Origin of the sequence: Ochrobactrum soli (assembly GCF_003664555.1) — a bacterium.
Taxonomy (GTDB): Bacteria; Pseudomonadota; Alphaproteobacteria; order Rhizobiales; family Rhizobiaceae; genus Brucella; species Brucella teleogrylli.
The window spans coordinates 1-54517 of the sequence record NZ_RCHH01000022.1 but is presented as its reverse complement, the minus strand read 5'-3'; the positions used below and the strand labels follow the sequence as shown (position 1 = coordinate 54517).

Genomic DNA, 54517 nt, shown 5'->3' with positions numbered 1-54517 from the left:
AAAAGCACTTGGCGATATCATCAGTCTCTTCTCCATCAATGAATGCCAGAACTTCTTTAAGGCTGCTGGGTATGAGGCCGAATAAATGCGACACGCTTTAGGCAGCTCATTCCGGTTAAAGTGTTACGGCGCTTTTCTGAATTTGCATTGGTTAAGTCGGATTAACAGAAGGTTGTTTTGCTTCGAAGAAACGTTTGAAACCCAAAAACGGCTTTCCATCAGATGCCACGACAACAAGGCCGGAACGACCGATAGCGCGATTCCTACAACGATAAAGGCAGTCGCGGAGATTGTTTCCAGTTCAGCCGGCACAGGCTGGCGCTCGATTTGCCTTACATGATCAGTTTTAGCGGTCCTCAAACGCGTGTATGGCAACCGTTATATCGGCACTAAGCAGATATCAATTCTAACTGAAAGCCGGTTTTCACGCACGTTGTCACCCTGGCTCGGATCCGCACACTGTTTCAACCTCTTTTCCAACGGTTTTGGCTTCGTTTTTTCTCAGTGCAGCGAAGATAGTGAAGATCGTACATGAGATTGCCGCAACTCCGGGAAGACCGTGCGGAGAAAACTCCATAGCTAAACCGCCAATCAAGGGACCTACAAGAGCGCCGAGACCCCAAGCTATAGACAACAAAGCGTAAACACTGACCAGCTCTCCGCCTCTAAAGCGATCTCCGAGGATCGCAATCATTGTCGTATAAATCCCAACGAATGCGCCACCCCAGGCAAATAGCAGCGGATAAGCGAGCCAGTCATGAGAAAGCGCAAACGGCCAGACAAGCGCCCCTACCGCCGACATTGCACCGAGAACGACAATAAGGAGTTGGCGTTTAACCCTGTCGCCGATCCAGCCAATGGGGAGCTGTAGCGTAATTGAACCCAGGAGCAGGATCGTGAGTAATAGTGTCGCCGATTGCTCTGGCCATCCTAACTGAATTGCATAGAGAGGGAGCAAGGTCAAACCTGCGGCTTCAAGAGCCGCGTTCAGAGCGGCAGCGGCGATTGCCAATGGAACAACTTTCAGAAAGGCAAATAGACTCGTTTTATTTTCCTCCGCCGACTGTACTTCTGCTGGCCGGCCGCTCTGCAGAACGAGAAAGCCAAAGAATGCAAGTGCGGCCCCAATGACGAACGCAAGCGATTGCTCACGCCCCACAAGCGTCAGGATAGCAGGCCCCAATGCTGTGCCGGCCGACAGGGCAGTAACGTAGATAGCTATCGTTTTACCACGATTTGCCTCAGCGGTGATCTGGTTCAACCACGCTTCAGAGACCACGAACATGGTTTCTGAAGCTGCACCCAGCGCAGCACGCAGTGGAAACCAGATCCAAAAGAATGGTGATGCGGGAAAAAGTGCAAACAATCCGCCAGCAGCCAGAAGCGCTCCTTTGGCAAGCCTACCAAAACCAAATCGCTTCAAAAGGGCGGGAAGAAAAGGGGCGATCATAAGAACGCCGACCGCATACATCGCACCATTTACGCCGATCCACGCCTCGGAATACCCCGCATCAGACAACTCAAGTGCTATCAGTGGCGCGCTGAGTCCATATGTCAGGCCAAACATGGCTGCCGTGAGGATCACAACAGCCATTGTTCTCAATGAACCTGTCATGGAGCAACCCTTTCACTCTCGGAACGTTCTTCCTTGCTGACCAGTTCTCTTTTTGATTGAAACGCCTGACGCATGCGCTTTCTCCAGCGTCTCTCGCTATTCTCGACGACCTCATTGAGAAGCCGGCTATAGTCAAGCACGAGACCCGGGGTCCAGGTCATCGCTTCAGCTCTGCCTCGGACAATGCGCATGAACCAAAAATGTGGATCGCTGATAATACGAAATACGTCGCGCCAGGGTCTTCCCGTATCACCGGCGCCTTCTATTGCCGCGTCAAGCGCTTGGATGACAGTCGTTGAGCAATTACGTGCGGTCAGATTGTAGGTTTTATCGCTGGCATAAGCCTCCCAAAATGTTCGCAACGACTGCGGGTTAAACCGGCTAAAACTGATCTTCTGATCCGGCATACACCAAGCAGCAGCTTCCTCTTTTAAAGATGCATTGAAACGGCCAGGCACATCGTTTTCCGGCCTCGCTGAAAGAAGCGCACGGAAATCGTCGGGATTATGATCGATATCATCCGCCGGATAATGGCTCACATAAAGATCAGGCGGCATTTCAAGCGCTGCATGTCCCGTAGAGATAACACCTTTCTTGTCGACAGCCGCGACATATCGGTCGATAAGGAGCCTACGTTCTGGATCTGAGATCGAACCCACTGCAGTCCAAACATAGACGTTGAGGATCATGTCCTTTTCGACAATGAGCCCCTCCCCGACAATGGGATGGAGTTTACCACCCTGCCAATTCCGCGCCGCATAGAGAGGAAGCGACGTTATTGAGGCGCCATCGGGTAGACGTCGCAAGGGGAGCGCCATACGCACGAGTGCGTAGCCTGACGTTATTAGTAACAATGCAAAACAAAACGGAACCGTTAGCAAGTGCGGAACCGGCCATGCAAAAAGGATCATAAGCGCCAAGCCAAATTCAACCAGTCCCGCCACTATTCCAAAGCGCCAGCGCGGGCTACGTAAAACATAAGCCGATCCAATCCGGAACAGTCCATCGGCAAGAAACGCGGTTCCAAAAACGATCGCGGCACCAATATTGTTGTCCCATGGCACATTGAAAACGAGAAAAGCGGCAAATAGAAACGCCACGCCCCGCAATGCATCGATCCAGTGACGGCGCAAACCGAGCGCAGCTGCGGCTATGATTTCTACAAATCCTTCGACTATGAGGAAAATAGCCAGCGTGTCCAGAAAGACGGAGAGCTTTCCATCGCTAAGATCGAACAGGATCAGGATGCCCAGGAGCATCCATAACATCCCGGCGGCCATGAGAAGTCGCCACATGGGTTTTAAGGCGCGCGCACCAAGAAGGAGAAAAAGGAGTCTGACCATTATTTAGGAGCACTTGTACGAGATTAATCTATCGACTGCTTGGTTTTATTTTATTGCTGTCTAAGTATGTCGAATAAGTAAAGCATTAAAAACTAATTATAGTAGCTAATCACGTTTTCCACACCAATAAGGTCCGGCTTTCTGCCTTGCGACTGATTACCATGCAACATTTTCACAATTGAAATTCACGTGGTACCCACACTGAAGAGCATCGATTCCGGTAGATGTCCAAACTGCCGACCCTGCTATCGTGATGCACTGATTGCCAGTCAAGAATCGTCATCACCGCTTTGTTCCCGCGATTGGTCACGATGAAACATCCCCATCGCCTGGATAACTCAGGCATAGGGATGTTTTCTAAGTGTATCAGATAGCTTTCTGCAACTCCGGCAGCACGGTGAAGAGATCACCGACGAGGCCGTAATCGGCAACCTGGAAGATCGGCGCTTCTTCATCCTTGTTGATGGCGACGATGACGCGGCTGTCCTTCATGCCAGCCAGATGCTGGATCGCGCCGGAAATACCGACAGCGATGTAAAGCTCCGGTGCAACCACCTTGCCGGTCTGGCCGACCTGCCAGTCGTTCGGCGCATAGCCCGCATCGACTGCCGCGCGGCTGGCGCCAACGGCAGCACCGAGCTTGTCGGCAACCGGAAGGATCACTTCCTGGAACTTTTCAGCCGAACCAAGTGCACGACCGCCTGAGATGATGATCTTGGCCGAGGTCAGTTCCGGACGATCCGAAGCCGACAGCGCATTGCCAACAAAGCTCGACAGCGCCGGATCGGCAGGCACGGTTGCGTTCTCGACGGCAGCCGAACCACCCTCGCCCGTTGCGGAGAAGGAGGCCGTACGCACTGTGATCACCTTCTTGGCGTCGGTGGACTGCACTGTCTGGATCGCATTGCCCGCATAGATCGGACGCTTGAACGTATCCGCTGACACCACTTCCATGATTTCGGACAACTGCATCACATCGAGAAGTGCTGCAACGCGCGGCAGGATGTTCTTGGCCGAGGTCGTCGCCGGTGCGATGACCGTGTCGTAATTGGCGGCGAGTTCCACGATGAGTGCTGCCGTTGGCTCGGCCAGACGGTTTTCCAGCGCATCGCTTTCAGCCAGCAGAACCTTGCGCACGCCTTTGAGCTTGGCGGCTGCATCGGCGGCAGGTTGCGCACCCTTGCCTGCAACCAGAATATCGACATCGCCGCCGATCTGGGTTGCTGCCGTCAGCGCCTTTGCCGTCTGGTCCGAAAGGGTTGCATTGTCGTGTTCGGCGATAAGAAGAATAGCCATTTATCTCGTCCCTTCCGATTTATTACAGCACGCCATCGGCTTTGAGTTTTTCAACCAGTTCAGAGACCGAACCGACCTTGACGCCAGCCTTGCGACCGCCCGGTTCTTCGGTCTTCAGCACCTTGAGGCGCGGCGCAATATCGGCGCCGAAATCGGCAGGCGACTTCTCGTCCAGCGGCTTCTTCTTCGCCTTCATGATATTGGGCAGCGATGCATAACGCGGCTGGTTCAAACGAAGATCGACCGTGACAATCGCCGGAAGCTTCACATCGATGGTCTGCAGACCGCCATCGACTTCGCGCGTGACCTTGGCCGAACCGTCAGCCAGTTCCACCTTGGAGGCAAAGGTTGCCTGGCTCCAGTTGAGGAGCGCCGAGAGCATCTGACCGGTCTGGTTGGCATCGTCGTCGATCGCCTGCTTGCCGAGGAAGACGAGATCCGGCTGTTCAGCCTCGACCACGCCCTTCAACACCTTGGCAACGCCGAGTGGCTCGACCGTCTCGTCGGTCTTGACCAGAATGGCGCGGTCCGCACCCATGGCAAGTGCGGTACGCAGCGTTTCCTGTGCCTGTGACGGGCCAACCGAAACAGCCACGATCTCCGTTACCTTGCCAGCTTCCTTCAGACGGATCGCCTCTTCAACCGCAATCTCGTCAAAAGGGTTCATCGACATCTTGACGTTGGCAAGCTCAACGCCCGAGCCGTCTCCCTTCACACGGATCTTTACGTTGTAATCGACAACCCGTTTTACTGCGACAACTGCCTTCATGGTACTAACCTTTCCTTGAGGCGAACCGGATCGTCGTAACGATATATCGGAGCCGGTTCGCACTAACTATTGGACGGACGATCAAAGGCGCGCGCGTTTGGCTTCCGAATCGTATGGCGATTCCTCGATCACACGGGCCTTGCGCATCTCACCCAGAACCGGGATTTCCAGTTCCGTGCCCGGCACGCCAAGCTCGACCGGCAGCAGCGCCAGCGCGATATCGTGCCCGAACGTGTAGGAATAGCTGCCCGAGGTGACGCGCCCCACCAGCTTGCCATCATGGTAGACACCCTCGCAGGTCAGCGTGCTGGCGCCATCGGTTTCAACCGCAAGCGTGACCGAACGGCGCTTGATGCCGCGTTCCTTTTCCTCAACCAGCGCCTGCCTGCCGATGAAATCGCCCTTGTCGAGACGGATGAACCGTTCGAGGCCGCTTTCCCAGGCGCTCAGCTCGGTGTTCATGTCGCGGTACATGGCGCGATAGGACTTGTCGAGCCGTAGCGATTCCAGCGCATGCAGGCCGATAAGGCGCAGGCAGTGCTCCTTGCCGGATGCGAGCAAGGCTTCCAGCAGATGCCGCTGATAGGCCAGCGGATGATAAAGCTCCCAGCCCAGTTCGCCTTCATAATTGACGCGCAGCAAGCGCACATCGCTGGCAAGGCCGACCGTTCCAGACTTGATGCCGAACCACGGAAACGCCTCGTTCGACAGATCGATTTCGGTAAGCGACTGCAACACGTCACGCGCCTTCGGCCCGACGACGGTGAAGCAACCCCGATCATTGGTCACATTGCGCAGGGTAACGCTACCGTCCTTCGGCCGCAGCTTCGACAGGTCGTCAAAGTTCCAGCGTTCGGCGCGCGGGGTGGAAATCATATAGAAAGTACCGTCATCGAGACGCGATACCACATATTCAGCCTGCACGCCGCCCTTCTTGGTCAGATGATGCGCGAGGTTGACGCGGCCAATTTTCGGCAGGCGGTTGGCGAGAATGCCGTCGAGCCAGGCTTCCGCGCCGGGACCGCTGACCTCGAATTTGGTCATCGGCGTCATTTCGACGAGGCCGACCGCATTGCGGACCGCTTCAACTTCCTCGCCGACATATTTGCCCTTTTCCGTCCAGCGCCAGCTGTACTGATCCTTGGCCTCGACGCCCTTAGGTGCGAACCAGTTCGGCATTTCCCAACCGTTAAGGCAGCCCCAGACAGCGCCCAGTTCCGTCAGGCGGTCATAGGACGGCGCGGTTTTCTGCGGGCGAGCGGCGGGCATGTCCTGCCCCGGATAATGCTGCTCGGCATGGGTGCCCCAGGATTCGCGCACCTTCTCGCGGGTCCAGTTCTTGTTGGCGTAATCGCCAAAACGACGCGGATCGAGTTCGGACGTATCGATGCTGTTGCCGCCCTCCACGATACGCTCCGAAAGATAATAGCCGATTGCACCGCCCCACAGGATGCCGCCCGGAACGCCTTCGGCCAGCCAGACATTGTCCAGCCCCCAGGCCGGACCGACCAGCGGCAATTCATCCGCCGTCATCTGGAACGGCCCGCGCACATTGGCCTTGATGCCGACGCGACCGAGTGCGGGAACCATCTCGATGGCCTGCTCCCAGTTCCACGAAACAGAATCGAAATCCTCTTCCAGAAGATCGGCGCCGAACCATTCCGGCACGCCGTTTTCAGCAAAGAGCTTCAGATGTTCCGTCTTCTCATAAGGGCCGAACATCAGCCCGTCGCCTTCCTCGCGCAGATAGCCCTCAAAGCCCTCGTCGCGCAGGATTGGCATTTCCGGCAGGCCCTGACGCTTGCGCTCGATCACTTCCGGCACCGCATCGGTGATCCAATATTGATGGACGATCGGGATCGCCGGAATGTCGAGACCGAGCATGGCCCCGGTCTGGCGGGCGTAGTTGCCAGTCGCCGAGATGATATGCTCGCAGATGATGTCGCCCTGATTGGACTTCACCTTCCACTCGCCGCTTGGCAGGCGCTCGAAACCGTTGACCTGCGTGTTGAGATGAACCTTCGCGCCTCTGTCGCGCGCGCCCTTGGCAAGCGCCATGGTGACATCGGCAGGCGCGATATGACCGTCATCCGGGTGATAGAGCGCGCCCAGCATGTCATGATTGTTTTCAAGCAGCGGCCACAATTCACGGGCGCGTGCCGGAGAAACCAGCTCGGCGCGCAGGCCCTGCACTTCGGCAACGCTCATATAGCTCTTATATTCGTCCAGCCGGTCGCGCGTGTTGGCAATGCGCAACTGGCCGCATTTGTGCCAGCCGACATGCTGGCCGGTCTCGGCTTCCAGACCTTCATAAATCTCGATGGATTTATTGATCATGCGGCCGATATTGATGCTGCGCGCATAGGACGGGATCAGGCCTGCCGCGTGCCATGTGGAACCGGCGGTGAGCTGCGTGCGTTCCAGAAGAACGACATCCGACCAGCCCCGCTTGGCCAGACCGTAAAGAATGGAGGCACCGACGCAACCTCCCCCGATGACAACCGCGCGCGCATGAGTCTGCATTCCAAGTTCCCTTCCAATATATGATTTGGAGATTGCCGAAGCGTCGCTCCCGGCGACAATACGGACTCCTTTGTGCGTTACATTACAGAGGGTTCTGCCCCCTGTGAGCTTGATAAAAAATCCGCGAAGATATAACTTCAGATTATGCATAGACTCCGCTCGCTCATCCCTTCGGCCAATTACCTCTTCGTGTTTGAGGCGGCGGCTCGACGGCTGAGCTTTACGGCGGCAGCGGAAGAGCTGAATGTCAGCCAGCCAGCGGTGAGTAAGACGATCAAGCTTCTGGAAGAAGCCGCCGGATTGAAGCTTTTCCGGCGCGAGCGCAGCCGTCTGGAACTGACGGCGGAAGGCCAGCGGCTTTATCGCGAAACGCAGGAAGCATTCGACCATCTGCACATGGTCATCTCGTCCATGCGCAAGAAACACTCGCGCGATATCATCCGCGTGTCGTTCTCGGCATCCTTCGTGCAGCTATGGCTTTTGCCACGCCTGAAAGGGTTCAAGGAAAAGCATCCGGATGTGGCGCTGCGCATCGAAGAAAGCAGTCGCGACGATCAGGATTTGCTTGAAGAAGATATCGACGTTTCAGCGCGTCTGGGGAGAGGCAAATGGCCGGGCATCCTCGCCTGGCCCTTCGTGACGGAGGAAGTCTGGCCGGTTTGCAGCCCCGCTTATCTGAAGGAGCGCGGACAGATCGAGGAAGCGAGCGATCTTCTGAACCACACGCTGCTGCATTTCGAGGAGCGCCACCGCTCGCGGCTTGGCTGGCGCGAATGGTTGGAACGCTCCGGCGTACCAAACCCGCGCATTGAACAGGATTTCGTCTTTACCGACGCGCTCAGCTCCATTGAGGCTGCGGTGCAGGGGCAAGGCGTGGCGCTTGGCTGGAAACACCTCGTCCATGATCATATCGTGGCCGGACGCCTTGTGCCCGCCACGCATATTTTTCATCGGTCCGGCGATACAATTCATCTCGTCATGCCCGCTCAACGCCCGCCAAAGCGGGGGGCTGAACTGTTCCGCGACTGGCTTCTCGAACGGGGCGCAGACGCGGAACTGGATATATAGGCCCTCGGCCTATTGCGCGAAAACCACCGTCTTGTGCCCATTGAGCATAACGCGGTTTTCCAGATGCATCTTCACCGCCCGCGCAAGAACCCGGCTTTCGATATCGCGCCCGGTGGCGACGAAATCTTCCGCGCTCATGGAATGCGTGACCCGCTCGGTTTCCTGCTCAATGATCGGGCCTTCGTCGAGATCCGGCGTCACATAATGCGCCGTTGCACCGATCAGCTTCACGCCGCGCTCGAAAGCCTGATGATAGGGCTTTGCACCCTTGAAGGATGGCAGGAACGAATGGTGGATGTTGATGATCTTGCCGAACAGGCGGTTGGACAGATTATCCGATAGCACCTGCATATAGCGTGCGAGGACCACCAGATCGGCCTGCGTCTCGCGTACCAGATTGATCAGGCGGGCTTCCTGCTCGGCCTTGTTGTCCTTGTTCACGCCCCATGAATGATAGGGAATGCCCGCACTTTCCGCCGTTTCGCGGCTATCTTCATGATTGGAGACGATGGCAACAACCTCGGCATTCAGCCAGCCGACGCGGATCTGATAGAGAAGATGCAGCATGGCGTGATCGAATTTGGACACCATGAGAACGATCTTCGGCTTGCGGCTGGCATCGGCCACCGCGAATTTCATGCCGAACCGCTCGCCTGCCGGTTTCAGTGCATGCTCGATCGCCTCACGCGACATGCCAAGCGGCGCGCTGAAAGCAATGCGCATGAAAAAGCGGTTGGTCAGCCTGTCGCGAAACTGATTGCTTTCCACGATATTGCCACCGATGGCCGCCAGTTCCGTGGTGATGGCCGCCACGATGCCGGGCTTGTCATCGCAATCGAGCGTGAGGACAAAAAGGGCTGGTCCGACGGCGGCGACAGAGCGCACCTTCACGGGCATGTCGTTCATGGTGGTTCCTTAAGACTGATCAGTCGTTCTTGGGAGGCTTTCCGAAAGCGTATTCACCGACCTTCGGCACGAAATGCGGGTGTTGATAACCGGCAGGCTTGTCACCGACCGAAACGCCGGAGTTGAGAATGCCCGCCTGATAATCCGACGCGAAAAGCGAATAGGGATAAGTGGGTTGAAGGGCGCTTGCACCCTCCAGTCTAGCGCGCAACTCATCCGGAATTGTAAATGCGAGCGCGTCCAGATTGTCGTCGAGTTGGGCAAGCTTGCTTGCGCCGATAATGGCTGCTCCGATGCCCGGCTGCGTCACCACCCAATTGAGCGCGACCTGTGCCATCGGCTTCTTCATGGCATCGGCCACCTCCGCCAGCGCCGCAACGATACGCATGTTGCGCTCCGTGAACAGGCCCAGCCCTTCGGCATTGTCGCGGTTCAGGCGACCCTCGCCACCCGCGCGATATTTGCCCGACAGAAGCCCCATGGCCAGCGGGCTCCATGCGGTGATCCCGAGACCAAGATTTTGTCCGAGCGGCACAAATTCCTGCTCTATGCTGCGTTCGACCAGTGAATAGGGCAATTGCAGGCTGATTGGTTGCGACAATGCATGCGCTTCCGCCCAGGTTTGTGCGCGTGTTGCATACCAGGCAGGCACATCCGAAAGGCCGCAATAGCGGATTTTGCCGGCTCGGATCAGATCGTCGAAAGCGCGCATCACCTCTTCCACCGGCGTTATTCCATCCCAAGTATGCACCATATAGAGATCGATATAATCGGTCTTCAGTCGCTTCAGCGACTGGTCAACCGCTCGCATCATGTTCTTGCGGCCATTGCCACCGGCATTGGGATTGCCCGGCTGCAGATTGTTCGAATATTTGGTCGCAATGACCACGCGATCCCGTGCGCCAGCTTCCTCGACGAACTTGCCAACCAGTGTTTCGCTGAGACCCGCGCCATAGGAATCCGCCGTGTCGATGAAATTACCGCCCGCTTCCAGATAGCGGTCGAAAATGGCCCGCGCATTGCCCTCATCGGTGCCCCACGACCCGCCGATCCCCCTGATCCCGGCATTGCCGAATGTCATCGTGCCAAGCGCGAGACGGCTGACACGAAGACCTGATCGGCCAAGGAGAAAATAGTGGTCTAGAGGCATCGGAGAACTCCGGTTACATGAAGCCGTGATAGGGGCGGCACGCAACAGTCTGCTGGACATAGTTAATCATCGTGATGAAATCGAACACAGGCCGCCCAGTCACTTTCTGCACCGCATGAGCATAGGGTGGGAGATCGCTGCATTCGAGTAGAATGGATCGAACATCGGGATTGTCACTCATCAGCTTTTTGGCAACGTTACAAACCTCGCGCTCGATGGCGGCGGAATCGAGCGTTCCCTTCTCTTCGAGGATCGCTTCACGGAATTCCTCCTGATCTTCCATTCCAGCCAGTACAATCGGGATTGTGCTGGAGATTCCGCTTGCCGCGAAATGGCGCGGTGTCAGACGCTCTGCATTGGCGGTGATCACGCCCACAGTGCCACGCGCTACAGCGTGCATGAAAGGTATCTGCATCAGGCTCGACAAGAAGACCGGAATATCGACTGCTTCGGCAACCTCTTCCTGGAAATATGCCATGAACCCGCAGGCGCCGGTAATTGCTTTCACACCACGCCTCTGCAACTCAAGCGCCGCCTCCACGAAAGCCTCACGCAAGTGCGGGTCTCGCCGGTTCAACAGCCGATCAATGGAAGCACCACACACCTCCTGATAACGAACGGGATAATTATAGGTCGTCGCATTGCCGACATTGCCGGGCACACAGGGATAGGCCGCATCAAGAATGAGAATGCCGACCTGTTCTCCATACCATGACTGGCTATTCCGGCTGACCGCGTAAACAGTCATCGTTCAGTCTCCGATAAAATGTATGGTTGAGACAGGTGCAGCAGTAAACCGCTGCACCATATCATTGTGTTATCGACTACTCGATGAGCTTTGGCGCACCGGTGTCGCCAGCGCTTTCATCGAGACCGTAGGACTTCAGGATTTTGGCAATCGTGCCGTCCTTGTGCATTTCCTCGATATTGGCGTCGAGTGCCGCACCGAAATCCGTCGCGCTCTTGGCATAAGGCAGGCTGGCCTGCGCCGCTTCCTTGGTGGCGCGGATGCGCGGATCAGGCTGCGCAACCTCGACCTTGATATCCTTGAGCGTGCCATTCTTGGCCGCATAAGCGCCGGTCGAATAGCCATCGATACCGATGTCGATGCGCCCCGATGCGAGATCCTGATGCATGTTCACGGAGTTCGGATAAAGGCGCAGTTTCGCACCCAGAAGTTTCTTGGCATCGGTGACCCAGAGATAGCCCTGAACGGTGCCGACATTCTTGCCGACCAGTTCCTCGACAGTCTTGGCGCCATCCTTGGAATAAAGACCCATCTGGTCCTTATAAAGCGGATAGGAAAGGTTCATGACCTTGGCGCGTTCGGCGGTGCGATACCAATCGCCGGTGGTAATATCGGCCTGACCCGACAGCACATACTGGATGGCCGCAGCCGGATCGACGGCGACCGGCTTGACGGTCAAGCATTCACGCTTGGCGAATTCGGTTGCGATATCGCCATCGAGACCCTTCAGCTTGCCGCTCTCATCCATGAAAGAATGCGGTGCATAGGTGGTGACGGCAATCGTCAGCGTGCCCGGCGTGATGGTCTTGAACTCATGCTTCGGCTTGCAATCCTCTGCGAACGCTGCCGAAGACAGGCCCATAAGCAATGCGGCGCCGAGAACACCTTTACGTATCATCCCATTTTTCATCTGCTACTCCCCTTTATTTTTGTGGGCATTTATTGTTGCGTTGGGTTTTATCGGGTGGCGTAAGCGGATGAGCGCTTCTCCACATAGGAAACGATCCATGCTGCCGGAATACAGATCGTGGCATAGAGCAAGCCGGCCAGCAGCAAGGCAGGCATATAGCGGAACGTATTGGACCCGATTTCGTAGGCGTTGCTGACGAGTTCCGGCAGGGCGATCGTGAAGCAGAGCGACGTGCCCTGAAAAATCAGGATCGCGAAGCCCAGCAGCGCGGGAAGCGCCACGCGCAGAGCCTGCGGCAGCAGGACAAAGCGCAGTTCGTCAAGCGCATTGAAGCCCATCGCCTCTGCCGCCTCGCGCTGGCCGTGATGGATCGATTGCAGGCTCGCGCGGATGATCTCGCTCGTGTAAGCGCCCGTATTCCAGGCCAGCGCCACCACAGCAGCCAAAAACGAGGTCATCGTCAGACCGGTCGCAGGCAGGCCGAAATACATGAACTGTAACAGCACCAGCGCGGGAGCGCCGCGCCCGATCTCGACCAGAAACAGGCTCAGATAACGATTGAAGCGCGATTTTGCACCGACGCCCAGCGCCAGCAACAGCCCGAGCGGGATGCCGATGGCGAGGCTCAGCGCCGCCACCTGCAAGCTGACTTGCAACCCGCCGAGCAGCGCGGGCATCCATTCGTAGAATTCTTCAGAGGTCGGGAACATCAGCGCGCCACCTTCGCTCTCAGATAGCTGTCGGCAGAGCGCGACAGCCATGCGACGGGGAGGCTCAGGAAAATGTAGAACAGGCCGACCAGCGCGAAGACCTCGATGCCCTTGAAGGTCAGCTGCGACACCTGATTGCCCCTGAAGGCGAGATCCGCGACACCGATGGTCGAGGCAACGGCGGTTTCCTTCATCAGCCCGATCAGATAGCTCGCCGCCGATGGCAGCGCGACACGAAAGGCCTGCGGCGCGACCACATCGACCAGCGTGTGGCGGGTGCCGAAATTCAACGCCGTCGCCGCTTCCCACTGGCCATGATGAAGAGAGGCCAGCGCACCGCGATAGATTTCAGCCATATTGGCCGATGCGATCAGCCCCAGACCGATCAGTGCAGCCACAAACGGATTAATCGGCATGATGCCCATGCCAATGCCGAAGAAGATGATGAACAGCCAGAGGATCGGTGGCAGGGCGCGCACGATCTGGATCAGCACAGCCGCGATCCACCGTACCGGCGCGAGACATGCCTGACGCGCGGCGAGAAGCGGGACGCCAAGAATGCAGCCAATTGCGAAGGAACCCAGCGTCAGCGCTATGGTCCATGGCAGGCCGCTCAGGATGAGGAGAACATTGTCCGCTGTCATCGGTCATGCACCGCACGAAGAAACCGCTTCGTGCGTTCCTCTTGCGGATTGCGCATGACGTCCTTCGATGCGCCCTTCTCGATGATACGCCCATCGGCCATGATCATGACCGTATCGGAGACATTTTCCGCAAAGCCCATTTCATGGGTCACCACGAGCATGGTCATGCCGCTTTCGGCAAGCTCGCGCATGACGGCAAGCACTTCGAGCCCCAGTTCAGGATCGAGCGCCGAGGTCGGCTCGTCAAACAGCATCACCTGCGGATTGAGCGCCAGCGAGCGCGCGATGGCGATGCGCTGCTGCTGACCACCCGAGCAGCGGCCCGGATATTGTGTCGCCTTGTCAGCAAGACCGACACGTTCGAGAAGCTGGATCGCCCGCTCCTCGGCTTCTGCGCGGCTGCGACCCAGCACACGTTCTTGCGGCAGGCTGACATTGCGCAGAACACTCATATGCGGGAACAGATTGAACGACTGGAACACCATGCCAACCGTATTGCGCAATTCCTTCAGCTGCGCAGTACGCGGCGCTTGAGTGGCGTCGAGCTTTACTTTGCCGACCGTCAGGAGACCGCCATCCGGCCTTTCCAGATAATTGATACAACGCAGAAGTGTGCTCTTGCCCGAGCCGCTGGGACCGATGATTGCCAGCACTTCGCCTTGCGCAACTTCCAGATCGATATTCTCAAGGACGAGATGCGCCCCGAAATGTTTGCTCAACCCCTCAAGGCGTATGAGTTTCGATGCGGAGGCAGGCGCATTTTCCACGCCAGCAGACCCTGACACCAAAGTCGGTCGCATTGCGTTCAATAACTGCACTCCCCTTTTTTATCGTTCATCGCGACAATCCCATCTTTACGCGGATGCAGGCCGGAAATGCCTGCAAGACACGCTGGATCTATGCTCGTTCTGGCGGAACCTTGATTATTTATTATGCCGCCGACGTTCCCTTTATCTTCATCACGATAGTGACCGCTGGAAAGAATACAAAGGCAAAAAATTTCTACGACTTCATAACTCTTAGTTATGAGTTCATGCCTCTGACTACAGATCCTTGCCCAGCCGCAACCCGTCATAAATGGCCGCATGGGTGTTACGGGCCGCAACGGCATCGCCAATCCGATAAAGCTCGAAAGCGCCTTGCGCATTTCTGACAACGTCCTGTTTGCGCCCCTCGATCAGGGCGTCGTAATCCACCGCGCCGAGGTTGCGGGAGAGGGGTTTCAGCTCGAAATACAGTGCATCCATCGGCCGTGTACCGTCATTGATGACGATCTGGTCAAATTCGCGCTCGCTGACAGGCGCGCCATAATCGCTGCCGATCCGCGCAACGAGCCTGTTGCCGTCGCGGTGAATGCCTTCCAGCCGATAGCCGACCGTGAAGGTGACATCCTTCTTTTGCAGGCTGCGCATATAGGGCACGAGGTTCATGCCCATAACTTCCGGTGCGAATGTGCGGTCGGCAGTCATGATCTCGACCTTGCCGCCCGCATTGGCGATGAATTCCGCGGCCTGAAGCCCGGCATGATCTCCCGCCTCGTCAAAGACCAGCGCATTGGTTCCCGGGCGCACATCGCCGGAAATGATGTCCCAGGCGGAAACGGCAAGCTCGTTGCCCGCGCCAAGCAGGCTCATTTCCGGCATGCCGCCGGTCGCGATGATTGCCACATCCGGCGCTTCCGCCGTTACCGTGTCGGCCTCGGCCCAGGCGTTGAAGCGAAAATCGACGCCGAGCTTTTCGCACTGCGCCATGCGCCAGTCGATGACGCCCATCATCTCGCGACGGCGCGGGCTTTGCGCTGTCAGCCGTACCTGACCGCCCGGCTGGCTCGCCGCCTCGAAGACCACGACCTTATGACCGCGCTCGGCGCTGATGCGCGCGACTTCCAGCCCGGCGGGACCCGCACCGACAACCACGATGCGGCGGCTTTGTTCAGCCTTGTTGACGACATGCGGCATGGAGGTCTCGCGACCCGTGGCGGGATTATGGATGCAATAGGCTGCACCGCCCTGATAAATCCGGTCGAGGCAGTAATTCGCGCCGACGCAGGGGCGGATTTCCTCTTCCCGCTTTTCAAGGATTTTGCGCACGATATGCGGATCGGTCATATGGGCACGCGTCATGCCGACCATGTCGAGCTTGCCGGATGCAATAGCATGGCGCGCTGTTGCCACATCCTGAATTTTGGAGGCATGAAACGTCGCCATTCCGGTGCTGGACCGGATTTCGCCCGCGAAATCCAGATGCGGCGCACTCGGCATGCCCTGAATGGGAATGACGTCAGTCAAACCGGCATCGGTTTCAATATGGCCGCGAATGACATTGAGAAAATCGACCAGACTGCTGTCCTTCAGCCTGCGGGAAATCTCCAGTCCATCCGCACGGGTCAGGCCGCCTTCAAGCGTCTCATCGGCGACATAACGAATGCCGACCAGAAAATCCGGCCCAACCCGCTCGCGAATGGCGCTCAGAACCTGAAAGGAAAGCCGCAGCCGATTGTCGAGCGAACCGCCGTAATCGCCATCGAGCTCATTGGTCAGCGGCGACCAGAACTGGTCGAGCAGGTGGCCATAGGCCTCCAGTTCCAGACCGTCGAGACCGGCTGCTTTCATCCGCTCCGCCGCATCGGCATAATCGCGGATGATGCGCTCGATATCCCACTCCTCGGCCCGTTTGGGGTAAGCGCGATGGGCCGGTTCGTGCTTTGCAGTTGACGACACGGAGGGCAGCCAGTCGCCCTTGTCCCAGCGGGTGCGGCGACCGAGATGGGTAAGCTGGATCATCACCGCCGCGTCGTGCTCATGGCACTCATCCGCCAGCATCCGCAACCAGGGCACAACCTCGTCCTTATAGGCCAGCACATTGTTGAAGGCAGGCGGACTGTCCTTCGACACCGAGGCGGAGCCCGCCGTCATCGTCAGCGCGATACCGGCCTTGGCCCGTTCGACATGATAGGCGCGATAGCGCTCCTTCGGCATGCCGTCAATGGCATAGGCTGGCTCATGCGACGTGAGCATGATGCGGTTACGAAGCGTCAGATGCTTGATGGTAAGCGGCTGCAACAGCGGATCGGCTGACATTTCGGTCGTTCCCATTTGTTGTTTTCAACAAGGCTAGCTAGAAATGTACATCACTGTCAATTTAATAATCATAGCTGTCATTTTACCGTACAAAGCTGTTTAGTCTTCTTGCCAAATACCGAGCGTCTGGTAGATCTGACGCCATGGAACAACCGGTGACAAACGAAACAGGATGGCGCGGATCGCCAGATCTTTGGCTTGAAGCGGCTTATGATGCGCTGATCGAAAGCGGAGTGGAAGCCGTGCGTATTTTGCCGCTGGCCAAGCGGCTCAATCTGTCACGCACCAGTTTCTACTGGTTCTTCAAGGACCGTCGAGAATTGCTCGACACTCTTATCGCGCGTTGGCGCGATAAGAATACAGGTGCCCTACTGCGCCAGACAAATGCCTATGCAGAAACAATCGAAGAAGCCGTTTTAAATGTTTTTGATTGCTGGTTTGATTGCGATCTATTTGATCCTGCTTTTGAATTCGCGATCCGCAGTTGGGCCCTTCAATCAGAAAAAGTTGAAAACGAAGTGCAGAAGGCCGACGTATTGCGTCTTCGGGGTCTTTCTCGGATGTTTGAACGTTTCGGATTTGATGAAGATATCGCCGATGTACGCGCGCGCTCTATATATCTTGTGCAGATTGGCTATATCTCCATGCGAACGCAAGAAAAGACTGCATTGCGGCTCGCCCGTGTTCCATATTATGTCGAAGCCTTCACTGGCCGAGCACCGCAACACAAAGAAATTAACAGATTTCTTTCGCGACACGTGGAAAGATGACTATTCCCAAATCAATGAAATAATACCGATTAACGAGCTGCCATTTGATTGCCAGTCAAGATTTTCGGTTCCGGCTCACGTCGGTAGTGACATGCAGGCATACATGTAGAAACGAGCCGCAGTTGAGGCACTTCGGCTTGACCTCACTTAGACACAGTTCGTTGCGCAAAATACTGTGCTGGAGTACTGCCGAGAGCCTTTTTGAACATGGTGATGAATGCGTTCACGGAGTCGTACCCCAGCGCGGCCGCAACATTCTGAACGCTCTCGCCACTTGCAAGTTCACGAAGTGCCGCGACCAAGTGGAGTTGTTGTCTCCAACGCCCGAAGGTCAGTCCTGTCTCGCGGATCAACAGGCGCGCCAACGATCGCTCGCTCATCGCCATCCGGTTTGCCCAATCGCTCAACGTACTACGATCTGAAGGCTTGATCGTCAGCGCATCTGCTATGGCACGGATTTTTGGATGGTTGGAAATCGGCAGGTTGAACCGTTCACGGGGCATCTGCACAAGTTCATCAAGGACCACCCGCACAATCCGGGCGGGGTGGCTGTCGGGGAGATAGTCAGCTTGCTCGCTAGCAAGCCGATCCACCATCTCTCTGATCATGGGAGATACCGACAATGTGCAACTAGTTTCCGGCAAATTCGCCGCATGCGGCTCGACGAATAGATAGTTCAGTCGGGCATTCGCTGTCGCGCGTGCGCTATGGGGCACGCCGCCGGGAATCCAGACCCCGCAATTGGGGGGTACAATCCAGATATCGTTGCCCGCAGTGCAGGTCACAGCTCCATGTAGAGTGAGGATCAACTGACCCTTTCTGTGTACGTGAAGAGGCACTTCCGCCTCATGATCGGCGAAATCAAGTTTGTGGGCGACCGCAGGCAGAAGCGTGAGGTCAGGATCGAAAACTGAAACAACAGAACGCAGCACCGACATCAGAATGGCCATTTTTAGATATTTTATGTCATAATACTGAATTTATTTGCGCGCGCAAATAGGACACAACTGGCGGGATGAACACCGCGCAGCCTCTTAACACTCTCTCATACAGGGCCTTCGAAGCCTTTCGAGTTCAAACGAGCTTCCTCCGTACTCCCTCCATGATCGCGGATGCGGATGCTATATTGTTTTCGGCAAAGAGCTTTGCCGCAGCGATGCTTGCCTACTACATTTCGCTACGGATCGGTCTTCCAAAACCGTTCTGGGCGATTGTCACAGTCTACATCGTCTCACAGACGTCTGCCGGAGCGTCGCTCAGCCGTGGTGTCTATCGCTTCGCTGGGACGTTTGTCGGCGCCATAGTAACGGTCGCGATTGTTCCAAACTTCGTGAACGATCCGATTGTGTGCAGCGTCGTGCTTGCGGGTTGGATCGGTCTCTGCCTGTTTTTCTCGCTGCTTGATCGCACACCACGCGCCTATGCCTTTGTTCTCGCCGGGTATACAACGAGCCTGATCGGGTTCCCGAGCGTGCTTGATCCCGGCGCAGTTTTCGAGACGGCTTCGGTGCGCGTCCAGGAAATCTCGATCGGGATTCTGTGTGCGGTCCTGATCCATCGCTACATCCTGCCGAAACACATGACCGGCCAGTTTACCTTCAAGTTGTCGGCCACTCTGCGAAACGCCCGTCGACTGGCGGACGATGCATTGAGTGGAACCCGGGGAGAAAACTGTCGCGACCGTCACCAGCTTGCAGCGGACCTGCTAGCAATCCAAGGGCTTGCCACGCATCTGCCCTATGATCCAGCTCCAACGCCATCACGGCGGATACTGCAACTCATCCATGACCGGCTCGCGAGATTGCTGTGGCTCTCAGCCGAGGTCAAAGAGCGAATTGAAGCACTTCGCGCCGGCGACGGCGATGCCCCCGCTGAGTTGATCCTTCTGGTTGGCGAAACCAGAACCTGGGCCGCAAATGCCGAAATGCAAGACTGGGAGGCTGCCGCGGGCCGACTCATCGCGCACGCACGATCACTCCAGAAGCGTTTGGGCTCCGATGCTACTATGCCCGGCGACAGGCTTGCTGCCAACCTCGCAGGTCATCTGGCCGAGATGGTTGGTTTGTTACAGGATTGCGATAGGCTGCAACGGAACATCGCAGCGCCTGGGCAAGTGCCAGATGTCAAACCGCTTCATGGCCTGAAACGCGCGAAAGGCTATGTCTATCACCGCGATCCGTGGATGGCGGGACGCACTGCGTTCGGCGCGATCATCGGTATTCTCATCGGCTGCGCCTTCTGGATATGGACGTCTTGGCCGGAGGGCGGAATGGCAGTATCCATTCTTGGCGTCTGCTGCACCTTGTTCGGCAATTTCGATGCGCCTGTGCCCTTTGTTGTCAAGTATATCGTCGGCTCAATTTACGGGGTCGCGATCAGCCTAATCTACAGCTTCGTCATCCTGCCCCAGGTGACTAACTTCGGGGTTCTTGTCGCGGTGCTCGCTCCGGCGTTCCTGTTCGCCGGCTCTCTCCAGGCACGCCTACCCACAACCTTCATGGCGCTCGGCATCACGCTGACTATTCCAATCCTATCGGCTCTCGGCCCCTATTACACAGGCGACTTTTCCACTTCACTCAACGGTGTAATCGCGTTGTTTGCTGCAGTCGGCTTCGGTGCTGTGAACATGTCCTTGTTCCAGACCGTGCCGGTTGACGGGGCGATCAATCGCTTGCTTCGCTTGAGCCGTCGGGACGTTGGCCGCCGCGCGCTTGGCGCTGCGCCTAACGAAGCGCGCTGGACAAGCCTGATGATTGATCGGACAGCCTTGCTTCTGCCAAGGTTGCGGCTGACCGGCAACGCCTATCCGGATGTGCTCGACGATACGCTTAACCATCTTCGCATAGGGCATGTCGCTGGACAGCTTCGCAAGACGATCCCGCAGATCAAGGGCGAGATCAGCATAGAACTGAGAGAACTTTTATCAGTCATCGCCAGACACTTCAGTGGCCATAACCCGTCAACATCTCCCGACCTCCTCGACCTCGATAAGAAGATAGAGACCCTGATCGAGAAGACAGCCGGTAGCGTGCTTAGGAACCGCCTGCAGATTGTCGATCAGCTCATCGACATGCGGTTCGCGCTTGGCTCTCAAACCGACAGGAGGATCACAACCGATGATCGTTGATCTCAATATCGGAGGTGTCCTGATCCCCGGCCTTGTCGCGCTCGCGGTCGTCGCGCTGATCGCCACCATGGTAGTGCTGCGCCTGATTACCGCCTCGGGTCTCAATCGCCGGTTCGCTTATCGGCCGCTCTTCGAACTCGCCACCTTTGTTATCCTCTACGGTCTGCTCGTGCAGTACCTGCCATGGATCGGACTCTTGCCTTGAAACCTGTTCTATCCCTGCTTGGGCGGTATGCCCTGACCCTTTGCATCGTCGCCATCTCCGCCTTTATCGCACTGGAGGCGTGGAACTATTACGAGCGGACGCCCTGGACACGCGATGGACGGGTTGGCGTCGATGTCGTACAGATTGCGCCGGAAGTCTCTGGGACAGTCAGTGCCGTTCCGGTGATTGATAATCAATATGTGCGTCGGGGAGACATCCTTTACGAGATCAACCCCGAGCGGCTCAGGTTGGCAGTTTCGTTGGCTGAGGCTGAGGTAGAAGCCAAACGTCAGGATATGGTGGTTCGTCAGACGACAGCACGGCGGCACAGTAAGCTCAAAGACGTTGTCTCCCAGGAGGCGATCCAGCAATCAAGCGGCGCGGCTGCGGTGGCTGGCGCCGCCTATCAGTCAGCGATGGCGGCGCTTGAGCTAGCCAAGCTTAACCTCGCCCGATCAACTGTTCGCGCACCAGTTGACGGCTATGTCACCAACCTAAGGCTTCGGCCAGGCGACTTTGCAACCGCCGGCGTGACGAAGGTCGCAGTCTTGGATGCAGCGAGCTTCTGGATTACTGGCTACTTCGAAGAGACTAAAATCTGGAAGATCCGCGGTGGTGACCCGGCACGGATCATGCTGATGGGTTTTGATCAGCCCATATTCGGCCATGTTGAAAGCATGGGCCGCGGGATAGACAACAGCAATGATACGCCCGGTCATCTCGGCCTGCCCAATGTCGCAGCCACATTTTCCTGGGTACGGCTTGCCCAGCGCATCCCTGTGCGCATCCAAATCGATCAGGTACCGTCCGGTGTTGAACTCGCGGCTGGTATGACAGCAACTGTTGAAATTATCTCTGTTAAATAAATAGTCGGCGCCGATGAACTCTTCGTCCAATATTTCATCGGCAATTATCAACACCGTCGCAACTGTGTTTAGTTTTGAACCAGCTCTTTCCCGAGGCGGAAGAAAAAACCTGTCAACGGCTGGAGGCTCCCGCTCTCCGGGTAATCGAGGCAGATATGGTGGCATGGACCGATCCGTTACATGCGTTTTCCGGAAGGTTTTGACGTAGAGTCAAGAAAAATCGTGCTTCAACCCGACAGCTTTAGACGGGTTGCCGTTCCAGACAGCCAGTCAAGAACGGGTCTTCGCAACCATCCGGTGTTCAATATCGTGTGTGTTAAACGTGCCCCACCGCCGCTAAAAAGTGCTGTACAGATATTGCGCGGTAAACAGATCGAGATGGCCGCCACCGACATTCTTGTAGACGGTAATCTGGCGATCGTTGCTGCGGCCTGGATGTTTTCCCTGACATAGCTCAATCAGATCAGCTTCGATTTGCTCATGGTTGATCAGACCGGTGGCGAGCGGAATTCCGAGTTCACCCGAACCATCACAACAATGGCGCGTATCGACAAATACCCGGTCGGCACGGCGGAACACGTCATCGTCAGCTTCTCGCATGTCTGGCATATAGGCGCCGATCAGATCAACATGAGCGCCCTCTTTCAGGAGTTTTCCCTTCACCAGCGGACTGGTTGACATGGTGACGCAGGATATGATGTCCGCCTTGGCGACGGTATCATCAAGATCCTGCACGGCAACGATGTTGACGCCAGCAATGTCTAGTCGGCTGGCAAGTTTTTTCGCCCTGTCGAAGTTGCGGTTCCAAATAAAGACTTGACCGATCGACGATCGGCTGGCGCAATGAGCCTGCACCACATGGGGCGCTAGCCCCCCGGCGCCAACCACCAGCAAGGTACTGGCGTCCTTGCGCGCCAGCAGGCTGGCGCCAAGTGCCGAATCTGCCGCCGTCTTCTTGAAGGTTTCAATGGCGCCATCACAGACTATGAGTGCTTCGCCGGTCTGACCGCTGAACAGCGTTACCGTGCCCTGGATCGAAGGTTGGGCCACAGGAAGTTTGACATTCCCAGGGAAAACACCGACCAGCTTGACGGCAACCGCCTCCCCTTCGAGCCAAGCTACCAGGGACACAAACTGGTTGTCTGCGCTTTTCCGATCCTGAAGCACGGTCGTGTCGCTTTGCGGTCGTTTGCCGCTCGCATGCGCTTGACGCAAGGCTTCGATCAATCCCGGATAATCGAGCGCGGCTTCGGTTTGCTGTGCATTGAGAATTATCATCATTCGTTCCTGTCACGCCACGCGCTTCAAAAAACTTTTAGTACGCGGATGTTGTGGATTGCCAATAACCTTTTTAGGCGGGCCGGATTCAACAATCACGCCACCATCCATGAAAATCAGATGGTCGGCGACTTCGCGAGCGAAGTTCATTTCATGTGTGACGACAATCATGGTCACGCCATCTTCGGCCAACTGGCGCATCACCGCCAGAACCTCACCGACCAGTTCCGGATCAAGAGCTGATGTGGGTTCATCAAAAAGCATCAGCCGAGGCTGCATGGCCAATGAACGGGCAATCGCCACGCGTTGCTGCTGCCCACCGGAGAGCTGGTCGGGATAATAATTCGCGCGCTCGGTAAGGCCGACTTTTTCCAGCAGCTTCATCGCTGCGGCGGTGGCCGACTGGCGACCTATCTTGCGTACGATCATAGGCGCCTCGATGATGTTTTCCACCACGGTCTTATGGGGGAAGAGATGGAAGCCCTGGAACACCATACCCATTTTCTGGCGCTGGAGTGCCAGTTCGTTGAAGGACATCGTATAAAGCCGCTCACCCTGCCAACGCATGCCGATCGGCTCGCCTTCCAGCAACACGGCACCGGAATCCGGCACTTCGAGATAGTTCAGGCAGCGCAGCAATGTGCTTTTGCCGGAGCCGGATGGGCCGACAATGCAGGTCACGTCCCCCTTTTCCACCGTCATGTCGATGCCGTCGAGCACCCGGTGATTGCCAAAAGATTTGGTCAGTCTTTCCACCTGCAGCAGTGGCAAGCTCGCGGGCGTTTCATTCATTTTTGATATCCAAGCGCAAATTTGAAGGGCAGCAGTCTGGACAGGAATGACGCGGAACGGGTGATCTGCCGGGATTTCAGGTGGTTCTCGATATGGTGTTCGATGATAGTCAGGGCGGTTGACAGGATGAGATACCAGATCGTAGCCACGATCAGCAGCGGAATGGTCTGATATGTGCGCGAATAAATCATCTGCGCCGAATAGAGCAGATCGGGCAAGGCAAGCACGCTGACCAGCGACGTAAATTTCAGCATTGAAATGGTGTCATTGCCGATCGGCGGAATGATGATACGGATTGCCTGCGGCAGCACGATGCGCTTCATGATCTGAAACCGCGACATGCCAAGTGTCGCGGCGGCCTCGGTCTGGCCCGGATTGATCGCCTGGATGCCAGCGCGGATGGTTTCGGCGGCATAGGCGCTTTCTGTAAAGGACAGGCCAAGCAGTGCTGCACTCATCGGCGTGATCAGCGTGTTCATGTCCCAGGACCACAAGGTCGGCCCGAACGGAATGCCAATGGTCAGATTGGGAACCAGAAGCGCCAGATTGTACCAGAAAATCAGCTGAACCAGGGGTGGAACGCCGCGAAAGAACCATATCCACAGCCAGCTTGCCCATTGCAGCACCGGATTGGCTGAAAGGCGCATCACGGCCAGTATGATGCCGATTGCAAAACCGAAGATCATTGCGGCAAAAGTCAGGAACAGCGTGCGCGCCAAGCCAGCGAGAATGTCGGGATGAAACATGTAGCGCACAACAATGTTCCATTGCAGGTTCTCATTGGTCGCCAGCATATTGACAAAACTCAATGCGATCACAATGAGCACGGCGCCGGTGATCCATCGAGATGGATGGCGCACGGGTATCGGTTTGAAACTATGTATATCCGGCCGGTGCGCGACCGTCTTTGCTGTTCTTGCCATGATTTACTCCAGACTACCGTATCGTGTTTAGCGAAATTCGTATTCGAACTTACCAAACCCGCCGGCCCGTGTTCCGGGCCGGCCCTTGCGCAATGGACCGCGGCTGTATTCGCACCGCCGCCGGCTGACGGGCGTTCTCATTCAATCGGCCCTGACTATTTTGGCTCCGGATTGTCCTTAGTAACCAGAACCGCCTTTTCCAGGGTGCCGGCGCCATCAACGCCCCACTTTGCCATGATTTCCTTGTAGGAGCCGTCATCGATCATGGACTGGATGGCATCACGGAAAACTGGCCCAAGCGCATCACCCTTGCGCACGCCAATGCCGTTGAAGACCGGATTGCTGACCAGTTCAGATACGCTGAAGCGCCCCGTAATCTTGGCCATATAGTGCATTTTTGCCGATCCGGCCGCCACCATCTCAACACGCCCCGAGGACACAGCCAGTTCGGCGGCGTTCTGGGTGGTGAATTGCTGCAGGTTAATCGGCTTCTCACTGGCGGATTCGCACAATTCCGCGCTCTTTTCCTTCAGATATTGGTAGTCCCAGGCACCTGTCATCACTGCAACGCTATGGCCGCACAGATCTTTTTCCGACTTGATGGAAAAGTCCTTGCCTTTCAAGAAGGCATAGGCAGTGCCTTCCTTACGCTGAGGAATGAAATCAAGCGAATCAAGCCGTTCCGGCGTCACACCGAAGGAAGAAAATCCGGCGTCAAAACGCTTGCTGGCCAGGCCCGGAATGATGGCGTCGAAACTGGTTGCGGTAAATTCGAATGTCACGCCAATGCGTTCCGACATGGCTTTGGCCATGTCGATGCTCCAGCCTTTCAGGACGCCGTCTTCGACAAACTCGTCCGGTGGCCAGTCATTGAAGGCAGCAATCTTGACGCCCTTCCTGTAATTCTCCGGCACAGCGTCCTGTAGTGCCTTGATCGGTGCGGCATGCACCGAGGTGATGCTGGCGGCCGTGGCCAGCGCCGCCAGCGCTACTATCATGCGCCGGGATGCGGTTTTGCGACGATTGGTCATTTATCTCCCCTTTGATTGGAACTTTATCCCCGTGCGAGGCTCGTCTTCTACTTGCGTTGCTGATAATGATATGCGAACGTTCTCACAATATAGCCATTGATTGATCGCATCCGTCAAGTTGAAAGTTGAGATCAGGCCCATCATCGCCTATGAAACGGTACAGGTATTGAGCAGCGTGAAACTGCTTGGAAGGAACGCGCAGACATGAGTGAACGACGCGCCGACAAGACGACCATTGCCGATGTGGCGCGCCTGGCCGGCGTCAGCACCGCGACCGCCGGACGTGTATTGGGCGGCTATGGCTATACCAGCGAAGAAATCCGCGACAAGGTGAAGAAATCCGCTGATATGCTGGGCTATCGCCCCAATCTGCTGGCACGCAGTCTTATCACCGGGCGCAGCAAGACCATAGGCGTTGTCGCGGGCGACATGCAAAGCCCGTTTTACGCCAGTATTCTGCGCGGTATTTCCGATGTGGTTCGTGCGCGCGGCTTTGGCCTGATCGTCACCAACAGCGATGAATCGATCGATCGTGAGCTGGAGGCAGTGGATCTTCTGCGCGAAAAGCAGGCCGACGGCATCATCATTGCGCCCTGTGATATTCTCAAGGCGCAGCACTTGCACGATGTCGTTGCCAGCGGCTGTCCGGTGGTCCAGATCGATCGCCGCGTCAAGGGATTGAAGGCAGATTCGGTGACCGTCAATGGCCGCCAGGCCGCCCACGCCGCAGTGACCCAAATGATTCTCGACGGCCATAGTCGCATTGGCGTACTGGCAGAACTCGAGCATGGCCGCTACAAGAATCTCAACGCATTTCTTCACGACCGCCAGCACAAGAAAATCGATATTTCATCGCTTTATCCGAGCTGGCAACGTCTGCTCGGCTATATCGAAGCGCATGAGGAAGCCGGGATCGCCTTTGATCCGAGCCTCGTTGCCCAGGTGGGCAGCTATTCGATCGATATTGCCCGCCAGCACGCCAACGCGTTGCTGACCCGGGAAAACCGGCCTTCAGCGCTGTTTACCACCGATGGTTTGATGTCAGCCGGCGCCATGCTGGCGATCAGCGAACTCGATATTTCCATTCCGCAGCAACTGTCCGTGGTCTGCTTCGACGATCTGGACTGGATGTCGTTCTTTACCCCTAAACTGACGGCAATCCGGCAGCCGCTGCTCGAAGTTGGCGAAGCCGCGGCGCGTCTAGTCCTGGAGCGGCTCGATAGCGCCGATCGGGCGCAGCAGGATATCGTGCTGCATGCCGAATGGCAGCCCCGCTGTTCGCTCGCCCGCCATCCCGGTTGATCTGGTCGGTCTTAACCTCAAAAGGACATGCGCAGCGGACTCAATCCTGCAACTCGGCTATAGGCTCGCCGAGATCAATCGGCGCGGCATGACCTGTACCGCCATATTGGCCACATGTCGCCGCAGCAACGCGTGACGCCGCCTGTAGCAATGTTGCGGGCGCCTCGCCTTTCACCAGGCCATAAAGGGTGCGGGCGATGAAACTGTCGCCAGCGCCTAACGTGTCAACCGCCACAATCGGCGTTGCTTCGGCATGAAACACCCCCTGCGCACCGGCAAGAACTGCGCCCTTGGTGCCGCGGGTGATCAGCACCCAATCCGCGCCGCTCTCGCGCAGGCAGGCAATGGTCGCCGTAACCTCGTCCGGCGAAAGCTCACCGCCGGAAACAGCGGCCAGAAAGCATTTCGGGCCGATGCGTCGATAGTGTTCCACGTCGCGACGGGTGGAGAAATCATAGGACAGACGTTGCGGCGCAATGGCATCCAGCCAGCCGTCAAGGCCGCTCGACTGACCGATATGGACGGCATCGAACCGGCGCGCAAACTGAATATCGGCGACGCTCGGCTCAAACATCGACACTCCGAGATCAAAGCGGATGAAATAGCGATCATTGTTGCCGCGATGACCAATGATGCAATAGGCCGTCTTGCCTGTGGCCTCCATACGCAGATGCGAAGTATCGACGCCCTCGTCGCGCAGTGCGGTCTGAATGACCCTTCCGGCCGCATCCGCGGCAACCACGCCGATATAGGCCGCCTCGGCCCCAAAACGGCTCATATGGATAGCGACATTGACACAGTTACCGCCCGGAAACATTTCCCGACGCGAAGTGTAACAATCGACGACATTATCGCCCATCGCCGCGATTTTGATCATTCTTATTTTCCCAATTGACAAGATGTGAGAACGTTCGCACACTAAAGTAGAACTGTCAACGTATCGCGGGATTGGTACCGGGAAATGTTGCACTGGACCGGAACGGCTGCCGATCGGCGCAGCCAGGCTCTTCAAAACGCTGAAAAGAGGAATAGAATGTCCAAACCACTTCCTACCGATATTGCTGAAACCTTAAATGCGCTTGCGCAGCGGGATTTTTCGCATGTGTTTCTGGTTGCCTGCGGCGGATCGCTGTCAATCATGCATCCGGGCAAGTATTTTCTGGATCGCCATTCGGGACTGCTGACCTCTGATGTCTATAATGGCGACGAGTTCGTCACACGCGACCCGCGTCGCCTCAACAGCGACGCCATTGTCATTCTGTGCTCCCAGACGGGCACCACCAAGGAAACGGTGCGGGCGGCAGAACATGCCCGTCGCCGGGGCGCCTGCGTGGTCTCCCTGACGCTGGATCCGCAATCGCCGCTCGCCGCCGCCGCCGACCACGTGCTGCAATACCAGGCGTCTTACACCACCGGCATTCCGATCGATGGCGCCGACAGCAATTACAGCGTGCTTTACATGTTGCTGGCGGGCATTGTCGATTTACGCGACAAGACCAGCCTGCTGCCCAAACTGCTGGAAAGCCTGCCGGCACTGCAACCGGCCATTGAACGCAGTCAGCAGCATTTTGATGAAACCTTTACCAGATATGCAGAGCGCTATGGCCGCGAAAAAGTCGTGTACACCATGGCTAGCGGTCCGGTTTATGGCGCAGCCTATTCATTCTCCATCTGCGTGCTCATGGAAATGCTGTGGATCAATTCGCAAGCTATCCATGCCAATGAGTTCTTCCATGGCCCATTCGAAGTCGTCGATAAAAATGCCTGCTTCGTCGTCATGATTGGGCTCGATGAAACGCGTGCGCTGGCGGAGCGTGGCCGGGATTTCCTGTACCGTTTCGGCGAGCCGGACAATATGTTGGTGCTGGACGCAGCGAAACTCGATCTCGCTGACATAGATGACACTTTCAAGGGATATTTCGTGCCGTTGATTTTCTTCGATGCGCTTTGGAAATTTGCCTACAAACTGGCGGCGAAGCGTGAGCAGGTCATGCTGGATGGTCGCCGCTACATGAAAAAGATCACCAATTACTAAGCAGCATCGGGTGCTGGTCCATCTCTGTTGAAGCTGGGCCGGCGCTGATCGTAATTCTCACGAGACAGTCGAGCCGCTCGGCGTCGCCAAGGTCCTGGCGTGAGCCATCTGTTTCGCTGATTTACGGTGCTTCTCAACTAGAACTAATCACTTTTTTTGGCAAGCAAGAACCCAGAGGAGATAAAGTCCCCCTAATAGCCCGGTCGTAAGACCAATCGGCATTTTGATGCCGAATGGCACATGCTGGCTTAACAAGTCAGCAACCACTAGAAGGGTTGCCCCCATAAGGGCACCCGATATGAGTGGGACATTCGAACTCGCCGTCAGACGCCGGGCCAACTGTGGCGCTGCCAGAGCGACAAAGGAAATCGGTCCGGCGGATGCGGTAGCAACAGATGTTAGCGTGACCGCGACCAACACCATTGCCAGACGCGTACGCTCCGGCTGGATGCCGAGCTGGCATGCTGCATCATCGCCCATTTCCAAGATATTGACAGATTTGGCGTAATGAAGCGCCAACGGCACGGTTACCGCGAAACCGACCATTGCTGGGACAACATGTGCCCAGCTTCTTGTATTGAGTGATCCCGATAGCCAGAGTTGGGCCGACGCGGCCTGGTCCAGATCGCCCGCGACCAGAAGTACGGTATTGATGCCCGAAAGAATGGCCCCCACGCCAATTCCGACAAGGATAAGCCTATAGCCGCCGGTTCGCCGCCCCTTGACAGCCAACATAAACACAAGAACTGCCGCCGCCATTCCACTTGCAACGGCTGAAAGCGCTGTTTCAAGCGGACCGGCATTGAACAATATGATTTGTGCAATGGCGCCAGTTGCTGCACCTGTCGTAAAGCCGATCACGTCAGGCGAGCCAAGGGCATTGCGCGAGATTGATTGGAAGATCGCGCCTGCCGTACCGAGTGAAGCACCCACAAACAAGGCTGTGACAAGGCGAGGTAAACGTACGCGCTGGATTATGCGATCGGCGGTCGCGTTGTCGCTTCCACCAACCAGACTCGAAATGACCTGGAAAGAGCTGAATGACATTGTACCTGTTGCGATATGGAAAACCGCAAGCAGCAGGATGGCTGCAAGCAAGAGGCAGCAGATCATCAATGGGCGCGATTTCCAGCGAACAGAAACAGGACCTATCCGCAACATATTCATTGATGTGCTCATAGTTTCGTCAACCGGAATTTGCGCACGACAAAGATAAAGAACGGCCCGCCGATCAACATGGAGACAATCCCGGCTGCAACTTCCGAAGGTGCTACAATCAGCCTTCCTATGATGTCAGCGCCTAGCAAAAGATTGGACGCCAGCAATGCGGAATATGGCAGTATCCAACGATAGTCCGGTCCAGTGATGGTCCGGGCCAGATGAGGAGCCACCAGTCCGACGAACGCGATGGGGCCAGCCCCAGCAGTGGCAGAACCTGCCAGAAGCATTACGGAAAGACAGGCCAAAAGCCAGGTCACGTGTAGGTTGACGCCAAGCGCAGCACCAAAATCCCTGCCCAGCGCCATTGCATTCAGGTTTCCGGCGATCGACATCGCCACGCCAAGCCCTGCGATGACTGCTGGAGCCAGAATGGCGACGACATCAAGGTCGCGCCCGTCAACGGAGCCTGCGGCCCAGTGACGAAACTGGTCAAAGACAGCGAGCGGTGCATTGATGACAACAATGCCCGTGACCGATGCAAGCACGACCGACAATCCGCCTCCAGCCAGCACCAGTTGCACAGGATTATTCGCCTTCCCGTGGGCGTCTCCGAGAATGAAGACGGCAATTCCTGCAAGACCGGCGCCCACAAATCCGAACCAGACATATTGCGCCATTGTCGTCAGATTAAAGGTCACGACTCCCAGAATGACAGCGACGCCTGCTCCTGCATTTATGCCTAGCAATCCTGGTTCGGCGAGCGGATTGCGCGTAACGGCCTGCATGATGGCGCCAGCGGTTCCAAGAGCCATCCCTGCGATGATTGCAACGATGGTGCGCGGGATACGCAGTTCGAGAATGACAAGATGTTCGTTGTTCGAAAAATCAGGCTGCCATAGCGCATGGATGGTCTCGGTAAGGGCGATTGACCGGGAGCCCAGAGCAAGGCTGCAAAGCGCCATAGCGGCTAAACTGGCGGCGGCAATAACAAGACCCCGAACGCGCCGCTTCTGCAATGGCATGATGAGTTGTATCCGTTTGGGCATCATTTGCGAAAATTGGACCCGACAGCCTCGATCATCTGGAGACCGGAATAATAGTCGATACGGAATGAAGATGGTCCGAGAGGATAGACGTTATGATCGCGGACCGCAGGAAGGTTCGCCAATACTGGATCGTTCAACAATGCCTGGACGTCATTTTGTGAGCCGCGCAAAAGGAAAATGCTCTTGCCTGTGATCGCTGCCGAAAGGTTCTCGTGAGAAATGAAATCGAAATCGGACCGGCGTGTGACATCCTTGGCTACCGTCTGGGGCAAGCCACCGACCTTGAAACCCAATGCTTGCAGAAGCAGGGACTGCGGGCTTGAGGTTCTGCCGACCGAGTAACTGTTTCCGATATTGTAGCCGACGATTGTAACCGGTTCGTTGGGCGGCATAATCGTTGCAGCCACCTCTGCAACCTTGGCGTCGAAACGGGCGATCGTCGCGCCGGTCTCATCTTCCAACCCCAACGCTGTGCCGAGCTCAGTAGCAATCGCCTGCCAGCTCTGGTTGGAATAATTGACTACCAGCGTTGGAATGCCTTGCGCTTCCAATTCGCTATAATGTTGAACGACACTGTCGGCTCCGGTCGCTGACGCGATCAGCAGGTCCGGTTCAATCCCGATAATAGCTTCCATGTCGAATTCGAGATTAGGATATAGCACTTCGACGCCCCGCTCGTCGGCAACTTCTGCCCATTGAAGGAAGAAGCCCTTGTTATCTGTCAGCGGGCTCGGGGTCGTCGCGGCTGTCGCAACCAGTGGAGCGCCCATGGCCAGCAGTATACCGGTTATGCTAGGTGTGGTCGATACGATGCGAACGGGTTTGGTTTTCAGTACGAGTTCGCCCGCTTCATGCTTTACGGTACGTGGCCAGACCTGTTCGGCGGCCATGACCGTCCGAAGTGGAGAAAACAGAAAGACCATGCCGGCGAGAAGCAAGAAAATCGGGCGTGCAGCTTGCATGGCTATTCTCCACCAACGCAAATTGGAAATCTTCAGATGGAAAGCTTTCTGAACGAACGCGCGACCGGCCAGCGTTTCGAATGGGAAAACACTGAGCCGTTTTCGAACGAGAAGCGAGCGGTCTGCTTCAGCTTCGAAACTGGAGCTGATTACTCCATATTGCAGAATGCGTTCTACAATGCAATACAAACAGCCACGTGATTTCCTCTAGGGATGACCAGCCATGATGCAACACCTGCATGCAGACGCCGTTACATTGAGCTACGATGATCGGGTCATCGTCGAAAATTTGTCGATTGTTATTCCCGATGCGTCTTTCACCGTCATCGTCGGCCCCAATGCTTGTGGGAAGTCCACATTGCTGCGTGCGTTGTCACGATTGCTTGCTCCGGTCAGTGGAAAAGTCGTGCTGGATGGCAGGGACATAAGCCATTTGCCGGCGAAGGAAGTCGCGCGCAGGCTTGGTCTTCTGCCACAAACCTCGGTCGCCCCAGACGGCATCACTGTTGCGGATCTGGTATCTCGGGGTCGGTATCCGCATCAGTCCTTTCTGCGGCAATGGTCAGTGGAGGACGAGGAAGCAGTAGCATGCGCCCTGGAAGTCACCCGTATTTCCGACCTCGCTAACCGTTCAGTCAACGAACTTTCCGGCGGTCAGCGTCAGCGCGTCTGGATTGCCCTTGTGCTGGCCCAGGAAACACCGATCCTTCTGCTTGATGAACCGACAACTTATCTCGATATCGCGCATCAGATCGAACTTCTGGAGTTGCTGGCGGAACTTAACCGCGAGGGCCGAACTGTCGTTGCCGTACTACACGATCTCAATCATGCCTGCCGATATGCTTCACATCTGGTGGCCATGCGAAACGGGGCGATCATGGCGGAAGGCGCTCCATCCGAGATCGTTACAGAAAAGCTGATAGAAGAAGTGTTCGGCCTTGCATCGGTAATCATTTCCGATCCGGTTTCGGGAACGCCGCTCGTCGTCCCCCTAGGAACGCCCCCGCAATCTCCTTGACATTTCAAACGCTGGCGTCGCCTCCCTCCCCGTCTACGATCCTTCCGCCAGTTGCCTGATTGACCAGTGACGCTTCATAAAAGAGCGCTCTCCGCTCGTCCTCGCTTCGCAATTGTCCAAGATCAGCCACCGTCGTCATGACGCAGACGATTTCCCGCTGCGCGTCGAACACCGGTGCGGCCTGCCCTGTCACATTTGAAAGAAGATGGCTGGTCATTTCGGACCATCGTTCGTTGCGCACCTGGTCCAGCAGTGACTTTGCCGGCGGGCTGCCCCGAAAGTGAACTGGCTGTACCTTACGCGCTGCATCGACCGTAACTTTGGGTAGAAAAGCCTGAAAAACCAGACCGCAAGCCGTATTATCGATGGGCAATGTGTCTCCCAGCGCCAGCGGATTGACCGAGAAATACGCACTTCGATACCAGCGCACGAGCGTCGGGCCACGATCTGTCCAGATAGCAACACCACCGCTGACGGCATGTCGTTGCGAAAGGGCCTTCATGTGTTGCGCCGCAATCTCCACAGCGTCCACTCGTTTCAAGGCGCCTATGCCGATGCTCAGCGCAGTCGGCCCCAGATCGTAAAGACCGCTTGCAGCGTCCTGTTTTGCAAGGCCTTCCTTGACGAGGCTCTGCAGATAACGATGCGCTGTCGATCCTCCCGTCTTTGCCCGCCGGGCGACTTCGCCCAACGCGAGCTCGGTTTCAGCATTGGCCAGAATCCGGAGAAAGCGCGCGGCAATGGAAACCGACTGTATTGTACCCGAGCGTTTTTCACTCGGGGTGTTGCTCTCATCGGCCAGGTCGTTCTCGTTCAAATGCTTTGCCTCCTCCTCGGTAATAGGAAATCGATGTTTAGCGACAAGCCGTTGGAAAGTCATGCCCTCTGCGTTGCGAATGCGATGGGCGAATCTCGAGGGTTTTGACCGGATTGAATTGCCCCTCCCTCACCGTTGCGGGTATGCAACACATATCTTTGGCCATGATATTATACTGTACTGCGGTATGCATTCCTTATTGCGGAATAATGCCCTGATGCTTTAACATAACATGACTAATACACTCATGTTTGGGGCGACTTATGAATATCCGTTTGAATCGTGGCTTGATAACCAGCGCCAGTGCACTCACGCTGGCGGTGTTTGTGGTAACGCCTGCGCTTGCCCAGGAGGCTGCGAAAGCCAGCTCCGACGCGATCGTGCTTGATACTGTGGTCGTGACAGGGGAAAAAGTCGCGCGCGACATCAAGAACACGGCGTCATCTGTCACCGTCATTTCGGCCAAGGAAATCGATAAGGAAAAGACAGGCGATTCATCCGTGGCTGAAGTGATCGCGAACGTCCCGAACGTCATCTATACCGATAACGTTAGCGCTCCCATCATTCGCGGGCAGGATACGCAGGGTCCAAACACAGGGCAGAACGTGTTCTGGGGCGGCACCGTGCCGCGTGCCACGATCAATCTCGATGGGCATTATCTGAATTATAACGAATACTATTTCGGCGCGACTTCGGTGTGGGATCTCGACAGCATCGAGGTGTTCCGTGGCCCGCAGACGACATCTCAGGGTGCGAATGCAATTGCAGGTGCGATCATCGTGAACACCAAGGACCCGGTATTCACCCGCGAAGGTGCTTATCAGGTCGAGATCGGCAATTACAACACCAAGCGCACCTCAATCATGCTGAACAGCCCCATCTACAAGGATGAGCTGGCAGCGCGCCTTGCAATCGACTATTCAGGCCGTGATACCTTCATTGACTATATCAGCCCCAACTTCATTTCCGAAAAGACAAATCAGGATTTCGAGGCCCTGAATGCGCGGCTGAAACTGCTGTGGGAACCGGCAGAGATTCCAGGCCTCACCGCAAAGCTGACCTATTCCCACAATCGATCCAACCGTCCAAGCCAGGAAGCAGCGTCCGCACCATTCGACGAACTCGAACATCTGACCACGACCATGCCAAGCTGGAAACAGGATACCAATACAGGCATCCTTGATGTTGGCTATGATTTTGGCAACGGCGTGAAATTCTACAACCAGGTGCAATATTCCGCCTCTTCTGTGCATCGCCATACCGGCATTGCGAATAACGGCAAGGCCGATATCAACCAGAAGAACATTTCCAATGAGTCTCGTATCACGTTTGGCGAGCAGGAAGACGTCATCAGCGGTGTCGCCGGTATTTTCTACGCCAATACCAAGTCGGACGAATTCATGCTGCTTCAAGGCACGACGACGTTTGACGATACGAAAGACAATCTGGGGCTTTTTGCCGAAGTGAGCTACCGGCTCGACGACCGGTGGACGTTGACCAGTGGGCTTCGTTACCAGCAGGATCGTGTACAGCGCATCGGAAAATCGGCGCTGGCGCCAACGCCGCTCGATTACGACGAAACATTCTCCGCGCTCTTGCCAAAGGTATCGCTGGCATATGCTGTCACACCCGATCTGACGATCGGAGCACTAGTCAGCAAGGGTTACAACCCCGGCGGGGTTTCCCTCAATCTCAATTCAAGGCAGTGGAAGCCTTTTGAGGATGAGACGCTGTGGAACTACGAGTTGTTGACGCGCGCCAAACTGCTCGACGACAAGCTCACGCTGACAGGCAATCTTTTCTACATGGACTTCAAGAACGCCCAGTACAACATTCCTGTCGTCGTCTCTCCCGGTGTGGCGCAATCCTATACGATCAATGCCGAGAAGGCTCATGCCTATGGTCTTGAAATGGGGCTCGACTATCAGCTTTTGTCTAATCTGACGATCAAGACAAGTGGTGGTATTCTTCGCACCGAAATCGACGAAATTTCGAGCAATGTGAGCTATGAGGGCAACGAGTTCGCCAAATCTCCCGGTTATATGTTCAGCATCGGTGCGAGCTGGGATGCAACGGAAAAGCTCAATATCTCCGGACAAGTTCGCCATACTGACGGCTACTATTCCGACCTTGCCAATACACCGACCTATATCGTGGACGCCTATACGATTGCCGATGCGCGTGTGAGCTATGACTTCCATGAATCACTGCAGCTTTACGGCTATGTGAAGAATATCTTCGACGAGCGCACCCCGACCTATCTGCAGCAGAACCGCGGTATTGGCGGCCTCGAGGCAAGCATGACCATGCCGCGCACATTCGGCGTCGGCATCAAGGGCACGTTCTAAGTGTTTAGCAAACCTGCCAATCCAGCCGGGCACATCCGTGGCCGGCACAGCTTTTTATATGCATTAACGGGAGCCCGAAATGGGTGAGCAACGGAAACTTCACATTGGCATGTCGCTGGCACCGACCTGGCTGAGTGGCGACGGGTGGCGGCATCCGGACAGCAACATCGAAGGGACACTCGGTTCAGATTTCTATATCGATATCGCCCGGCGAGCCGAGGCGGGGAAGCTTGATTTCGTATTCCGCCCCGATAGTCTTTTCATGAACCATCAGATCATGGAAACCACTCCGGGCTTCGGCAGCATGGATGCGACGCTCGTCATGGCAACGCTGGCGCGGGAGACTTCGCATATCGGTCTTCTGACCACGATATCGACAACTTTCATGCCGCCTTATGTCGTTGCCCGTCAGGTCCAGTCCCTGCACTGGCTCAGCGATGGCCGAGCCGGGTGGAATATTGTCACGGCACTCGATGGCAACGAGAATTTCGGTTTTACGGAAATGCCTTCATCCGACGAACGCTATGCAAGGGCAGCCGAATTTACCAGCGTCGTGCGTGATTTATGGAAGAGTTTTCCCGGATCGGCCTTGAAACGTGATCGTGAACGCGGCCGCTTTGCAGATACGGCAGCCATAAATCCGATAAATCACGACGGTACCTATTACCGGGTTAAAGGCCCGCTCAATGTCCCTTCTGTTCAGGATGCTCCCATCCCGCTTATTCAGGCTGGCGCGTCACCGGCAGGGCGCGACTTTGCGGCATCCGTTGCCGACGCTGTTTTTTCCGCGACCCCGGATATGGAAGCGGCAATCGATCTTCGCCGCAATCTTCGTGACCGTGCGCAATTCCATGGCCGAAAGTCGGACGATGTTCGCCTGCTTCCCGGTCTCAGTCTCTATCTGGCACCAACGCGGAAAGAAGCGGAAGAACTTTTCGCCTACACGCATGCACGAGGCGATAGGGTTCGCAAAATCGCATTCATCCGCGAGTTGACCGGTCTCGACCTATCCGAATGGCCCGCAAATCGTCTAATTCGACCAGCCGACCTGCCACCTCCACCGGAAAAGGTTCGAAGCAAAACCCATGCGGGATTGCTTCGGCGTTTGTTACAGCGTGAAGAGCTTCCGCTTGATGACCTCTTGCGCAGACCCGAGGTCATCAGCGCCGCTCATTGGCAGGTGATCGGGACGGTTGACGATGCAGCCAAAGAGGTTCGCAAATGGTTTGAGGCAGGCGCAATCGACGGCTTCATAACCGCACCCGGTGGCTCAACCGGATCGATGCGGCTAGCGCTTGATGAACTCATGCCAAGGCTTAGCGAAGAAGGATTGCTGCGTTCAGAATATTCAGGAAATACCTTCTTCGAACATCTCACGGAGTAAGGTGATTTTGGTACAAAAGATGGATGGACTTTTAAAGGACAACTTCCAACCGAGTTGTTTCCGATCTCGGGTCCTTCAGGATCGTCGGCTTGAAATCAGTCAGATCATGAATTCACTTTACGATCTGGTTTCTGATGCTGTTGAGAAGATTTCCACCAACGACCGTCATTAATCCCAATCAGGTTATGGTGTCCATCCGGTTCGGTCGAATGCGACGGGAATGGGGCCAGAAGCAGACAGTCCGGTCCGCCTAAAAACCGCAGCACGACCGCCTGATTGCCAGTCAAGATTCTTGACGGCTACGCCTCACTAACAGCAAATGCCCCCCTCATCGTGAAGGACGAACACTCCACACTGTTGTGCAATACGTCGATTACCGGTGAAGGTCCAAGACTCAACCCTTCACGACAGTTGCCCACAACGACCATTCGCAATGGCGAGCACAAAATTACATAAAGCTCAATTTACAATCATATGGAATAAATTCGCCCATTATAGAACCGGCGCATAGGAAACCTCTCACACCGTTATGGCACTGTCGATAGAAAAAAATTAATTTCTTTTCAAAATGGAGAATAAATGGATGAATTGTCGCGTCACTTGAACTATTAGAATTTTGTTCAATGGAACTATATTATTTTAGTATTGATAATGTTTTCAATATTTACTGTTCACAAAGTTTTTCAGCCGTTTTGAGATATTAAATCTATATTCAAGCAACGGCATATATAAATCCCTCGTCAATTAGTTTTTCATTTTTAGAACACCCCGGTGTTCAACTGAGTTAGTTTTTCTGGAAACTTAACGCTTCAACACGCCAATTATCCATTTTGGATGTTTGCGTAGCTCCCCAAACTCCGTTCAACGTTATCGTTTGCTAACCGGCGCCGGTGTCACTTCCTGCATTGGCGAGACGGTTAAACCCTGCGATGTGGAGCAGAGCTTGTGGCAGACACTTCCATTTCACTCATAGCATTTCAGTACCCAAAACCTGAAAAGCGAGACGAACTCGAAGCCAGATTAAAAGAACTGGCGAAAGCATCAGCGCTGGAGCAAGGCTGCCTCGCCTATGAATTGTCCACGCTTGCAGACAACAACTCGGTTTTCGTCTTCTACGAACGCTGGGCCAGCCAGGCCGACTTGGATCGCCATTTCAACGGCGAAACGTTTCAGGCGTTCTGGAACGAACGCATGACATATCTCACCAAAGACGTCGAAGTTAAAATTCTACAGTCTGTCTAAATATACGTAAGGAAAATACGCATGGAAAAAGACCTACAGGAACAGATTGCGAAACTATCCGCAAAGCTTGACAGGCTAGCAGCAGAATCGGAGATCCGCCGTATTATTAGCCGTTATATGTTGCTTTGCGACACGCCTCTACCTGAAGGAGATATGACGCCAGAACAACGTATCGAGCTCATTGTTGACCTGTTCTCCGATGATGCGACTTGGGAAGGCGTTGGTCCGTATTATGAAAATCAGTTTGGTTTCAGCTCCGGAAAAGCAGAGTTGGTTAAGCATTTCCAAGGCTTCTTCCAGCCTCGCGAACCTGAGATGCTGCTCAACTGCCACTATCTGACATCAGAGCATATCACCGTAAACGGTGATGCCGCAGAGGGCAAGTGGGTTCACTTTCAGCCTTGGATCTTCAGCGACGGCTCTTCGGTCCTGCGGTCAAGTCGGCTGTTCAATGCCTTCAAGAAGGTGAACGGCGTATGGAAGATGTCACGCTACCGCACGGAAAACGTATTCATTGCGCCGCTTACACCTGGTTGGGCTGAGAATATCCCGAAAAGCTCTGTGCTTTTCAATCCGCAACTCGCGCGCTAGCAGTTAGAAACAAAAAAGGGGAACAAATAATGCAACCTGAAAACCGGGGCAGGACTGAACAAAACCGAGAGCGCAACACGTTTCGTGCGCTCTCGCTCCTAACACGCTTTGCGTTGGCCAGCGCCACCGCCATGGTGTTTGCAACATCTGCATTGGCCGCAGATATTAATTATCCCACCTTCCAATGGACGGAACCGACGTATGGCGCCTTTCTTAAGGAACTTAAAGCCGAATTCGAAAAGCAAAATCCGGGCGTCACCATCAAGGACACATTCATCCCATTCGCGTCTTTTGCCGACCAGATGTTCATCGATATCTCATCAGGTAATCCGCCAGACGTTTTGACGGCTTTCGATCCTGATTTCAAAAGATATATCGAAGCCGATCTGCTCGAGCCTCTCAACGACTACCTTGATGCTGCGGGGATAAAGGTCGATGATTTCATAGCACCAGAACAACTGGCGGTTAAGGACGGTAAAATATACGGCATTCCCTTTGCCACTAATCCGCGCGCCCTCTTTATCAATAAAGCCATGCTGGATGCAGCGAGCCTCGGCATCCCCAAAAACGCTGAGGAATTTGAGAACGTGGTCAAAGTTCTTCGCGACCCCAAGCAACAGAAGTTTGGACTTGCTCTTTCCGCCTACTCAGGTGCGCCTTCCCAGCAATATCTGGAATACGCACCGATCATCGCCAGTTTCGGGGGAAAGTTTTTCACCGAGGGCAAACCAACGGCCAATACGCCGGAGATGATAAAAGCCCTGACGTTCTACAAAAATGTGGTAACGAGCAATCTTGTACCCAAAGGAGCCAAGTTCGAAGTCTTCCGGCCAATGTTTGTAAATGGCAAGATCGCCATGTATGCAGCTGGCCCGTTTATGGCTGCAATGGCGAAATCCGGCAATCCAGAGACCTACAACAATCTGGTTACGGAGCCACTGCCTCTCGGCGCTGGAAAGCCCATTACAGTCACAAGCTTTCTTGCAATACCGAAAGCATCCCAGAACAAGGATGAGACCGCCAAGCTTCTGATGATGATGCTGGAGACGAAATGGCAGGAACGCCTTGTACAATTGGCAAGTGTCATTCCCGGTCGTAAGGGCATGGTTCCAGCTGATTACCTTAAGGAAAACCCTTGGTTCGAAACCTTTACTAATCTCGCCAGCACAGCTGTTAGCTATGCGCCGGAAGGTGTCGAGCAATACGGTAGCGACGTGATCTCACTGATCGGGAAGCGTATCGAAGCAATGCTGTTTAACGGCGCTACACCGGAAGATACTGCCAACGCCATCCAGAAAGATCTGGTGGCATTCATGGGAACCAAGAAATAGCCACGCACGACGGGACGCGAAAACTTTCCGGTCCATTCGAGGTAGAACATGTCAGCCATCACATCAGATCAGACCCCAACCAAATCTGTGCGGTCCCGCCCGCATATGCATTTATTACTCTTTTTTGGTCCCTGTGTCGTCTCACTTATCGCGGTGTTTGTCTTTCCAGTCTGGCAGACTTTCAAGATGAGCTTTTATGCCGATACGATGGGGGGGAACCCCGCCTTTGTGGGGTTCGCAAATTACGTGAGGATCATCGGCGCAGAAGATTTTCTGAAGCTCGTCGCGACTTCAGTCATCTACACACTTGGCAATGTTGTTTTGGTCTGGGGGCTCGGTCTGGCAATCGCCATTTTGTTAAATCAGCACTTTCCCGGTCGCGCTGTTGTACGGGCGTTGTTCATAGTACCTTGGGCAATTCCCTATGTTGCAGCGAGCCTAATTTTTTCGCTGTTATTCAACTTCGACGTAGGTGTTATCAACTATTTGCTTTCGACACTCTTCGGCGCCCATCTCTCGGTGGACTTCCTGAACAGTTGCCCGAATGCGCTTGTCACGCTTACTGGAATATCGATCTGGAAACTGCTTCCACTCGGCATGGTCATGATGCTGTCGGCGCTGCAATCAATTCCCGGCTCGCACTACGAGGCGGCTAGAGTGGACGGGGCGACCACGCTACAGGCGTTCTGGCATATTACTTTGCCCGGAGTGAGATCAACAACCGTGATGCTCACACTTCTTATGATGATCTGGTGTTTCGGGCGATCTTTCACGGCGATCTACCTCCTTACGGGCGGAGGCCCCGCTGGCTGCTCCGAAACGATCGTGCTGCGCAGCTATCTTGAAATGTTTCAGCAGTTTCATCCAGGCACCGCCGCAGCCCTTGGCGTCGCAGTTCTGCTAATCTCAATGATATGCGCCGGAATTTATTTTGCTGTCATCAACGCACGAGGTAACCAGGCATGAGCATCGGATCCCATTCAATGAAAAGAGCCCACTGGTCCCTCGTCCTGCTTGCCTATCTTTTGGCGTTCATTATTTCGATCCCTCTTCTCTGGATGGTCAAGTCATCCTTTGAAAGCGATGCAGCCGCAACAGCATACCCTCCTGCCCTATTGCCGGATGGGCATTTTATCGGAACGTTCAGTACAATTTTCTTCGATACCCGCCTTTTCCATTGGCTTCTGAACTCCTTCCTTGTCGCAGCTCTTTCAACCTTGGTGGCGCTGGCAATCGGCATTCCGGCCGCTTATGGCTTGTCCCGCTTCAAATTCAGACACAAGAGTCTTCTGACATTGTCGATCCTTGGAACGCAAATGATGCCGCCAATCGTTCTCATCATTCCGCTCTACACAACGTTCATCAGCTTTGGACTGGCGGATAGTCTGGTTGGTGTTATCGTCGCAAATGCGGCATTCGCGTTACCGGTCATGGTCTGGATGCTGAAGACCGTTTTCGACGGCGTTTCTTTCGAAATAGACGAGGCGGCTCGCATCGACGGCGCATCGTGGTACTACATTGCACTGAGAATCGTAACGCCTCTTTCGCTTCCGGGTGTTATCGCCGCATCGATCTTTTCATTCTTGAACGCTTGGGATGAATTCATGCTTGCGCGCACCTTGCTGCGCAGCGTTGATCAATGGGTTGGGACCATTGGTTTGTCCTCGCTATTCGGTGAGTACGTCACTCCGTGGAACCAGATCATGGCCATGGCGCTCGTCTTCACCATCCCACCGGTCCTCCTCTTCCTGCTTGTGCAACGCTACTTCGTTTCAGGCCTCAGCGCCGGAGCAGTCAAAGGCTAATTCAACAACATCACGCGCCCGTCGGCGCTAGCAACGAGGCAATCCATGGCTTCCGTTTCTCTGGATAATGTACAGAAAGCTTACCATAACTTCTCCGTCTTGAAGGACATCAGTGTCGGCATCGATGATGGATCCTTCGTGACGCTCGTAGGGCCGTCGGGTTGCGGCAAATCCACCCTGCTGCGTATGATCGCAGGACTGGAAAGCATCACCGCCGGAACAATTTCGATCGGCGGCGGCATAGTAAACGAGCTCGAGCCCAAGGCGCGTAACATAGCAATGGTTTTCCAAAACTACGCCCTCTATCCGCATCTGACCGTGGCAGAGAATATGGGCTTTGCACTAAAGCTGGCCAAGGCGGATAAAGAGGAGATTGGCCGGAAGGTCCGACACGCGTCTCAAATTCTCGGACTGGACGCCCTTCTTCATCGCTACCCCAAGCAGCTTTCCGGCGGACAGCGCCAGCGCGTCGCAATGGGACGCGCTATTGTCCGCAACCCCGCCGTCTTCCTGTTCGACGAACCTCTGTCCAATCTGGACGCCAAACTGCGCGTGCAAATGCGAGCCGAAATCAAGTCACTTCACCAAAAACTGCGGACAACTACCATCTACGTCACGCATGATCAGGTCGAGGCAATGACGATGGCTGACAAGATAGTCGTCATGAAAGATGGGTTCATAGAGCAAGTCGGTGCGCCGCTCGATGTCTATGACCGCCCCGCCAACGTCTTTGTTGCGGGATTCATCGGATCGCCTGCGATGAACTTTCTCAAGGGAAAAGTTTCAAAAGATAGCTTCATCACAGCCGGTGGCGTTCAGTTTCCCTTGCCGGCCTGTGCCGACCTGAATGGGCGGTCCGTGATCTATGGCATCCGTCCGGAACATATGCATGTCTCTGCGTTTGGCGTGATCGCAACCGTTACCGTCATTGAGCCAACAGGGGCGGAGACACTTGTTACGGCAGAAATCGACGGACAACCGGTTCACTTCGCAATTTCGGGCCGCAGCAATCTGACTCTGGGATCCACCGTGCATATTGCTCCGCAAGTCGAGCATATTCATCTTTTCGATGAGACAACTGGACGTAGGATCAATTGATGAGCTCATTCCAGAATTTGTTGGGATCGCCACAATCGCCTTTTGTCATGCAGACGTCATTAGGCGGCAATGGACTACGGGTCGCGGTCAAGGATAATATCGATATCAAGGGGCTCAACACGACGGCGGGAAGCCGTGTTTATCTGACCGAACCGCCTGCTCTCGAAAGCGCCACTATCGTTCAGCGACTGCTTGCCACCAATTTCCAGATTGTTGGCAAAACGAAGCTGCACGAGCTTGCCTTTGGCATCACCGGCATAAATGACGCCTTCGGCACCCCTGTCAACCCGCGTTTCCCGAAGCTTATTCCCGGTGGTTCCTCCAGTGGTTCCGCCGCAGCAGTCGCCGCGTCCCTGGCCGATGTAGCGATTGGCACCGATACTGGCGGATCCATAAGAATTCCCGCCGCCTGCTGCGGCGTCTTCGGACTGAAGCCAACGTTCGGACGGATCCCGCGCGACGGGGTTTCACCAGCCAGATCCTCGCTGGATTGCGTTGGTGTATTTGCACAATCGGTCGCCCAGCTGGAAGCGACAATGGAGGCCCTTGATCCGCACTATAAGAGGAAAGATTCCCGCGACTATAAGCTCGGGTTGGTTACGCCTCATGGCAACCCCGAGATATCCGATGCGATAATAGCCGCAGTCCGCGCAACAGGGTTGCCGATCTGTAGGGTTATGCTTGCACATTTCGACTCTGCGTTTTCAGCTGGCTTAACGATGATCGAATATGAAACCGCGAACGCATTTCGCGACCTGCTGGATTCCTCACTGATTGGCGATGACGTGTTAACACGACTTAGAAAGGCGGCGCGTATAACCGCAGAGGACGTGCGTATCGCCGAGGTCATAAGAAAGCAATTTCGCGAAGAGCTTGAAAGAGCCTTTGAGACAGTCGACGTGCTGGTTTTACCGACTATTGCGGACTTTCCTCCTGCGCTGACGGAAGCGAGAGCCGATAGAAGCGCGGTCTCGCTGACCAAAAACGTACGCCCTTTCAACCTTTCGGGTAATCCGGCCATTGCTGTCCCATTACCCTCCATCAACGAACGGCCTGTATCCTTGCAAATAGTAGGACCAATGGGCAAGGACGATGTTGTATGCGCAGTTGCCCGCCAGTTCGAGGCCTGTTTCTCACGTTAACGTTCTTGCGTTGCATCTGCCGCTCACCTACGGTCGCACGCAGTCTCCACCTATTGGATGCTGATGGAGAGTTTGATTTTGAGCCCGTATGAGATCGCACGCGTGATTGCTTTCATGTCGCGTCTTCGCGATGCCTTCCGGCCGATGCATGGCAAGGTTGAGGATGACGCGCACTGGCGAATAATTAGTCATGTTGTCAAGCGCTTCATCGAAGGTGGGACCGTCACTCTGACAGAATTGATTCAGATTTCGGAGCTTCCCTATGCAACGGCCCACCGGAAGATAAACGAACTTCTGCGCGAACACATGCTGGAAAAGTTTTTCAGCGGCTCTGACACCAAGCGCTTTCAACTGATTCCCAGTAATCTGCTGCTCGATCAGTTCTACAACTACGCGAAGGACGTCAAAGTAGAACTTGCGCGCGTTTATGGTGACAAAAACTTCCGCAATGATGAGGAATATTTTTTTGGAGGCGATCATCAGGCGCTGGCGCTGAGCGAAGACCAGCTTCGTGCTGTTCGCAACATAGACGGCGTCGAAAAGGCGACTTTTCTCCTTCACAATGACTTTTATTTCATGTCCTTGCGACATCTCTGGTCCGATTTCCGTAAACGGTTAGGCCCCTATCAGAACTTCCACATGCGCAACATGGAGGATTTGCATGCTGAATTGTTGGCCAATGCCAAGCGGCCGGAATCCACCTTCGATATCGTTGCGCTGAATGCGCCCTGGGTTGGGCAGTTTGCTGAAGCCGGCGCCGTCATCAACCTCAACTCCCTCACGGACGCAAGGCGGATCGTGCCTCAAAGCTTTAATCCTGAAGTCTGGGATATGGGGATGTCGAAAGGAAAACAGTTTGGCATTCCCAGCTATGCTGCAGTCGAAATCCTGGCGGCCCGAAAGGACCTTCTGGAAACTGAGGGCCTGAAATCTCCAGCAACATTCGCCGATGTGCTTAAATGCGGTCACGCCTTGCATGACCCCAATAACGGGCGTTACGGGATCGTTTGGAACGCCAGTCGCGGCATCGATGTCGCGCATACATTCATGTTCATTATTGGCTGTTGCGGCGCTCCCATCCCGGACCTCGCCCAGGTAAAAGGCGGCTTCGAGAAAAAGGATATGAACGGGGGCAAGGTGCGAGCACTGATCGATAGCTATGCGGCGCACGAAGCGCTGGAATACATGAAAGAACTTCTGAGCATATCGCCGCCGAATATTCTCGAAACATCGCGCCAAACCGTTCTTGACTTATTCACACGCGGGAAAGCGGCTATGGCCTATACGTGGTCAATCCATGCGACGCGTTTCGAAATGCAGATCGATTCCGCCGTCAAGCGGCGTGTAACCTATCTGCAACCTCCGTTTGGAAGAGGTGGAAAAAGCCTTGCCCCCTTGGGCGGATTCGTCTTCGCAATTCCGAGCAATCTGCCGCCGTTACGGATGGAAAAAGCAAAGCAGATCCTCACTTGGATGTGTAGTCCTGAAGCGATGCTCGCGCGTGCAAAGGACGGGCTACCGCTATCTCCTCTTTTCAGCCTCATGGGGGACCCGGGAGCCAACCTCAATTCACCAATCTACACACTGGTAAAGTCGCTGTCGCAACGTCGTCTGCTCAACGTATGGCAACGTCCCGCCATACCCAAATACATCCATATCGAAACCATTTTGGGCGAGGAGGTTCACGACGCGTTGATTGGCCACAAGTCAATCAAGGTGGCCTTGGCCGACGCCAACACGAGGATCAGATCCCTTGATCAAGATCTCCTCTATTCGTGATTACCCATAGTCCCCAGAACCAATTTCATTCCCGGGAATCGAGCTTTAGCCTGACGCGTGCTCAGTCTCGGAAGTGAGCACAAAGAAATCGCGGTCTTCAAGACCATTCTCCGCGGCATGAAGGAAACGCTCTAGGGAAAGCCCATTTACTGCCATTTCGACATCGACATCAGCTGCGGCTTCGGCAATCAAACCCGTATCTTTAATCATCTGGGAGACGGAAAATGCCGGTGGATAGTCGTTCTGCTCTATATTGGTTCGCTTGTATTTGAGAAGTGGCGAAACTACTGCACTTTCGCAGATAACTTCCATGATAACGTTCCGCGAAAGCCCACCCGCTTGACCCAGCCGTAACGCGTCCGCCATTAAAGTTGCATTTGCCGCTACAAGACTGTTCAGGACCAGTTTCAGATATCGCGCCTCCTCACTCGGACCGACGTAATATTGTCGACTTGAGAACGCTTCGAACGCCGGCCGGCATATCTCAAAATCAGCCTGCGGGCCGGATACCATGACCGTAAGGGATCCCGATTTCGCAGTATGGGTGCTCCCAGAAACGGGCGCGCGCAGATAACGGGTTGTCCGGATGCCGTTGGAGACCTTTTTCGAAATACGGGGAGAAACCGTACTCAAATCCACGAATATCTGATCCTCGTTCAAATGGCCTGCGAACCCAGATTCGCCGAAAACGAGATCATCGAGAACTTGATCATTAGGGATCATCGACATGATAATCTCGACGTCCTTCAAAAGCTCACCCACGGACGGAGCTATTTTGGCTCCATCTCCGCGAACTGTATGACAGTTTGCCGGATTTCTATCATAGACTGCCACATGATGGTTCTTCGCCAACAGATGACGCACCATCGGTTGACCCATTTTACCAACCCCTATCCAGCCGATTCTTCGTTGCTTTGCCATTCTTGTCTTCTCCAAAACGCCTGTCTTCTCCTAGTGGTGTCCGAACATCACCTGGTCACAGTTCAAATCTCCAGTGGCAAAACATCCAGAATGGATACTCTGAACATTGCAAGAGATGCAGAAAAAGAGACGATCAGTTGTGCGTATGTTGGCCTCATCCTAATACTATGAAAGCAAAACCCATGCTCTACGTCGTCTATTGTATCGATTTCGAAGACGCCCTTCCCCGCCGACTGGCCAACTACGACGCTCACAAGCAGTATCTCGCAAGCACTCCCGTGAAGACGGTCATTTCAGGTCCGCTAATCGCTGAGGACGGAGTCACCATGATCGGCTCAATGTTCATTGTCGAAGCCGAACGGTTGGAAGACATTGTTTCATTTAACCACAACGATCCATTTCAGGGCGCACGTGTCTGGGCCGACACGCGGATTCATCCGTTCCTGATGCGCGTGGACAATCGTGCGCTCAAGATTGACTGAGGATCGGCATGCACTCATTCGCTTACAATTCAAGCAAAGTTCGTATTCTTTTCGGGACCGGGACATTTCAAAAGCTACCCGACGAAAGAGACAGGATGGGATTGAACCGAATTCTTGTCCTGTCCACCGCCGCTCAGCGTGACGAAGCGATGGAATTAGCCAATATCATTAAAGACAGTTCCGTTGGCGTTTTCAGTGAAGCAGTCATGCACACACCAGTCAACACAACTGAGAAAGCCGTCTCAATCGCCAGAAACCTGAATGCGGATGGAATCCTTTCTATCGGTGGCGGTTCGACTACCGGCCTGTCAAAAGCTATCGCTCTCAGGACTGGCCTTCCGCAGATCATCGTTCCAACCACATATGCGGGATCTGAGGTCACGCCTATACTCGGACAGACAGAAAACGGCTCCAAGACCACCATTCGCGACCCGGGCATCCTTCCCGACCTTGTAATCTACGATCCCAATTTTTCAATGAAGCTTCCGGTCGAGCTCAGCATAACCAGCGGCCTCAATGCTATGGCCCATGCGCTGGAAGGGCTCTACGCTCAAGACAGAAATCCGATTTCGTCCCTAATGGCGATAGAAGGCCTCCGCGCCCTCCATAGCGCATTGCCGGCAATACAGGAAATTCCCGACGACAAGGACGCGCGAACGTCGGCTTTGTTTGGTTCCTGGTTGTGCGGCACGGTTCTTGGTACAGTAGGGATGTCGCTCCATCACAAGATTTGCCACACGCTCGGAGGAATGTTCGACCTCCCTCATGCCGAAACACACGCGATCCTGCTTCCCTACACAATCGCATACAATAGTGAGGCGGCGGCGGTGGAACTTGCGCCTCTTCAAGACTTATTCGGCGCGTCAATCCCTGCTGGCATCTTTGATTTTTCACGACGCCTGGGCGCGCCGTATTCTCTCGCTCAACTTGGACTCGTGCGCCGCGATATAGAGCGGGCGGCCGCACAGTCCCTGAAAAACGCTTACTGGAACCCCCGCCCCCTAGAGCGCCAAGCTATCCAGCAACTCCTTGAAATGGCGCTGGAAGGCGCTCGCCCGCGCTGAACTATATTGGGAGATGGACATATGAATGCGTACTTTTCGGAGGAAAACTCCACTGAAACCGTGAATGGACGAATGAAACCGGACTCGACCAGACTCACCGAAGTCATGGGGGCGTTGGTCAGCCATTTGCACAGTTTTATAAAGGAAGTGGCTCTGACACAGAACGAGTGGGAGTACGCTATCGACTTTTTGACACGCACTGGGCGGATATGCAGTGAAGAAAGACAAGAGTTTATTCTGTTGAGTGACACGCTCGGTGTCTCAATGCTTGTCGACGCCATCAACAATAGACGCCCCTGCGGTGCGACCGAAAACACAGTTTTTGGACCCTTCCATGTGAAAAACGCACCCTTCCGAAAGATGGGCGACTGCATTTCCCTGGACGGCAAGGGCCAGAGCTGTCGCTATTTTGGACGCGTAATGGATCTGAATGGCAATCCCATCGCAGGTGCGAGCATCGATGTGTGGTCCGACAATTCAGACGGCTATTACGACGTCCAACAGCCAGACATACAGCCAAAATGGAATAACCGTGGCATTTTCGTAACCGGAAGTGATGGTTATTACGAGTTTTTCGGCATCAAACCAGTCTCATATCCTATCCCGGACGACGGACCGGTCGGAGAAATGCTCGGCCATCTTGGCAGGCACCCATACCGGCCTGCTCATATGCACTACCTGGTGAATGCAGACGGCTATGAAAAGCTAATAACCCATACCTTCGTCGCAGATGACGCCTACCTCAAATCGGATGCAGTGTTTGGCGTTAAAAAGACATTGATTGCCCCCTTCGAGCCCACATCGGGATCCATCAGCCTATGGCAATCAAAGTTCGATTTCGTTCTTGTCCAAGCAGGAAATAAACAATGATCGCATTTCGATTTGCAGTCTCAGATCCCCGAAGGACCCGCGCACGCGCGCAGCTTCATGATGCACACAAGAAACACATTGCTGACGCACCGTTCGAGGTTCTTATGTCGGGTCCCGCGTTCCAAGAAGGCAGTGATGCCACCACTGCCGCATTACTAATTGCAAATGTTGCAACGTTAGCAGAATTGGATTCGTTTAACTTGACCGATCCGTATGTAAAATCCGGCGTATATATAAAAACATGGATCCTTGAATGGAAAAATTCTGAAATCTTAAGAATTATATGATCGAATATTTGTGATAGTCATCGTAATATTTATGAAATTTAAGCAGATTGTATTTAATATAATCTGCTTATTTTAATACTTTTTACATCAATTTAATATTAATGATGATAAAAGGAGTCAGACTATAGTTATGCTATATAAATTAATAAATATACTTACATCCAGTCTGAAATATATCCATGATATTCTTCGTCTGAGAGTGCCTCTTCCCTTAGAATTAGCGTTATATGCATTCATTTTAATCTCAGGATTCATACTATCATGCTCCTGCACACTCCATTAAGCCAGAAACGTTTGAAAAGATCTATATGCATCACGGAGTTGTTTTCCTATACCTTGAATGGATGTGAACGGCTGACCCTGCCATTTGGAGACGTGCAGATTGCCAGTCAAGAGTACAATCGTCGTGGCTCCAATCGGCGACGAGTCGGCTACTCCTTCCATATTTGGTGCATGACCGCCCCGTTGTTCGTTCTTCTAAATTTCTTCGACCGGGGTATCGCCGACGGGAAACTGTCGCGTGCTCGAATTTCATCGAACAGCTTTTTTGATCGAGGATTGTTGAACCGCCCGAGAAGCGATCTTGAGCACGGAATGTGTTACAATTCCGCTTCACGCGGCTGACAAGCTTCAGCTTCACTATCCCTACACGGTCCTGTCGTGCCAGCGGGTGCTGGCAGCGACAGCAAGAGAGCCTGTCGGAAAGACCAGCGCCTGTTTTTGCGCCGTCAATTATTCTAATTGGTCTAAAGGGAACAAACTTGCTCGCCTCATGTTCGGACGTTGCTTTGTGCAACTCGGGTCGCCCATACCTGCGGCGCTACAGAAAAGCAGGACGCTATCTTGGTCGCGCTTAAAGCGATAGACGAACTAAGGATTCAAGCTATGACCGCGAAACAACCGCTCATTCCGAAAGCCAATCGCAGTAATAAAGGAACCGGCGAAGACGGAAAATCCCCAATTGAGAAAGTCGAACGCGGGTCATCCGCGCCCAACGTGGAAAAGCAGGGGCAGCAGGGAAACACAAAGATCAATACGACACATCAGGGCCTACAGCAGGATCGCTAGGAAAGCATCATGTCGACTTCAACTAAAACACCCGCAAGCATCCGCCAAGGCGGACCAGGTGCATCCCATCAGAATGCAAAAAAGCCGCTCAAGATCAATAAGCCTTCGGCCGATAGCGATAAACGATCACAAAGCCGCGTTTCCGGAGGCGGCGGAGAGCGGGACAGTCATCACGCGCACGATCCTAATAAGAAGTGAGCGCACGCATCAGAGAGGCATAAGCCCACGAATAGCGATGCCCGAAAAACCCGCTGCCGTGAACTTGGGGCGATGCTTAAACTGAACGCGATCGGAGGGATCAAAATGTGGTGGATCTGCCACAGACCAATCCGAAGATAACCTCTGGTAAGGGACGCGTCGATATCTGTTGGGACGCCATCGATGCAGGGAGGTTGAAGCGGGAATCTGGTTAAGCAGTTCTGTTAGCATTTCCGGACCGCTGCACCACCTGCTGCTGGATGGCTGTGTTACTTAGCGTTGCGTTTGCGAGAGAGCGGCACCACATTACCTGCTGGCGGTACCTTGTTGTGAGGGCATCGGTCACCGCAGATATGGACGATATCCTCTTTACCCCCGCCGCTCATCTCGGTCGTCGTCTCGGTGAGATAGCGGGCCGGAGTCGTACCGAGCATCCGCCGGAACATGGCGATGAATGCGCTCGGGCTCTCGTATCCCAAGTCGATTGCGATGTTCGTTACGGATTCGCCGTCCGCCAGCCTTTGAAGCGCAAGACCGACATGCAGTTGCTGCCGCCAGCGGCCGAATGACATGCTAGTCTCACGCTGAAACAGCCTTGTCAGTGTGCGATTGCTCGCACCCACACGGGCGCCCCACTCTTCCAGATTCAGCCTGAGTGAAGGATCGTCGATCAGCGTATCGACCAGCCGCTTCAATCTCCGGTCCGAGGGCATAGGGAGACGCAACGGCTCCACCGGCGCTCTCTCAAGCTCATCCATCAGGACCGACGCCAGGCGCGTCTCGCGGATATCTCCCTCCGGGTAGCTGTGCGGCTCGTTGACGAAACGCAGGATCAATTCGCGCAGGAGAGGCTGGACGAAGAGAATGCCGCAATCTGCCCGCTGGCCCCGGCTCTCGTCAGGCTCGACGTACAGATTGCCGATCGACACTTGGCCAGTCGCCCTGGCAAAATGCGTGACCCCGCCCGGAACCCAGATGGCGCATTGCGGCGGGACCGTCCATACGCCCTGCGCCGCCTCCACCGTGATGAGGCCCTCGATGACATAGAGCAACTGGTCCTTGCGGTGCTGGTGCGGTTCCGTCTCGCCGGCAAAAGCGAGTTCGACCTTCAGACCGACGACGGCGCGCACGATGTTATCGGGATAATCATGACGAGGAATTACCGGAATGCTCATCGATGATACCTCAACGCTTTCACCTGACTACCGTTTTCCTCTCCATTCCCAAGTTTTGCAACATATCACGCCCCACGCAGTTTGGCTGCTGCGAACCGGCCATGGTTTGCAGAGAAACGGCCACCCATCAGGCGGATCTCGGTGGTATCAAGGGGTTAACCGGCGCCCGTTGCAGGGTGGCGGCGAGGAGCAGAGCGAATATCCCCGCCCAGAAGACGAGATAAAACCCATCCACATATGATAGGACAACCGCCTCGCGCGCAATGACGGAAGCGACGCCTGACACGCCGCTGGCGGCGCGCTGGACAACTGCAGGCTGTCCGGCCTCCACACCCGCCTTCAACATGACGCTGTGGGTGTCCGACGAAAGCCGCAGCACGAGCGCTATGACGCCACTTGCCACGCCGGCACAGTGAACGGCGTCGGCAAAATGGTGAGGTCGTCGGCCAGCAGGGCAACACGCGAGGGCAGCATGGCGATCATGTCGGAGCCACGCAGCAGTTCCGGCACCATTCCAAATTATGGAACCACCAGGCCCACACGTCGCGATCGCCTGATCCGGGCAAATTCCATGTCCAACGGACCTCATCCTTCGCCTTTGCCTGAAACGAGAATGTGCGGATAATCCAACCATCGGTCGAGATTGAAGTCGTCCGCCGCCGGATGACCCTCTCGAAACGCAACGACGTAGTGCTCGTGGGTCGTGGGGCAGGATTTAGCAGGCGCGATCATAGTTACGTCGGCCGATGGCGAAGCGTGGCCGGATGAAACCCATAGCAAACTGGCAGGTCAGATTAGCGTCGGTTCCAGCTGGGGAGTTGTCCATACGCGAGTCTGGTTCATATAGATGCCTGATTGCCCGTCAAGAACATGGGCAATTCCCAATTAAACTACAATTCTTCACCGAGATAGAACAAACTGCGTCTCTCTGTCTTTGCACAAAATTGAATGACGATCGCGGTCGGCACGGTTCGAAATAAAATCGAGTCTTTCTTAATATCGCGAGAACGCATCCTGTGAACTTCGGCCATCAAAGTGACTCGCTACAGTAACCTTTACAACGGTAACGTTGTTGGCGATGGCGGCTCCACGTTCAAATCTAATAATCCGATACCGATGTCGCGCGCAGATTAACTTGTGCGGCGTGGACGCGTATTCAAAGCAACACACATGATTTTGCGTTCGATTGATGTAACCCAGCGACGTGTCGAACGATGCATTGTAAGAGATTTACGGCGTGCCGATGGAAGTCATGCGCCACGCCGCAACCGGGCATCTGATTGCAGCCCCTCTCTAACGAGAAGCGGCACTTTTTTTATCAAAGCTGCTGCCCCGCAAGGTAGCGTTCCAACGTCTTGACCGTGCCATCCTGCCAGATTGCTTTCAGCGCAGAGCTGAACGCGGTGACATAGGCGGGATTGGCGGCAAGCGCCCCGAAAATATCATCCATGTAAAGCCACGCAGCCGGGTCGGCTTTGGCGCGCGCTGCCTGCTTGGTCAGGCGATCCCATGACGGATCATTCGGCTCGATGACAGCGCCGCTGTCTGTGGTGCCATAGCAATAGCGGCACCAGAAAGCGGAAACGAGCGCAAGCCCGGTCACCGAATGGCCCTTCGCCACGCGGTCAGCAGCGGTG

The 54517-nt window shown here is 55.0% G+C and carries 51 protein-coding genes; 25 read left to right on the top strand and 26 right to left on the bottom strand.

Annotation, left to right across the window (positions count from 1 at the left end):
* Positions 1 to 436: 436 nt before the first annotated feature.
* The 5 genes from D8666_RS21945 to D8666_RS21925 all read right to left on the bottom strand — a co-directional run bounded on the left by D8666_RS21945 (position 437) and on the right by D8666_RS21925 (position 7546).
* A complete protein-coding gene (locus tag D8666_RS21945) occupies positions 437 to 1615 on the bottom strand; it encodes an MFS transporter (RefSeq protein WP_121539439.1) in 1179 nt (392 codons plus the stop codon).
* Entirely contained in the window at positions 1612 to 2895 is a 1284-nt protein-coding gene (locus D8666_RS21940; protein ID WP_235859046.1) for an HdeD family acid-resistance protein, read from the bottom strand. Before D8666_RS21940 ends, D8666_RS21945 begins: the two co-directional genes overlap by 4 nt.
* 429 nt (positions 2896 to 3324) lie before the next feature.
* Positions 3325 to 4254, bottom strand: coding sequence for an electron transfer flavoprotein subunit alpha/FixB family protein (locus D8666_RS21935; RefSeq protein ID WP_121539437.1), 930 nt, complete (start codon positions 4252 to 4254; stop codon positions 3325 to 3327).
* A gap of 22 nt (positions 4255 to 4276) precedes the next feature.
* On the bottom strand, positions 4277 to 5023 hold the full coding sequence (locus D8666_RS21930; RefSeq protein WP_121539436.1) for an electron transfer flavoprotein subunit beta/FixA family protein: 747 nt from the start codon (positions 5021 to 5023) through the stop codon (positions 4277 to 4279).
* Positions 5024 to 5104: 81 nt separating this feature from the next.
* A complete protein-coding gene (locus D8666_RS21925; protein ID WP_121539435.1) occupies positions 5105 to 7546 on the bottom strand; it encodes a GcvT family protein in 2442 nt (813 codons plus the stop codon).
* Positions 7547 to 7690: 144 nt separating this feature from the next.
* Between D8666_RS21925 and D8666_RS21920 the strand changes: the two genes are divergently transcribed.
* Positions 7691 to 8614: a LysR substrate-binding domain-containing protein gene (locus D8666_RS21920; protein ID WP_121539434.1), complete on the top strand. Its 924-nt coding sequence runs from the start codon at positions 7691 to 7693 to the stop codon at positions 8612 to 8614.
* 9 nt (positions 8615 to 8623) lie between these two features.
* Here the strand turns inward: D8666_RS21920 and purU are convergent, their stop codons facing one another.
* The 8 genes from purU to D8666_RS21880 all read right to left on the bottom strand — a co-directional run bounded on the left by purU (position 8624) and on the right by D8666_RS21880 (position 16762).
* A complete protein-coding gene (purU, locus tag D8666_RS21915; RefSeq protein ID WP_121539433.1) occupies positions 8624 to 9520 on the bottom strand; it encodes a formyltetrahydrofolate deformylase in 897 nt (298 codons plus the stop codon).
* A gap of 19 nt (positions 9521 to 9539) precedes the next feature.
* A complete protein-coding gene (locus D8666_RS21910; RefSeq protein ID WP_121539432.1) occupies positions 9540 to 10670 on the bottom strand; it encodes an aldo/keto reductase in 1131 nt (376 codons plus the stop codon).
* A gap of 13 nt (positions 10671 to 10683) precedes the next feature.
* Complete coding sequence (locus D8666_RS21905) at positions 10684 to 11418, bottom strand: aspartate/glutamate racemase family protein (protein WP_121539431.1); 735 nt, start codon at positions 11416 to 11418, stop codon at positions 10684 to 10686.
* Positions 11419 to 11494: 76 nt separating this feature from the next.
* Positions 11495 to 12316, bottom strand: coding sequence for an ABC transporter substrate-binding protein (locus D8666_RS21900; protein ID WP_235859045.1), 822 nt, complete (start codon positions 12314 to 12316; stop codon positions 11495 to 11497).
* Between the two features lie 59 nt (positions 12317 to 12375).
* Positions 12376 to 13038 carry an amino acid ABC transporter permease gene (locus D8666_RS21895; protein WP_121539430.1) on the bottom strand — a complete coding sequence of 221 codons (663 nt, stop codon included), beginning with the start codon at positions 13036 to 13038 and terminating at the stop codon, positions 12376 to 12378.
* The gene (locus tag D8666_RS21890) at positions 13038 to 13682 is read right to left on the bottom strand and encodes an amino acid ABC transporter permease (RefSeq protein ID WP_121539429.1); all 645 of its coding nucleotides are present in this window, start codon (positions 13680 to 13682) and stop codon (positions 13038 to 13040) included. Before D8666_RS21890 ends, D8666_RS21895 begins: the two co-directional genes overlap by 1 nt.
* Complete coding sequence (locus tag D8666_RS21885; protein WP_113534320.1) at positions 13679 to 14491, bottom strand: amino acid ABC transporter ATP-binding protein; 813 nt, start codon at positions 14489 to 14491, stop codon at positions 13679 to 13681. The genes D8666_RS21890 and D8666_RS21885 overlap by 4 nt, the downstream gene beginning before the upstream one ends.
* A gap of 234 nt (positions 14492 to 14725) precedes the next feature.
* The gene (locus D8666_RS21880; RefSeq protein ID WP_121539444.1) at positions 14726 to 16762 is read right to left on the bottom strand and encodes an NADH:flavin oxidoreductase; all 2037 of its coding nucleotides are present in this window, start codon (positions 16760 to 16762) and stop codon (positions 14726 to 14728) included.
* A gap of 143 nt (positions 16763 to 16905) precedes the next feature.
* Between D8666_RS21880 and D8666_RS21875 the strand changes: the two genes are divergently transcribed.
* A complete protein-coding gene (locus D8666_RS21875; protein WP_121539428.1) occupies positions 16906 to 17532 on the top strand; it encodes a TetR/AcrR family transcriptional regulator in 627 nt (208 codons plus the stop codon).
* A gap of 143 nt (positions 17533 to 17675) precedes the next feature.
* Here the strand turns inward: D8666_RS21875 and D8666_RS21870 are convergent, their stop codons facing one another.
* Entirely contained in the window at positions 17676 to 18482 is an 807-nt protein-coding gene (locus D8666_RS21870; protein ID WP_371830846.1) for an AraC family transcriptional regulator, read from the bottom strand.
* A gap of 65 nt (positions 18483 to 18547) precedes the next feature.
* Between D8666_RS21870 and D8666_RS21865 the strand changes: the two genes are divergently transcribed.
* From D8666_RS21865 to D8666_RS21855, 3 genes are read left to right on the top strand one after another with little or no spacing between them, the layout of a single operon-like run.
* On the top strand, positions 18548 to 20659 hold the full coding sequence (locus D8666_RS21865; RefSeq protein ID WP_121539427.1) for an FUSC family protein: 2112 nt from the start codon (positions 18548 to 18550) through the stop codon (positions 20657 to 20659).
* On the top strand, positions 20649 to 20864 hold the full coding sequence (locus D8666_RS21860; protein WP_121539426.1) for a DUF1656 domain-containing protein: 216 nt from the start codon (positions 20649 to 20651) through the stop codon (positions 20862 to 20864). Before D8666_RS21865 ends, D8666_RS21860 begins: the two co-directional genes overlap by 11 nt.
* Positions 20843 to 21730 (top strand): efflux RND transporter periplasmic adaptor subunit, encoded by an 888-nt coding sequence (locus D8666_RS21855; RefSeq protein ID WP_121539425.1) that lies wholly within the window; start codon positions 20843 to 20845, stop codon positions 21728 to 21730. Before D8666_RS21860 ends, D8666_RS21855 begins: the two co-directional genes overlap by 22 nt.
* 336 nt (positions 21731 to 22066) lie before the next feature.
* On the opposite strand, the gene D8666_RS21850 is transcribed toward D8666_RS21855, so the two are convergent.
* From D8666_RS21850 to D8666_RS21835, 4 genes are all read right to left on the bottom strand, one after another.
* Positions 22067 to 23011, bottom strand: coding sequence for an ornithine cyclodeaminase (locus tag D8666_RS21850; protein WP_121539424.1), 945 nt, complete (start codon positions 23009 to 23011; stop codon positions 22067 to 22069).
* A gap of 9 nt (positions 23012 to 23020) precedes the next feature.
* Positions 23021 to 23800 carry an amino acid ABC transporter ATP-binding protein gene (locus D8666_RS21845; RefSeq protein WP_121539423.1) on the bottom strand — a complete coding sequence of 260 codons (780 nt, stop codon included), beginning with the start codon at positions 23798 to 23800 and terminating at the stop codon, positions 23021 to 23023.
* Positions 23797 to 24723 carry an amino acid ABC transporter permease gene (locus D8666_RS21840; RefSeq protein WP_121539422.1) on the bottom strand — a complete coding sequence of 309 codons (927 nt, stop codon included), beginning with the start codon at positions 24721 to 24723 and terminating at the stop codon, positions 23797 to 23799. Before D8666_RS21840 ends, D8666_RS21845 begins: the two co-directional genes overlap by 4 nt.
* A gap of 155 nt (positions 24724 to 24878) precedes the next feature.
* Positions 24879 to 25754: a transporter substrate-binding domain-containing protein gene (locus D8666_RS21835; RefSeq protein ID WP_121539421.1), complete on the bottom strand. Its 876-nt coding sequence runs from the start codon at positions 25752 to 25754 to the stop codon at positions 24879 to 24881.
* Positions 25755 to 25958: 204 nt separating this feature from the next.
* Here D8666_RS21835 and D8666_RS21830 point away from each other — a divergent pair, with 204 nt between their 5' ends.
* Positions 25959 to 27056, top strand: coding sequence for a LacI family DNA-binding transcriptional regulator (locus D8666_RS21830; RefSeq protein ID WP_121539420.1), 1098 nt, complete (start codon positions 25959 to 25961; stop codon positions 27054 to 27056).
* Positions 27057 to 27096: 40 nt separating this feature from the next.
* Here the strand turns inward: D8666_RS21830 and D8666_RS21825 are convergent, their stop codons facing one another.
* Positions 27097 to 27975, bottom strand: coding sequence for a PfkB family carbohydrate kinase (locus D8666_RS21825; protein ID WP_268967063.1), 879 nt, complete (start codon positions 27973 to 27975; stop codon positions 27097 to 27099).
* A 114-nt stretch (positions 27976 to 28089) separates the two neighbouring features.
* Here D8666_RS21825 and D8666_RS21820 point away from each other — a divergent pair, with 114 nt between their 5' ends.
* Positions 28090 to 29091, top strand: coding sequence for an SIS domain-containing protein (locus D8666_RS21820; protein ID WP_121539418.1), 1002 nt, complete (start codon positions 28090 to 28092; stop codon positions 29089 to 29091).
* Positions 29092 to 29238: 147 nt separating this feature from the next.
* Here the strand turns inward: D8666_RS21820 and D8666_RS21815 are convergent, their stop codons facing one another.
* From D8666_RS21815 to fepB, 3 genes are read right to left on the bottom strand one after another with little or no spacing between them, the layout of a single operon-like run.
* Positions 29239 to 30258 (bottom strand): FecCD family ABC transporter permease, encoded by a 1020-nt coding sequence (locus D8666_RS21815; RefSeq protein ID WP_235859044.1) that lies wholly within the window; start codon positions 30256 to 30258, stop codon positions 29239 to 29241.
* 8 nt (positions 30259 to 30266) lie between these two features.
* Positions 30267 to 31274, bottom strand: a complete 1008-nt coding sequence (locus D8666_RS21810; RefSeq protein ID WP_121539416.1) for a FecCD family ABC transporter permease — start codon at positions 31272 to 31274, stop codon at positions 30267 to 30269.
* Between the two features lie 23 nt (positions 31275 to 31297).
* A complete protein-coding gene (gene fepB, locus D8666_RS21805; protein ID WP_121539415.1) occupies positions 31298 to 32260 on the bottom strand; it encodes a Fe2+-enterobactin ABC transporter substrate-binding protein in 963 nt (320 codons plus the stop codon).
* Between the two features lie 223 nt (positions 32261 to 32483).
* Here fepB and D8666_RS21800 point away from each other — a divergent pair, with 223 nt between their 5' ends.
* On the top strand, positions 32484 to 33278 hold the full coding sequence (locus D8666_RS21800; RefSeq protein ID WP_121539414.1) for an ABC transporter ATP-binding protein: 795 nt from the start codon (positions 32484 to 32486) through the stop codon (positions 33276 to 33278).
* A gap of 4 nt (positions 33279 to 33282) precedes the next feature.
* Here the strand turns inward: D8666_RS21800 and D8666_RS21795 are convergent, their stop codons facing one another.
* Positions 33283 to 34095, bottom strand: coding sequence for an IclR family transcriptional regulator (locus D8666_RS21795; RefSeq protein WP_209446015.1), 813 nt, complete (start codon positions 34093 to 34095; stop codon positions 33283 to 33285).
* Between the two features lie 263 nt (positions 34096 to 34358).
* Here D8666_RS21795 and D8666_RS21790 point away from each other — a divergent pair, with 263 nt between their 5' ends.
* The 10 genes from D8666_RS21790 (at position 34359) to D8666_RS21745 (ending at position 46815) form a co-directional block, all read left to right on the top strand.
* The gene (locus tag D8666_RS21790; RefSeq protein WP_121539413.1) at positions 34359 to 36443 is read left to right on the top strand and encodes a TonB-dependent receptor; all 2085 of its coding nucleotides are present in this window, start codon (positions 34359 to 34361) and stop codon (positions 36441 to 36443) included.
* A gap of 79 nt (positions 36444 to 36522) precedes the next feature.
* A complete protein-coding gene (locus tag D8666_RS21785; protein ID WP_121539412.1) occupies positions 36523 to 37827 on the top strand; it encodes an NtaA/DmoA family FMN-dependent monooxygenase in 1305 nt (434 codons plus the stop codon).
* A 945-nt stretch (positions 37828 to 38772) separates the two neighbouring features.
* Positions 38773 to 39069: a putative quinol monooxygenase gene (locus tag D8666_RS21780; RefSeq protein ID WP_167836162.1), complete on the top strand. Its 297-nt coding sequence runs from the start codon at positions 38773 to 38775 to the stop codon at positions 39067 to 39069.
* A gap of 21 nt (positions 39070 to 39090) precedes the next feature.
* Positions 39091 to 39660: a nuclear transport factor 2 family protein gene (locus D8666_RS21775; RefSeq protein WP_121539410.1), complete on the top strand. Its 570-nt coding sequence runs from the start codon at positions 39091 to 39093 to the stop codon at positions 39658 to 39660.
* A 29-nt stretch (positions 39661 to 39689) separates the two neighbouring features.
* Positions 39690 to 40991: an ABC transporter substrate-binding protein gene (locus D8666_RS21770; RefSeq protein ID WP_121539409.1), complete on the top strand. Its 1302-nt coding sequence runs from the start codon at positions 39690 to 39692 to the stop codon at positions 40989 to 40991.
* Between the two features lie 48 nt (positions 40992 to 41039).
* A complete protein-coding gene (locus D8666_RS21765) occupies positions 41040 to 41957 on the top strand; it encodes a carbohydrate ABC transporter permease (protein ID WP_121539408.1) in 918 nt (305 codons plus the stop codon).
* Positions 41958 to 41974: 17 nt separating this feature from the next.
* Positions 41975 to 42796: a carbohydrate ABC transporter permease gene (locus D8666_RS21760; protein WP_167836161.1), complete on the top strand. Its 822-nt coding sequence runs from the start codon at positions 41975 to 41977 to the stop codon at positions 42794 to 42796.
* Positions 42797 to 42841: 45 nt separating this feature from the next.
* Complete coding sequence (locus tag D8666_RS21755) at positions 42842 to 43894, top strand: ABC transporter ATP-binding protein (RefSeq protein ID WP_121539406.1); 1053 nt, start codon at positions 42842 to 42844, stop codon at positions 43892 to 43894.
* Positions 43894 to 45036, top strand: coding sequence for an amidase (locus D8666_RS21750; RefSeq protein WP_235859043.1), 1143 nt, complete (start codon positions 43894 to 43896; stop codon positions 45034 to 45036). Before D8666_RS21755 ends, D8666_RS21750 begins: the two co-directional genes overlap by 1 nt.
* 63 nt (positions 45037 to 45099) lie before the next feature.
* Positions 45100 to 46815 carry an extracellular solute-binding protein gene (locus D8666_RS21745; RefSeq protein WP_167836160.1) on the top strand — a complete coding sequence of 572 codons (1716 nt, stop codon included), beginning with the start codon at positions 45100 to 45102 and terminating at the stop codon, positions 46813 to 46815.
* A 45-nt stretch (positions 46816 to 46860) separates the two neighbouring features.
* Here the strand turns inward: D8666_RS21745 and D8666_RS21740 are convergent, their stop codons facing one another.
* Entirely contained in the window at positions 46861 to 47736 is an 876-nt protein-coding gene (locus D8666_RS21740; RefSeq protein ID WP_121539404.1) for an NAD(P)-dependent oxidoreductase, read from the bottom strand.
* A 182-nt stretch (positions 47737 to 47918) separates the two neighbouring features.
* Here D8666_RS21740 and D8666_RS21735 point away from each other — a divergent pair, with 182 nt between their 5' ends.
* From D8666_RS21735 to D8666_RS21710, 6 genes are all read left to right on the top strand, one after another.
* On the top strand, positions 47919 to 48218 hold the full coding sequence (locus D8666_RS21735; RefSeq protein WP_121539403.1) for a YciI family protein: 300 nt from the start codon (positions 47919 to 47921) through the stop codon (positions 48216 to 48218).
* A gap of 8 nt (positions 48219 to 48226) precedes the next feature.
* Entirely contained in the window at positions 48227 to 49282 is a 1056-nt protein-coding gene (locus tag D8666_RS21730) for a maleylacetate reductase (protein ID WP_121539402.1), read from the top strand.
* 21 nt (positions 49283 to 49303) lie between these two features.
* Positions 49304 to 50152, top strand: a complete 849-nt coding sequence (locus D8666_RS21725) for a dioxygenase family protein (RefSeq protein WP_121539401.1) — start codon at positions 49304 to 49306, stop codon at positions 50150 to 50152.
* Positions 50149 to 50439 carry a YciI family protein gene (locus tag D8666_RS21720; RefSeq protein ID WP_121539400.1) on the top strand — a complete coding sequence of 97 codons (291 nt, stop codon included), beginning with the start codon at positions 50149 to 50151 and terminating at the stop codon, positions 50437 to 50439. Before D8666_RS21725 ends, D8666_RS21720 begins: the two co-directional genes overlap by 4 nt.
* Positions 50440 to 51324: 885 nt before the next feature.
* The gene (locus tag D8666_RS21715) at positions 51325 to 51507 is read left to right on the top strand and encodes a hypothetical protein (protein ID WP_121539440.1); all 183 of its coding nucleotides are present in this window, start codon (positions 51325 to 51327) and stop codon (positions 51505 to 51507) included.
* 9 nt (positions 51508 to 51516) lie between these two features.
* Positions 51517 to 51705, top strand: coding sequence for a hypothetical protein (locus D8666_RS21710; protein WP_121539399.1), 189 nt, complete (start codon positions 51517 to 51519; stop codon positions 51703 to 51705).
* Positions 51706 to 51974: 269 nt separating this feature from the next.
* On the opposite strand, the gene D8666_RS21705 is transcribed toward D8666_RS21710, so the two are convergent.
* Complete coding sequence (locus tag D8666_RS21705; protein ID WP_121539398.1) at positions 51975 to 52880, bottom strand: AraC family transcriptional regulator; 906 nt, start codon at positions 52878 to 52880, stop codon at positions 51975 to 51977.
* A 263-nt stretch (positions 52881 to 53143) separates the two neighbouring features.
* Between D8666_RS21705 and D8666_RS24305 the strand changes: the two genes are divergently transcribed.
* Complete coding sequence (locus D8666_RS24305; RefSeq protein WP_167836159.1) at positions 53144 to 53296, top strand: hypothetical protein; 153 nt, start codon at positions 53144 to 53146, stop codon at positions 53294 to 53296.
* Positions 53297 to 54198: 902 nt separating this feature from the next.
* On the opposite strand, the gene D8666_RS21695 is transcribed toward D8666_RS24305, so the two are convergent.
* Positions 54199 to 54517: mannitol dehydrogenase family protein (locus D8666_RS21695; protein WP_503591167.1), on the bottom strand; the 319-nt coding region annotated here is incomplete at its 5' end.

What these genes read in the sequence shown, in the direction of transcription:
- D8666_RS21945 (WP_121539439.1), bottom strand. Translation starts at nt 1,615, where the DNA reads ATGACAGGTTCATTGAGAACAATGGCTGTTGTGATCCTCACGGCAGCC.
- D8666_RS21940 (WP_235859046.1), bottom strand. Translation starts at nt 2,895, where the DNA reads ATGGCCGCCGGGATGTTATGGATGCTCCTGGGCATCCTGATCCTGTTC.
- D8666_RS21935 (WP_121539437.1), bottom strand. Translation starts at nt 4,254, where the DNA reads ATGGCTATTCTTCTTATCGCCGAACACGACAATGCAACCCTTTCGGAC.
- D8666_RS21930 (WP_121539436.1), bottom strand. Translation starts at nt 5,023, where the DNA reads ATGAAGGCAGTTGTCGCAGTAAAACGGGTTGTCGATTACAACGTAAAG.
- D8666_RS21925 (WP_121539435.1), bottom strand. Translation starts at nt 7,546, where the DNA reads ATGCAGACTCATGCGCGCGCGGTTGTCATCGGGGGAGGTTGCGTCGGT.
- D8666_RS21920 (WP_121539434.1), top strand. Translation starts at nt 7,691, where the DNA reads ATGCATAGACTCCGCTCGCTCATCCCTTCGGCCAATTACCTCTTCGTG.
- purU (WP_121539433.1), bottom strand. Translation starts at nt 9,520, where the DNA reads ATGAACGACATGCCCGTGAAGGTGCGCTCTGTCGCCGCCGTCGGACCA.
- D8666_RS21910 (WP_121539432.1), bottom strand. Translation starts at nt 10,670, where the DNA reads ATGCCTCTAGACCACTATTTTCTCCTTGGCCGATCAGGTCTTCGTGTC.
- D8666_RS21905 (WP_121539431.1), bottom strand. Translation starts at nt 11,418, where the DNA reads ATGACTGTTTACGCGGTCAGCCGGAATAGCCAGTCATGGTATGGAGAA.
- D8666_RS21900 (WP_235859045.1), bottom strand. Translation starts at nt 12,316, where the DNA reads ATGATACGTAAAGGTGTTCTCGGCGCCGCATTGCTTATGGGCCTGTCT.
- D8666_RS21895 (WP_121539430.1), bottom strand. Translation starts at nt 13,038, where the DNA reads ATGTTCCCGACCTCTGAAGAATTCTACGAATGGATGCCCGCGCTGCTC.
- D8666_RS21890 (WP_121539429.1), bottom strand. Translation starts at nt 13,682, where the DNA reads ATGACAGCGGACAATGTTCTCCTCATCCTGAGCGGCCTGCCATGGACC.
- D8666_RS21880 (WP_121539444.1), bottom strand. Translation starts at nt 16,762, where the DNA reads ATGTCAGCCGATCCGCTGTTGCAGCCGCTTACCATCAAGCATCTGACG.
- D8666_RS21875 (WP_121539428.1), top strand. Translation starts at nt 16,906, where the DNA reads ATGGAACAACCGGTGACAAACGAAACAGGATGGCGCGGATCGCCAGAT.
- D8666_RS21870 (WP_371830846.1), bottom strand. Translation starts at nt 18,482, where the DNA reads ATGGCCATTCTGATGTCGGTGCTGCGTTCTGTTGTTTCAGTTTTCGAT.
- D8666_RS21865 (WP_121539427.1), top strand. Translation starts at nt 18,548, where the DNA reads ATGAACACCGCGCAGCCTCTTAACACTCTCTCATACAGGGCCTTCGAA.
- D8666_RS21860 (WP_121539426.1), top strand. Translation starts at nt 20,649, where the DNA reads ATGATCGTTGATCTCAATATCGGAGGTGTCCTGATCCCCGGCCTTGTC.
- D8666_RS21855 (WP_121539425.1), top strand. Translation starts at nt 20,843, where the DNA reads ATGGATCGGACTCTTGCCTTGAAACCTGTTCTATCCCTGCTTGGGCGG.
- D8666_RS21850 (WP_121539424.1), bottom strand. Translation starts at nt 23,011, where the DNA reads ATGATGATAATTCTCAATGCACAGCAAACCGAAGCCGCGCTCGATTAT.
- D8666_RS21845 (WP_121539423.1), bottom strand. Translation starts at nt 23,800, where the DNA reads ATGAATGAAACGCCCGCGAGCTTGCCACTGCTGCAGGTGGAAAGACTG.
- D8666_RS21840 (WP_121539422.1), bottom strand. Translation starts at nt 24,723, where the DNA reads ATGGCAAGAACAGCAAAGACGGTCGCGCACCGGCCGGATATACATAGT.
- D8666_RS21835 (WP_121539421.1), bottom strand. Translation starts at nt 25,754, where the DNA reads ATGACCAATCGTCGCAAAACCGCATCCCGGCGCATGATAGTAGCGCTG.
- D8666_RS21830 (WP_121539420.1), top strand. Translation starts at nt 25,959, where the DNA reads ATGAGTGAACGACGCGCCGACAAGACGACCATTGCCGATGTGGCGCGC.
- D8666_RS21820 (WP_121539418.1), top strand. Translation starts at nt 28,090, where the DNA reads ATGTCCAAACCACTTCCTACCGATATTGCTGAAACCTTAAATGCGCTT.
- D8666_RS21815 (WP_235859044.1), bottom strand. Translation starts at nt 30,258, where the DNA reads ATGAATATGTTGCGGATAGGTCCTGTTTCTGTTCGCTGGAAATCGCGC.
- D8666_RS21810 (WP_121539416.1), bottom strand. Translation starts at nt 31,274, where the DNA reads ATGCCATTGCAGAAGCGGCGCGTTCGGGGTCTTGTTATTGCCGCCGCC.
- fepB (WP_121539415.1), bottom strand. Translation starts at nt 32,260, where the DNA reads ATGCAAGCTGCACGCCCGATTTTCTTGCTTCTCGCCGGCATGGTCTTT.
- D8666_RS21800 (WP_121539414.1), top strand. Translation starts at nt 32,484, where the DNA reads ATGATGCAACACCTGCATGCAGACGCCGTTACATTGAGCTACGATGAT.
- D8666_RS21790 (WP_121539413.1), top strand. Translation starts at nt 34,359, where the DNA reads ATGAATATCCGTTTGAATCGTGGCTTGATAACCAGCGCCAGTGCACTC.
- D8666_RS21785 (WP_121539412.1), top strand. Translation starts at nt 36,523, where the DNA reads ATGGGTGAGCAACGGAAACTTCACATTGGCATGTCGCTGGCACCGACC.
- D8666_RS21775 (WP_121539410.1), top strand. Translation starts at nt 39,091, where the DNA reads ATGGAAAAAGACCTACAGGAACAGATTGCGAAACTATCCGCAAAGCTT.
- D8666_RS21770 (WP_121539409.1), top strand. Translation starts at nt 39,690, where the DNA reads ATGCAACCTGAAAACCGGGGCAGGACTGAACAAAACCGAGAGCGCAAC.
- D8666_RS21765 (WP_121539408.1), top strand. Translation starts at nt 41,040, where the DNA reads ATGTCAGCCATCACATCAGATCAGACCCCAACCAAATCTGTGCGGTCC.
- D8666_RS21760 (WP_167836161.1), top strand. Translation starts at nt 41,975, where the DNA reads ATGAAAAGAGCCCACTGGTCCCTCGTCCTGCTTGCCTATCTTTTGGCG.
- D8666_RS21755 (WP_121539406.1), top strand. Translation starts at nt 42,842, where the DNA reads ATGGCTTCCGTTTCTCTGGATAATGTACAGAAAGCTTACCATAACTTC.
- D8666_RS21750 (WP_235859043.1), top strand. Translation starts at nt 43,894, where the DNA reads ATGAGCTCATTCCAGAATTTGTTGGGATCGCCACAATCGCCTTTTGTC.
- D8666_RS21745 (WP_167836160.1), top strand. Translation starts at nt 45,100, where the DNA reads ATGGAGAGTTTGATTTTGAGCCCGTATGAGATCGCACGCGTGATTGCT.
- D8666_RS21740 (WP_121539404.1), bottom strand. Translation starts at nt 47,736, where the DNA reads ATGGCAAAGCAACGAAGAATCGGCTGGATAGGGGTTGGTAAAATGGGT.
- D8666_RS21735 (WP_121539403.1), top strand. Translation starts at nt 47,919, where the DNA reads ATGCTCTACGTCGTCTATTGTATCGATTTCGAAGACGCCCTTCCCCGC.
- D8666_RS21730 (WP_121539402.1), top strand. Translation starts at nt 48,227, where the DNA reads ATGCACTCATTCGCTTACAATTCAAGCAAAGTTCGTATTCTTTTCGGG.
- D8666_RS21725 (WP_121539401.1), top strand. Translation starts at nt 49,304, where the DNA reads ATGAATGCGTACTTTTCGGAGGAAAACTCCACTGAAACCGTGAATGGA.
- D8666_RS21720 (WP_121539400.1), top strand. Translation starts at nt 50,149, where the DNA reads ATGATCGCATTTCGATTTGCAGTCTCAGATCCCCGAAGGACCCGCGCA.
- D8666_RS21715 (WP_121539440.1), top strand. Translation starts at nt 51,325, where the DNA reads ATGACCGCGAAACAACCGCTCATTCCGAAAGCCAATCGCAGTAATAAA.
- D8666_RS21710 (WP_121539399.1), top strand. Translation starts at nt 51,517, where the DNA reads ATGTCGACTTCAACTAAAACACCCGCAAGCATCCGCCAAGGCGGACCA.
- D8666_RS21705 (WP_121539398.1), bottom strand. Translation starts at nt 52,880, where the DNA reads ATGAGCATTCCGGTAATTCCTCGTCATGATTATCCCGATAACATCGTG.
- D8666_RS24305 (WP_167836159.1), top strand. Translation starts at nt 53,144, where the DNA reads ATGACGGAAGCGACGCCTGACACGCCGCTGGCGGCGCGCTGGACAACT.